Source organism: Aphanothece hegewaldii CCALA 016 (assembly GCF_003007785.1).
Classification (GTDB): domain Bacteria; phylum Cyanobacteriota; class Cyanobacteriia; order Cyanobacteriales; family Microcystaceae; genus Chroococcus; species Chroococcus hegewaldii.
The window spans coordinates 229,952-287,622 of record NZ_PXOH01000001.1 but is presented as its reverse complement, the minus strand read 5'-3'; the positions used below and the strand labels follow the sequence as shown (position 1 = coordinate 287,622).

56 protein-coding genes and 1 tRNA gene (2 of these 57 running past the window's edge) are annotated in these 57,671 nt (G+C 36.3%); 31 read left to right on the top strand and 26 right to left on the bottom strand.

What is annotated here, in order from left to right:
* From C7H19_RS01365 to C7H19_RS01345, 5 genes are all read left to right on the top strand, one after another.
* Window positions 1-399: the 3' end of a SpoIIE family protein phosphatase gene (locus C7H19_RS01365; protein ID WP_106455087.1), read on the top strand. 783 nt of this gene lie to the left of the window's left edge; only the last 399 of its 1,182 coding nucleotides appear in the window; its start codon lies beyond the left edge, outside the window; the stop codon is at window positions 397-399.
* A 101-nt stretch (window positions 400-500) separates the two neighbouring features.
* Entirely contained in the window at window positions 501-1,088 is a 588-nt protein-coding gene (locus tag C7H19_RS01360; protein ID WP_106455086.1) for a slr1658 family protein, read from the top strand.
* 52 nt (window positions 1,089-1,140) lie between these two features.
* Window positions 1,141-1,476: a slr1659 superfamily regulator gene (locus C7H19_RS01355; RefSeq protein WP_342752252.1), complete on the top strand. Its 336-nt coding sequence runs from the start codon at window positions 1,141-1,143 to the stop codon at window positions 1,474-1,476.
* Window positions 1,477-1,500: 24 nt separating this feature from the next.
* The gene (locus C7H19_RS01350) at window positions 1,501-1,989 is read left to right on the top strand and encodes a histidine kinase (RefSeq protein WP_181280499.1); all 489 of its coding nucleotides are present in this window, start codon (window positions 1,501-1,503) and stop codon (window positions 1,987-1,989) included.
* A 167-nt stretch (window positions 1,990-2,156) separates the two neighbouring features.
* Window positions 2,157-3,671 carry an FAD-binding oxidoreductase gene (locus C7H19_RS01345; protein ID WP_106455083.1) on the top strand — a complete coding sequence of 505 codons (1,515 nt, stop codon included), beginning with the start codon at window positions 2,157-2,159 and terminating at the stop codon, window positions 3,669-3,671.
* Here C7H19_RS01345 and C7H19_RS01340 read toward each other — a convergent pair.
* Window positions 3,668-4,729, bottom strand: coding sequence for a 2OG-Fe(II) oxygenase (locus C7H19_RS01340; protein ID WP_106455082.1), 1,062 nt, complete (start codon window positions 4,727-4,729; stop codon window positions 3,668-3,670). The genes C7H19_RS01345 and C7H19_RS01340 overlap by 4 nt on opposite strands.
* An 86-nt stretch (window positions 4,730-4,815) precedes the next feature.
* Here C7H19_RS01340 and C7H19_RS01335 point away from each other — a divergent pair, with 86 nt between their 5' ends.
* Window positions 4,816-5,265, top strand: a complete 450-nt coding sequence (locus C7H19_RS01335; RefSeq protein WP_106455081.1) for a GNAT family N-acetyltransferase — start codon at window positions 4,816-4,818, stop codon at window positions 5,263-5,265.
* Here the strand turns inward: C7H19_RS01335 and C7H19_RS01330 are convergent.
* Both C7H19_RS01330 and hisS read right to left on the bottom strand, forming a co-directional pair.
* Window positions 5,251-5,793: a hypothetical protein gene (locus tag C7H19_RS01330; RefSeq protein WP_106455080.1), complete on the bottom strand. Its 543-nt coding sequence runs from the start codon at window positions 5,791-5,793 to the stop codon at window positions 5,251-5,253. The two genes, C7H19_RS01335 and C7H19_RS01330, sit on opposite strands and share 15 nt — an antisense overlap.
* 44 nt (window positions 5,794-5,837) lie before the next feature.
* Window positions 5,838-7,118 carry a histidine--tRNA ligase gene (gene hisS / locus C7H19_RS01325; protein ID WP_106455079.1) on the bottom strand — a complete coding sequence of 427 codons (1,281 nt, stop codon included), beginning with the start codon at window positions 7,116-7,118 and terminating at the stop codon, window positions 5,838-5,840.
* Window positions 7,119-7,169: 51 nt separating this feature from the next.
* On the opposite strand from hisS, the gene C7H19_RS01320 reads away from it, so the two are divergent.
* The gene (locus C7H19_RS01320) at window positions 7,170-8,015 is read left to right on the top strand and encodes a prephenate/arogenate dehydrogenase (RefSeq protein ID WP_106455078.1); all 846 of its coding nucleotides are present in this window, start codon (window positions 7,170-7,172) and stop codon (window positions 8,013-8,015) included.
* Between the two features lie 41 nt (window positions 8,016-8,056).
* Here C7H19_RS01320 and C7H19_RS01315 read toward each other — a convergent pair whose 3' ends face one another.
* Window positions 8,057-8,521 carry a cupin domain-containing protein gene (locus tag C7H19_RS01315; protein ID WP_106455077.1) on the bottom strand — a complete coding sequence of 155 codons (465 nt, stop codon included), beginning with the start codon at window positions 8,519-8,521 and terminating at the stop codon, window positions 8,057-8,059.
* 292 nt (window positions 8,522-8,813) lie between these two features.
* On the opposite strand from C7H19_RS01315, the gene C7H19_RS01310 reads away from it, so the two are divergent.
* Window positions 8,814-9,080: a YciI family protein gene (locus tag C7H19_RS01310; protein WP_106455076.1), complete on the top strand. Its 267-nt coding sequence runs from the start codon at window positions 8,814-8,816 to the stop codon at window positions 9,078-9,080.
* Window positions 9,081-9,086: 6 nt separating this feature from the next.
* Here the strand turns inward: C7H19_RS01310 and C7H19_RS01305 are convergent, their stop codons facing one another.
* Both C7H19_RS01305 and C7H19_RS01300 read right to left on the bottom strand, forming a co-directional pair.
* Window positions 9,087-9,956 (bottom strand): fructosamine kinase family protein, encoded by an 870-nt coding sequence (locus C7H19_RS01305; protein ID WP_106455207.1) that lies wholly within the window; start codon window positions 9,954-9,956, stop codon window positions 9,087-9,089.
* 103 nt (window positions 9,957-10,059) lie between these two features.
* A complete protein-coding gene (locus C7H19_RS01300) occupies window positions 10,060-10,524 on the bottom strand; it encodes a hypothetical protein (RefSeq protein ID WP_106455075.1) in 465 nt (154 codons plus the stop codon).
* Window positions 10,525-11,115: 591 nt separating this feature from the next.
* On the opposite strand from C7H19_RS01300, the gene C7H19_RS01295 reads away from it, so the two are divergent.
* Entirely contained in the window at window positions 11,116-11,511 is a 396-nt protein-coding gene (locus C7H19_RS01295; RefSeq protein WP_106455074.1) for a DUF4278 domain-containing protein, read from the top strand.
* 6 nt (window positions 11,512-11,517) lie between these two features.
* On the opposite strand, the gene C7H19_RS01290 is transcribed toward C7H19_RS01295, so the two are convergent.
* Window positions 11,518-13,440, bottom strand: coding sequence for a chromosome segregation ATPase (locus C7H19_RS01290; protein WP_106455073.1), 1,923 nt, complete (start codon window positions 13,438-13,440; stop codon window positions 11,518-11,520).
* A gap of 301 nt (window positions 13,441-13,741) precedes the next feature.
* Between C7H19_RS01290 and C7H19_RS01285 the strand changes: the two genes are divergently transcribed.
* Entirely contained in the window at window positions 13,742-14,500 is a 759-nt protein-coding gene (locus C7H19_RS01285; RefSeq protein WP_106455072.1) for a peptidylprolyl isomerase, read from the top strand.
* Between the two features lie 4 nt (window positions 14,501-14,504).
* On the opposite strand, the gene C7H19_RS01280 is transcribed toward C7H19_RS01285, so the two are convergent.
* Genes C7H19_RS01280 through C7H19_RS01270 form a run of 3 tightly spaced genes read right to left on the bottom strand, consistent with a single transcriptional unit; the run spans window position 14,505 to window position 17,278 of the window.
* Window positions 14,505-14,903 carry a hypothetical protein gene (locus C7H19_RS01280; protein WP_106455071.1) on the bottom strand — a complete coding sequence of 133 codons (399 nt, stop codon included), beginning with the start codon at window positions 14,901-14,903 and terminating at the stop codon, window positions 14,505-14,507.
* Between the two features lie 52 nt (window positions 14,904-14,955).
* Window positions 14,956-16,731, bottom strand: a complete 1,776-nt coding sequence (locus tag C7H19_RS01275) for an N-acetylmuramoyl-L-alanine amidase (protein WP_106455070.1) — start codon at window positions 16,729-16,731, stop codon at window positions 14,956-14,958.
* Entirely contained in the window at window positions 16,715-17,278 is a 564-nt protein-coding gene (locus C7H19_RS01270; protein WP_106455069.1) for a pyridoxamine 5'-phosphate oxidase family protein, read from the bottom strand. Before C7H19_RS01270 ends, C7H19_RS01275 begins: the two co-directional genes overlap by 17 nt.
* A 97-nt stretch (window positions 17,279-17,375) precedes the next feature.
* On the opposite strand from C7H19_RS01270, the gene C7H19_RS01265 reads away from it, so the two are divergent.
* The 3 genes from C7H19_RS01265 to C7H19_RS01255 all read left to right on the top strand — a co-directional run bounded on the left by C7H19_RS01265 (window position 17,376) and on the right by C7H19_RS01255 (window position 20,446).
* Window positions 17,376-18,158 carry an ABC transporter ATP-binding protein gene (locus tag C7H19_RS01265; protein ID WP_106455068.1) on the top strand — a complete coding sequence of 261 codons (783 nt, stop codon included), beginning with the start codon at window positions 17,376-17,378 and terminating at the stop codon, window positions 18,156-18,158.
* 177 nt (window positions 18,159-18,335) lie between these two features.
* A complete protein-coding gene (locus tag C7H19_RS01260; RefSeq protein WP_106455067.1) occupies window positions 18,336-20,030 on the top strand; it encodes an ABC1 kinase family protein in 1,695 nt (564 codons plus the stop codon).
* A 47-nt stretch (window positions 20,031-20,077) separates the two neighbouring features.
* On the top strand, window positions 20,078-20,446 hold the full coding sequence (locus C7H19_RS01255) for a hypothetical protein (RefSeq protein WP_106455066.1): 369 nt from the start codon (window positions 20,078-20,080) through the stop codon (window positions 20,444-20,446).
* Between the two features lie 67 nt (window positions 20,447-20,513).
* Here C7H19_RS01255 and C7H19_RS01250 read toward each other — a convergent pair whose 3' ends face one another.
* Window positions 20,514-21,596 (bottom strand): PIN/TRAM domain-containing protein, encoded by a 1,083-nt coding sequence (locus C7H19_RS01250; protein WP_106455065.1) that lies wholly within the window; start codon window positions 21,594-21,596, stop codon window positions 20,514-20,516.
* Window positions 21,597-21,818: 222 nt separating this feature from the next.
* On the opposite strand from C7H19_RS01250, the gene hemW reads away from it, so the two are divergent.
* The gene (gene hemW, locus C7H19_RS01245) at window positions 21,819-23,051 is read left to right on the top strand and encodes a radical SAM family heme chaperone HemW (RefSeq protein ID WP_106455064.1); all 1,233 of its coding nucleotides are present in this window, start codon (window positions 21,819-21,821) and stop codon (window positions 23,049-23,051) included.
* A gap of 16 nt (window positions 23,052-23,067) precedes the next feature.
* On the opposite strand, the gene C7H19_RS01240 is transcribed toward hemW, so the two are convergent.
* Window positions 23,068-23,140: transfer RNA gene (locus tag C7H19_RS01240), tRNA-Arg, on the bottom strand.
* Window positions 23,141-23,186: 46 nt separating this feature from the next.
* Between C7H19_RS01240 and moaC the strand changes: the two genes are divergently transcribed.
* From moaC to C7H19_RS01225, 3 genes are read left to right on the top strand one after another with little or no spacing between them, the layout of a single operon-like run.
* Window positions 23,187-23,690 carry a cyclic pyranopterin monophosphate synthase MoaC gene (moaC, locus tag C7H19_RS01235; RefSeq protein WP_106455063.1) on the top strand — a complete coding sequence of 168 codons (504 nt, stop codon included), beginning with the start codon at window positions 23,187-23,189 and terminating at the stop codon, window positions 23,688-23,690.
* 29 nt (window positions 23,691-23,719) lie between these two features.
* The gene (locus tag C7H19_RS01230) at window positions 23,720-23,968 is read left to right on the top strand and encodes a 2TM domain-containing protein (RefSeq protein WP_106455062.1); all 249 of its coding nucleotides are present in this window, start codon (window positions 23,720-23,722) and stop codon (window positions 23,966-23,968) included.
* 4 nt (window positions 23,969-23,972) lie between these two features.
* A complete protein-coding gene (locus C7H19_RS01225; protein WP_106455061.1) occupies window positions 23,973-24,275 on the top strand; it encodes a DUF3181 family protein in 303 nt (100 codons plus the stop codon).
* Here the strand turns inward: C7H19_RS01225 and C7H19_RS01220 are convergent.
* From C7H19_RS01220 to pirA, 3 genes are all read right to left on the bottom strand, one after another.
* Window positions 24,272-25,318, bottom strand: a complete 1,047-nt coding sequence (locus tag C7H19_RS01220) for an N-acetyltransferase DgcN family protein (protein ID WP_106455060.1) — start codon at window positions 25,316-25,318, stop codon at window positions 24,272-24,274. The two genes, C7H19_RS01225 and C7H19_RS01220, sit on opposite strands and share 4 nt — an antisense overlap.
* The gene (locus tag C7H19_RS01215) at window positions 25,318-26,367 is read right to left on the bottom strand and encodes a dipeptide epimerase (RefSeq protein ID WP_106455059.1); all 1,050 of its coding nucleotides are present in this window, start codon (window positions 26,365-26,367) and stop codon (window positions 25,318-25,320) included. Before C7H19_RS01215 ends, C7H19_RS01220 begins: the two co-directional genes overlap by 1 nt.
* A gap of 118 nt (window positions 26,368-26,485) precedes the next feature.
* Window positions 26,486-26,647, bottom strand: coding sequence for an arginine synthesis PII-interacting regulator PirA (pirA, locus tag C7H19_RS25475; RefSeq protein WP_181280498.1), 162 nt, complete (start codon window positions 26,645-26,647; stop codon window positions 26,486-26,488).
* 135 nt (window positions 26,648-26,782) lie between these two features.
* On the opposite strand from pirA, the gene C7H19_RS01210 reads away from it, so the two are divergent.
* Window positions 26,783-27,568, top strand: coding sequence for an SAM hydrolase/SAM-dependent halogenase family protein (locus tag C7H19_RS01210; protein WP_106455058.1), 786 nt, complete (start codon window positions 26,783-26,785; stop codon window positions 27,566-27,568).
* 462 nt (window positions 27,569-28,030) lie between these two features.
* Window positions 28,031-28,192, top strand: a complete 162-nt coding sequence (locus C7H19_RS25470; RefSeq protein ID WP_181280497.1) for a hypothetical protein — start codon at window positions 28,031-28,033, stop codon at window positions 28,190-28,192.
* 3 nt (window positions 28,193-28,195) lie between these two features.
* Here the strand turns inward: C7H19_RS25470 and C7H19_RS01200 are convergent, their stop codons facing one another.
* The gene (locus tag C7H19_RS01200; protein WP_106455056.1) at window positions 28,196-28,801 is read right to left on the bottom strand and encodes a pilus assembly FimT family protein; all 606 of its coding nucleotides are present in this window, start codon (window positions 28,799-28,801) and stop codon (window positions 28,196-28,198) included.
* A gap of 251 nt (window positions 28,802-29,052) precedes the next feature.
* Between C7H19_RS01200 and C7H19_RS01195 the strand changes: the two genes are divergently transcribed.
* Window positions 29,053-29,934, top strand: coding sequence for an ABC transporter permease (locus C7H19_RS01195; protein ID WP_106455055.1), 882 nt, complete (start codon window positions 29,053-29,055; stop codon window positions 29,932-29,934).
* 3 nt (window positions 29,935-29,937) lie between these two features.
* Window positions 29,938-30,816: an ABC transporter permease gene (locus C7H19_RS01190; protein ID WP_106455054.1), complete on the top strand. Its 879-nt coding sequence runs from the start codon at window positions 29,938-29,940 to the stop codon at window positions 30,814-30,816.
* A 3-nt stretch (window positions 30,817-30,819) separates the two neighbouring features.
* Here the strand turns inward: C7H19_RS01190 and C7H19_RS01185 are convergent, their stop codons facing one another.
* Entirely contained in the window at window positions 30,820-33,177 is a 2,358-nt protein-coding gene (locus C7H19_RS01185) for a polysaccharide biosynthesis tyrosine autokinase (RefSeq protein WP_106455053.1), read from the bottom strand.
* 81 nt (window positions 33,178-33,258) lie between these two features.
* Entirely contained in the window at window positions 33,259-34,047 is a 789-nt protein-coding gene (locus C7H19_RS01180) for a WecB/TagA/CpsF family glycosyltransferase (protein ID WP_106455052.1), read from the bottom strand.
* A gap of 297 nt (window positions 34,048-34,344) precedes the next feature.
* Between C7H19_RS01180 and C7H19_RS01175 the strand changes: the two genes are divergently transcribed.
* The 3 genes from C7H19_RS01175 to C7H19_RS01165 are packed head-to-tail and all read left to right on the top strand — an operon-like array spanning window position 34,345 to window position 38,019.
* Entirely contained in the window at window positions 34,345-35,697 is a 1,353-nt protein-coding gene (locus C7H19_RS01175) for an oligosaccharide flippase family protein (RefSeq protein WP_106455051.1), read from the top strand.
* 38 nt (window positions 35,698-35,735) lie between these two features.
* Window positions 35,736-36,569, top strand: a complete 834-nt coding sequence (locus C7H19_RS01170) for a 2OG-Fe(II) oxygenase (protein WP_106455206.1) — start codon at window positions 35,736-35,738, stop codon at window positions 36,567-36,569.
* Window positions 36,570-36,609: 40 nt separating this feature from the next.
* Window positions 36,610-38,019 (top strand): O-antigen ligase family protein, encoded by a 1,410-nt coding sequence (locus C7H19_RS01165; RefSeq protein WP_106455050.1) that lies wholly within the window; start codon window positions 36,610-36,612, stop codon window positions 38,017-38,019.
* On the opposite strand, the gene C7H19_RS01160 is transcribed toward C7H19_RS01165, so the two are convergent.
* On the bottom strand, window positions 38,016-39,659 hold the full coding sequence (locus C7H19_RS01160; RefSeq protein ID WP_106455049.1) for a cyclic peptide export ABC transporter: 1,644 nt from the start codon (window positions 39,657-39,659) through the stop codon (window positions 38,016-38,018). The genes C7H19_RS01165 and C7H19_RS01160 overlap by 4 nt on opposite strands.
* Before the next feature lie 150 nt (window positions 39,660-39,809).
* Between C7H19_RS01160 and C7H19_RS01155 the strand changes: the two genes are divergently transcribed.
* From C7H19_RS01155 to C7H19_RS01140, 4 genes are all read left to right on the top strand, one after another.
* Entirely contained in the window at window positions 39,810-40,787 is a 978-nt protein-coding gene (locus C7H19_RS01155; RefSeq protein ID WP_106455048.1) for a glycosyltransferase family 2 protein, read from the top strand.
* A gap of 72 nt (window positions 40,788-40,859) precedes the next feature.
* Window positions 40,860-41,582, top strand: a complete 723-nt coding sequence (rph, locus tag C7H19_RS01150; RefSeq protein ID WP_106455047.1) for a ribonuclease PH — start codon at window positions 40,860-40,862, stop codon at window positions 41,580-41,582.
* A gap of 4 nt (window positions 41,583-41,586) precedes the next feature.
* Window positions 41,587-42,483 carry a hypothetical protein gene (locus C7H19_RS01145; protein WP_106455046.1) on the top strand — a complete coding sequence of 299 codons (897 nt, stop codon included), beginning with the start codon at window positions 41,587-41,589 and terminating at the stop codon, window positions 42,481-42,483.
* Window positions 42,484-42,694: 211 nt separating this feature from the next.
* Window positions 42,695-45,034, top strand: a complete 2,340-nt coding sequence (locus C7H19_RS01140; protein WP_106455045.1) for an HD family phosphohydrolase — start codon at window positions 42,695-42,697, stop codon at window positions 45,032-45,034.
* Window positions 45,035-45,047: 13 nt separating this feature from the next.
* On the opposite strand, the gene C7H19_RS01135 is transcribed toward C7H19_RS01140, so the two are convergent.
* The 5 genes from C7H19_RS01135 to C7H19_RS01115 all read right to left on the bottom strand — a co-directional run bounded on the left by C7H19_RS01135 (window position 45,048) and on the right by C7H19_RS01115 (window position 49,403).
* Entirely contained in the window at window positions 45,048-45,602 is a 555-nt protein-coding gene (locus C7H19_RS01135) for a DUF4340 domain-containing protein (RefSeq protein WP_106455044.1), read from the bottom strand.
* A 3-nt stretch (window positions 45,603-45,605) separates the two neighbouring features.
* A complete protein-coding gene (locus C7H19_RS01130) occupies window positions 45,606-47,141 on the bottom strand; it encodes a GldG family protein (RefSeq protein ID WP_106455043.1) in 1,536 nt (511 codons plus the stop codon).
* Window positions 47,142-47,975 (bottom strand): ABC transporter permease, encoded by an 834-nt coding sequence (locus C7H19_RS01125; protein ID WP_106455042.1) that lies wholly within the window; start codon window positions 47,973-47,975, stop codon window positions 47,142-47,144.
* A 5-nt stretch (window positions 47,976-47,980) separates the two neighbouring features.
* Window positions 47,981-48,925, bottom strand: coding sequence for an ABC transporter ATP-binding protein (locus tag C7H19_RS01120; RefSeq protein ID WP_106455041.1), 945 nt, complete (start codon window positions 48,923-48,925; stop codon window positions 47,981-47,983).
* A gap of 61 nt (window positions 48,926-48,986) precedes the next feature.
* Window positions 48,987-49,403: a hypothetical protein gene (locus tag C7H19_RS01115; protein WP_106455040.1), complete on the bottom strand. Its 417-nt coding sequence runs from the start codon at window positions 49,401-49,403 to the stop codon at window positions 48,987-48,989.
* A 74-nt stretch (window positions 49,404-49,477) separates the two neighbouring features.
* On the opposite strand from C7H19_RS01115, the gene petN reads away from it, so the two are divergent.
* Window positions 49,478-49,567 carry a cytochrome b6-f complex subunit PetN gene (gene petN / locus C7H19_RS01110; RefSeq protein ID WP_106455039.1) on the top strand — a complete coding sequence of 30 codons (90 nt, stop codon included), beginning with the start codon at window positions 49,478-49,480 and terminating at the stop codon, window positions 49,565-49,567.
* A 2-nt stretch (window positions 49,568-49,569) separates the two neighbouring features.
* A complete protein-coding gene (locus C7H19_RS25465; RefSeq protein WP_181280496.1) occupies window positions 49,570-49,713 on the top strand; it encodes a hypothetical protein in 144 nt (47 codons plus the stop codon).
* A gap of 69 nt (window positions 49,714-49,782) precedes the next feature.
* Here the strand turns inward: C7H19_RS25465 and C7H19_RS01105 are convergent, their stop codons facing one another.
* On the bottom strand, window positions 49,783-55,068 hold the full coding sequence (locus C7H19_RS01105) for a CARDB domain-containing protein (RefSeq protein WP_106455038.1): 5,286 nt from the start codon (window positions 55,066-55,068) through the stop codon (window positions 49,783-49,785).
* A 423-nt stretch (window positions 55,069-55,491) separates the two neighbouring features.
* Window positions 55,492-56,919, bottom strand: a complete 1,428-nt coding sequence (locus tag C7H19_RS01100) for a RecQ family ATP-dependent DNA helicase (protein WP_106455037.1) — start codon at window positions 56,917-56,919, stop codon at window positions 55,492-55,494.
* A 422-nt stretch (window positions 56,920-57,341) separates the two neighbouring features.
* Here C7H19_RS01100 and C7H19_RS01095 point away from each other — a divergent pair, with 422 nt between their 5' ends.
* On the top strand, window positions 57,342-57,671 hold the 5' portion of the coding sequence (locus tag C7H19_RS01095; RefSeq protein ID WP_106455036.1) for a thiol-disulfide oxidoreductase DCC family protein. 156 nt of this gene lie beyond the right edge of the window; only the first 330 of its 486 coding nucleotides appear in the window; its start codon is at window positions 57,342-57,344; its stop codon lies beyond the right edge, outside the window.

The following is a 57,671-nucleotide window of genomic DNA, read 5'->3' as shown; positions in this document are numbered from 1 at the left end:
ACCCTTGTTTTGCTAGACTACAAAGATCATCGTCTTCGTTTGAGTGGACAGCATGAGTCGGTTATTATTGTTCGCAATGAGGGAAAAGTTGAATTAATTGATACGATCAATTTAGGATTTCCTCTAGGTTTAGTAGAAGATATCAGCGAGTTTTTGCATGAAACGGAAATTTACTTAGAAACGGGTGATATAGTTGTTCTCTATACTGATGGAATTACGGAAGCTGAAAACGAATGGGGAGAATTATACGGACTAGAAAGACTTTGTGAAATAGTCAGTCAAAGTTGGCTTTTTTCTGCACATGAAATCAAACAGATTATTGTTAATGATGTTCGTCGTCATATTAGTGGAAATACTGTTTACGATGATCTGACTCTTGTGGTAATTAAACAACAATAACAATTAAGTCTTGCGGTTTGCCAAAATTGTTACTTTTTTGGTGATTTATGGGTAATCTAACCTTAGAAAAGTAATAACTGTTATGATGCGATCGCCAAGCAATGATACAAATTTATGGAGATTATGAAGAAGAACTTCTCGTCAATCAACAATTTTTATTGATTAGTTTTGCCCCTAGTTCAATTCCCCTTAAGCAACGTTGGCGAAATAATGGTTTATCGGCTGATTTTGTCGCTGATTATATGGGAACTTTTTTTCCCATCAGTGAAGACGATCCCAGTACGATTAAAAAACAAGCTGAATTAAAAAGTGCTGTCAGCTATATTGCAAATGAGTTACTAGAAAATGCTATGAAGTTTCATGATCAATCTTCGGAATATCCCATTAAATTTGGCATTCATTTGCTTAATGAGACAATTATTCTTTTTTCTAAGAATTGTATAGAATTAGCCATCTTAGAACGGTTTCAAAGTGTTATTAAAGAATTACTAGAATCGGATTTAGGAGAACTTTATATACAGCAATTAGAAAAAGTAGCTGAAGCTGAACAGGAAAATTATACAACGAATTCAGGACTAGGATTAATTACAATTATGTATGATTATTTGGCGAAATTAGGTTGGAAAATTGAAACACTATCGGCATCAAAAGTTACAATTGTAACAACGATGGTTCAGTTAACCGCTTAAAATAAATTCTGACAAAACTCTCGATTTGAAACACTAGAAGATTATGGAAATAATGCACGATAATTATTGTATTGATTATGATTCACCAACAACTACTATTATTTTTAAAGGCTCTCTAAGACTTAGTGGAATGGAAGATTATTCACCCATTGCTAATTTACTTGAAGATGTAGCTTTACAAAATAAACCTTTGATCACCATAGATTTAAAAGGATTAGAATTTTTAAATAGTTCGGGTATTAGTATGCTCTCTAAATTTGTAATTAATATTCGTAAACTAAACAAAAGTCAGCTATTAATTAAAGGATCAGATAATGTCCCTTGGCAAGGAAAATCGTTAAAAAATTTACAACGTTTGATGCCTAGTCTCATTTTAGAAATTAGTTAAACAATTGAGCATAAAATAAACAAAATGGGCATAAATGCAGAAAAATATATCTTACAAATTTTTGATTTGAATCAAGAAATCGAAACTTTGAAAGATGATCAAGAAGATTTAAAAATACTTCTAGAAACCATTACAGAACATTCAACAGATCTGGAAAATGAAATTTATGAAAAAAACCAAATTATGATTAAATATTTGCAACAAGTCGAAATAATAACGACAGCAGCAGCAGCAGTAGAAGCGGGAACTTTTGAAATTAATAGTTTAGATGAAATTAGTCAAAGAACTGATGAATTAGGACAATTATCCCGTGTTTTCCAAAATATGGTCATTCAAATTAAAGTAAGAGAAGAAAATTTAAGAAAGCAAGTTGCAGAATTAAAAATAGAAATAGATCAAAAAAAACAAGCTCGGCAAGTTGCAGAAATTATACAAACTGATTCTTTTCAATCATTAAAACACAAATTACAGAAACTTAAACAAATTAAAAATGATACAAAACATTTTGCTTAAATCATGAGTAATGATGTTAAATAGTTGGGTTGGAAAACCAAACGCAGACAAACCATTTTAAATTATTGTTAATAAATTAGAGCAATTGGTTGGATTGGGAAACCAAACTCCTACAAATTAATCAATTAATATTATTAAAATTCTTGTGAAGTATAAAAAAATAGCTAATGTTAAAGTTAAAAATATTTAACTCTAAAAAACCCAGAGAAACTCAAGAATTAGAATTTTTATCAGATTCTAGTCAAAATAATTATCTTATTGGACGTTCTTCTCAGTGTAATATTATTTTACCTAGCCCTGAAATAGAAGAAATACAAGGAGAAATATTAATTCAAGAGCAAGAATATTATTTTATTCCTTACGCACCGATAAAATATATACAATTTAATGATGAAACTGTTGCCGAAAACGAACAATATTTACTAGGAACTAATGATATTATTAGGTTACAAGAATTTATTATAATTATTGATAGTATTTCTTTAGAAGGAAAAATAAAACCACAAAAAAACATTATACCATCTACGACAAAACCCAAACAAACCTCAGAAAAAAAATCTAATCGTTTAGAGCAACTCAAAAATCGTTTAAAACAAAAAACGCCACCCGAAAATATAATTACTTCTGTATCCACACTTCCTTATCCTGTTACTTCTTCAGTTCCTCTCTTGTCAGAAAATAAATGGACAACAGGAGAAATTATAGTTAAATGCGTTGGAATTATACAAGAAACTCATGATGTAAAAACCTTCCGTTTGAGCGCTGTTCCAGATATTATATTTAATTATAAACCAGGACAATTTGTCACCATAAACTTAGAAATTGATGGAAAACAAATAAAACGATCATATACTATTTCTTCCACTCCTTCTCGTTTTCATGTATTAGAAATAACAGTTAAAAATAATCCCCTTGGATTAGTTTCTCAATGGTTACATAACAACATTAAAATAGGCAGTGAAATTAAAATCAATCCACCTAGGGGAAAATTTACTTGTGTGGATCATAATAGCAAAAAATTATTATTTATTTCGGCAGGAAGCGGTATTACTCCGATGATGTCGATGTCGCGCTGGCTATATGATACAGCGACCGATCGTGATATTATTTTTTTTCATAGTGCCAAAACTTCTCAAGATTTAATATTTGCTCAAGAACTAAACTTATTAGCGACTCAAAATCCTCGATTTAAACTTGCTGTAACCCTCACTCGTGAAACATGGAATGGTTTAACAGGTCACATAGATGAAGCTATGATACAGCAGATTGCACCCGATTATAAAGAACGTGCTATTTATGTTTGTGGACCACATGAATTTAGGAAAAATACTAAAACTTTGCTACAACAAAATAGTTTTGAGATTAATAATTATTTTGAAGAAAGTTTTGGCAGTCCAAAAAAAGCAACTGTAAAAAGTGAAGCTTGTATTGTCTTTTCTCAATCAAATAAAGAAATTCAATGTAGTTCATCTGAACCTATTTTAGACATTGCCGAACTTGAAGGAGTAAACATAGCGTCACTTTGCCGAAGTGGAAATTGTGGAACCTGTAAAGTGAGAAAACTAGAAGGAGAAATTACCTACGAATGCGATCCCGATGGACTATCTGGGAGTGACAAAACAGATGGATATATCCTAACCTGTATTGCTCATCCAGTGGGAAAAATTGTCTTAGAAACCTAGTTTTCACCGACTAAATGTTGATATTTTTCTCTAATTTGTGCCGCTTCATCATTATAGAGAAAAGTTAAGTACACGTAGCGTTTTCCTTTTGTTACTGGAGTCGCTTCATGTAACAGGGAACAGGAAAAAACCATCGCCCCCCCCGCTTCTACAGTATAAAGTTGACGGCCAAATTCGGGAAAACGTAAAAAACCCCCTTCATATTCTCCTGTATTAAGATTTAACGATACAGCAAACTTACGGTGTATGGTTCCTTTGGTTGTATTATCTCGATGAGGACGGAAAAAACCCCCCGATTTGCTATCATAACAAGCAATAAGATTTCGTTCGATTCGTGTTGCTTTGAACTGAAAAGCTTTATGAATTTCAGGGACTAAACGCTTATAAATGCGATATGCAGTCAGTTCACGCAGTTTTTTGTCTAATATATCTTGATCTCGACGACGTTTAAAACTATTTTCCATCACACCAACAGTACGTCCTTCCACTTCCTGCATAAACCCTGATTCTTCTCCACCATTATGCGCGTAATAATGAATTAATGCTTGACATAGTTGTGGTTCAAAGATGCGCGGAATCACTAAAATTGGTGCTTGAAGATTTGCTGTTGTAGCAGAAGGAAAAACGGGTAAACGTGAGAAAAAATCTAGTATTTTAGCAACATGATAACTCGGTTCCCGATGAAAGGGAAATACCGCTAAGACTCTAAGACGTTCATCCAGAATATAGGTACATTGTTCGCTTGCACCAAATAATTTACTTACAGTTTGTTCAAAGTCCCACAAAAATCGTATACCTGGTAACTGCTGCTGTACCCGCGAAAATTTCTCATCTTCTGGATCACTACTAACACCAAAAAAACAAACGTTTTCATCATCAAATAATGCTCGATACTGGAATAGTTCTCTTAATATTTGTTGACTCAATTCATTGACTGCTGACTGAAAAAAACATAACACAACATATCGACCAGCTACTGTATTAAAATGATATTGGGGATTGGTAGTAGAGGCTGTTGTAAAATCAGGAGTAGGATCGCCAACCGTCAGTAATTCCATAATGTTTATAATTAAATTAAAAAAATCAATATTTTCTTTTTTATCACATTTTATTCTAGAGATAAACTAAAAGTTTAAGTTTTTTAATGTATCATCCTACAATCATTATTCGTTCTATTCAAACTGAAGATGAACTTAAGCAAATGTTTTATCTGCGTTGGTTAATCCTCAGAAAACCACTAGGAAAAGAATTAGGAACCGAAAAAGATGAGTATGAACAAGAATCATTTCATATAATTGCTCTTGCTAATCAAAAAGTTATTGGTTGCGCTAGATTGAGAAAGACTGAGCAAAGCACGGGACTTATTAATTATGTGGCTGTATTACCTGAATTTCGTCAGCAAGGAATCGGTACACAAATGATGCAAAAGCTGATTGAAAAAGCACAACAAGAACAATTAAAAACGCTGCAACTCAAAGCTCGTTTTCAAAGTGTTAATTTTTATAAAAATTTAGGTTTTCAAGAAACTGGGGAAACCTTAGATTTTTTAGGCATTCTTCACTTTAAAATGTTAATAAAATTACCTGAGCGGTAAATTGGGTAACTCAGGCGACTTTCTGGCTATTCTTTCCGAAGATAAATTAAGTTTAGGTGGCAAAACTTTTGTAGTAGAAGAGGATACAGGTAGTGTTTGATGAGTCGGTACAGGTTCAAATAAATTAAAGTCTGTTGCTTCAAGACAAGGATTAGAATCAGTATTTGGTAAGGCAAGATAACTAATTTTCGGTATACTATAAATTTGTTGTGAGACTCGCCAATTTACCCCCATCAATTCTGACATTGCATCACTACAACAACTCAACTCCCATAACCCCGCAAAAAAATAAGTATATGGCAAAATAATGATTAATCCTTCAGAATTGGTGCGACGAAAATAGGTGTTACGTTTCATCTCAAAAGATGACTCAAACGGTTTAATGTTAACCCGAACTTCCACACACAAATTAGAACGATTAGTCTGTCCAATAATACGATATTTGCATTCTTCTACTTCTAGTATAGGGGTTTGGATCGGTTGCCAATAACGATCGCTTTCTCTTTGGAGCAAAAATACCCAATTCATGCCTTATCTATTTCCCTTTCTTTAGCCAACGAGACGATTAATCATTACTTTTTGTGCCGTGTTAATTGTTGTTTTAAATCATCTATTTGACTCAACAACTCTGCTTGTAATAAGCTGACTTGTTCTTGTGTCGCCATCCATTTTAGCTGTACCGTTTGGTTTTCCGCTTCGGCATCTCCCAAAATAATACAAGCGATCGCACCACTCCGATCAGCCCGTTTAAACTGTTTCCCAAAGGCACTACCGCTTAAATCTAACTCCACTTTTAAACCAGCATTGCGTAATTTTTGGGCTAAAACAAAACCTTGTGCTTCTGCTTTTTCTCCCCGCGAAACAATATAAAAATCGGGAACCAAAACAGGCGTAGTTTGTAGCTTTTGCAACAGTAATACTAAGCGTTCCATGCCTATCGCCCAACCGATCGAAGGGGTTTCACTTCCACCAAGCTGACTAATCAAACCATCATATCGCCCACCACCACAGACGGTAGCTTGCGCCCCTAAATCAGCCGATTGAATTTCAAACGCCGTATGGGTATAGTAATCCAAACCCCTAACCAGAGAAGGATTCAACTGATAGGAAACCCCTAAATCATTTAATAACTGCTGAACTTGCTCAAAATGCTTCTGGGAATCTTCCCCCAAATACTCTAAAATACTCGGTGCATTCTGACAAATTTCTTGGGTTTTCTGATCTTTACTGTCTAAAATCCGCAATGGATTACGATTTAAACGATCCTGCGAGTCGGCATCCAGTTGATCTTTATATGGCGTTAAATAACTAACTAATGCGTCTCTGTAGCGTTGTCTATCTTCCCCATTTCCCACCGAATTAAGACTTAAACTGAGATTTTTCAAGCCCAATGTAGATAAGATATCCGTTGCTAAAGCGATTACCTCCACATCGGCGCGAGGATCACGACTTCCTAATAACTCTAACCCAATTTGATGAAATTGACGCTGACGACCCGCTTGTGGACGTTCATAGCGAAACATCGGCCCCTTGTACCAGAGCTTTTGTACTCCTCCGCTTGCGGCTAAATTGTGTTGAATAAACGATCGCACGACTCCCGCAGTTCCTTCAGGGCGTAACGTCAAAGATCGATCGCCGCGATCCATAAAAGTATACATTTCTTTACCAACAACATCCGTAGCCTCTCCGATGCCTCTTTCAAATAAAGACGTTTCTTCAAAAATCGGTGTGCGAATTTCTTGATAGAGTGCGTTACTGAGAATCGTTGATGCAACGGTTTCGATGTGCTGCCAGTAACCCACTTCTTCGGGTAAAATATCCCGTGTTCCTCGTATTGCTTGAATCTTCGCCATTTAAACTTATAATTTACAATAACTTTGACCGACACAGATCACTATTTAATCATGAAAATTGGGATTATTGGACTGGGTTTAATTGGGGGATCGTTGGGGCTAGACTTGCGATCGCTTGGCCATACGGTTTTAGGCGCATCTCAAAAAGAAAGTACCTGTCAGACGGCAAAAAATATCGGGGCGGTTGATCATGCTAGAACAGATTTAGAATCAATGCCACAAAGCGATCTTATTTTTATTTGTACACCCATTCCTTATATTATTCCTACTCTACAACAACTGATTCCAAGTCTCAAACCTACCACCATCGTTACTGATGTCGGTTCAGTGAAAACACCGATCGTGCAAGACTGTACCGCCCTATGGTCTAATTTTGTTGGAGGGCATCCAATGGCAGGAACCGCCGAACAAGGAATTAATGCAGCACAATTTAAGTTATTTGTCAATAGACCTTATGTGATAACTCCGACTCCAGAATCTCCCGCAGAATCAGTTCAAATTCTCGCAGATTTAGTCAGTTCTATTGGTGCAGATGTTTATACTCAATATTCCCCCCAAATACACGATCAAGCGGTTGCTTGGATCTCTCATCTTCCTGTGATGATTAGCGCAAGTTTGATTCATGCTTGTATGAGTGAAACCGACTCACACATCCTAGAAGCAGCGCAAAAGTTAGCGAGTTCGGGTTTTGCGAGTACGAGTCGAGTTGGTGGTGGCAACCCAGAATTAGGGGTGATGATGGCAAAATATAATAAAGAAGCTATATTGCGATCGCTTCGACAATATCGTCAGAATCTAAATGATTTAATTAATTATATTGAAACTGAAAATTGGTCGAGTTTAGAAAACACTTTAGAATACACACAACAAGCAAGACCAAATTTTATCGATTCGTAGGGGATAGGAAACCAATACCAGTATAGTTCCCAATATATTTATTAATCTGGCAATAATTTTCTAACTCGTTCTAAATCATAAGAAAAAGGCGGTTTAATCGGACGATAATCTTTTTCTGTTGGTGTCCCATGAAAAAGAATAGAATTAATCGCTGTACAGGGATTTGGACTCAGATTAACTGCACCATGTGGAACCCCTGGCGGAATTTTTATTACCCTTGGTTCAGCTTCACTCATGAGAATATATTGATACTGTTTATTCAGCAAAATAATTAATACAGCATTACCCCGAATAACTAATAGTTGATCAGTCTGATGATGATGAACAAATAAATCCTCTATCGTGCCAGGAGCAAGAGTTACTAATGTTGTTTCATGGCTAAATAATGGCGGATCAAATCCTTGCTCTTTTTCTGATGTTATGGTTTCTACTGGACAAATTGTTAATCCTTGACTTGGATGAAGACAAGTTAAAGTCGATATTGAAATATTATTGATAAGACCCATAAAATTAACCCTCTTTACTATTTTAAGAGAGATTTATCAAGGTTTTCACCTTGTAAGTCTGTTCATTCGTGAAAACTAAAAACTTAAATTGTTTTTGTGGCTTTTTGTGAATTTATTCTAATTTTAGCAAAACTTTAAATCAGTTTGCCGCGATTGTAAAGAATTACTACAAATCAAGGACAATATTACAAAATGTTTTGATATTACTCAAATTGGTAGCAAAATCATAAATAATAATTGTTATACCAGTTGAATTAGTTTTATTCGTTAATTGAATTTTTATTAGTTATTTATGCCTTGGTTTGTCAAAATAGAAAAGGGAATTGTTGATAAAAATACTTTTGATCAATATGTTCAGCCTCATAAAGCTTATGTTCATGAATTAATAGCAAAGGGACATCAGGCTAAAACAGGATATTGGAAAGAATTAGGCGGAGGAATGCTACTGTTTAAGGCGCAGTCTCTCGAAGAAGCTAAAAATATTGTCGAACAAGATCCCCTTATTCAAAATAATTGTGTCAAATATGAATTACACGAATGGCAGATTGTAGTCGAATAAACGAATTTATTTTCCTGATAAAATTTGCTGTATCATTTGATTAGCTTGTGAACCATAGCCGCCACCAAACAAATTAAAATGATTTAAAACATGATACAGATTATAAAGAGTTTTCCGACGTTGATAGCCATCATTTAGCGGAAAAACTTGATTGTATCCTCGATAAAAAGCAGCAGGAAAACCCCCAAATAATTCAGTCATAGCCAGATCAACTTCTCGATCGCCATAATAAGTAGCAGGATCTAAAATAACCGGTTCTCCTGTAACTGTAACTGCGGCATTTCCTGACCATAAATCGCCGTGAACAAGTGACGGTTTTGGGTTATGTTGAGTAAGATATTCTCGAACAGCCGGAAGGACTAAATTTTCGTTCTCGAAACCGCCGCCACGTTTTTTCGCTAATCTCAGTTGATAGCCAATGCGATATTCTGTAAAAAAATCTGCCCAATGATCAGTCCAAGTGTTAATCTGAGGTGTTGAGCCGATGGTGTTATTTCTAACCCAACCAAATTGAGATGAGTCCCCCACCTGATGTAATTGGGCTAATCTTCTTCCCATTTCTTCCCAGGAAGCTTGATCCCCTCGTCCAAATTCTAACCATTCTAAAACCAAAAAGCTAGAGCGATCGCTCAATCCCCAACACACTGCATGAGGAACCCGTATCGTTTGAGTCGCCCCTATTTGTTGTAATCCTAACGCTTCTGCCTCAAACATGGCGATTTGTGCCGCCATATTAATTTTGACAAAATAGGTTTGCTCGCCCCCTGATACCGCGTAACCTTGATTAATACATCCACCACTAACAGAGCGAGTTTTTTCAACTTGAAAAGATTTCCCTGTCGCTTCTGTAATTTGTTCAGCAATTTGATTCCACATTAGCTGATGAAAAATAAGATCAATTCCAATCTTAATCTTGATACGCCCAAGCTTTATTAAAACCAAAAAAAAAGGGTAGGAATTAACCCACCCTTAATCTTTTCTAGCCTTTTCTGTTAGGAATTTTGGCGGTACGTGCCATTTCCTTAAAGCTATTTAAGCTAGGTCCTGGGGTGCGACGCGACATGGTAGACATGACAGGGTTTTTACTAGCAAAAGCCACCTCAGTCGGATCAACTTTTCCGTTTTGGTTAGCGGGTGCGGGTGCGGGTTTAGTTTCTGCAACTGGTTTCGCTTCAGTTTTGCCTTTTTTATCCTTAATTGAAGTTTTCTTCTCTTTTGTTTTTGCCGCAGCAGCAGCTTTAGCATTTTTCGCGGGTTTAGCTTCAGCAACTTTTTCTACTTTGGCTGGTTCGGCTGTTTTTGTGTCAACGACTTGGCTTATGGTTTCAGTCGTTTTCTCAATTGCTTTCTCAGCTTGTTCGACGACTTGCCCTACTGCTTTTGTAGCATCTTCTTTAAGTTCTAGAAAAAATTTATCTTTTTTACCGAATAGTCTTTTAAACATTGAAGTTGACTCCGAATACAACAAGAATTGGAACAATTACCTTTGATAATACCTGTCACTTTCTGACCAAAAATGGACAGACAAATTTTAAAACAGATATTGAATAGTTGATGAAAGAAGGAGCAATGAGCATTACTCAGTTTTTCAACAATCCTTAACGAAACTTAACTCTTTTTCCAAGCTGGAAAATGGAGCTAAACGGAAAAAATATTTTTATTTGACTTTCACCTTCTATATAGATTAGCTGTCTTTGGCCTGTGAAAGCAAGAGATAACCTTGTATATCTTCCGTATTTTATCAAGCCAGAAGGCGATCCCTTTGACAATTAATTGTTATAAATTGTAATATTTTTTTCTTGAGCGGCTCTCCATACTCGATTTTCAAGACAACAAAAAACAAATTATTAAGTTCTGTAAAAAAAACGAAATTACTTTCTCATCTTGGGATCTCTTATATAGAGGATTAAGTCAACTTTGTTACAACTTGATGACTTTTGCTAAAAAAACTACTAGAATGTAAAAATAGATACAGAATATTTTTATTTTGTTATAAAAAAAATAATCTTTAAAATCAAACTAAGGAGAGATGACAATGAAATTATCTTATCGTGGTGTGGCTTATGAGACAGATCCTCTAGGGTTAGAAATCAACGAGGGAGACATTGGCGGTAAATATCGAGGGCAAGACTGGAAATATCACTATCCTCGTCATATGCCCCAACTTCAGCCAAAGTTACATCGTCAGTATCGCGGGGTCGCCTATAGCAGTCGTCCTAATTTCATGACTGAACCCACTACATCCTTATCTTGTCCTGTTTCTCACACTCAGCCGACGGTAATCATTAGCGATGAAGTTAGCCAGGTTCATTTAGAAACCATTCGTCGTCGTTTAGAGCGTCGTCTTGAAATTGCTCTAGCCAACGGGGATGATCAATTAATTAATCTACTAAAACAAGAATATGTAGATCTGAAGCTAAATAACGTTTAATATCGCTTAATTTTCAAATTCAGTTTCATCCAAAGAAGAATTGTCTTGACTTGATTCTAGAGGCGGTAGAGGCGGTTCTAGTAAACGTCGCCAGATTTTGACTTGAGATTGGGCGGCACTATAGGCAGCACTTTCATTTGGAATTTGTCTCGCAATTGAGATCGCTTCCGTATATAGAGAAAGATTAGCTTTTTCTGAGGCAAAGGCTAACAGTTGATAACTCCACCGATCAATTGCCTCCATTCTTTCAGTACTAACATCCGTCGAAGTGGGGATATTGCGTACTAAATTGAGCGCGTTGTTTAAAGCTTCTACTGTGCGAGTTTGGGCAACTGAATAAGCTTGTTGTAAGTCTTTTTGGGCTTGTACTTCTTGTTGCCACCGTCGTAAATTAGCGCGAGTTTCAGGATAGAGAACTCTTCCCCGTCGAATTTGTTGGGCAACTTGAATCGCTGCCACATAATCTCGAACATTGGCTAAAGAAATCGCTTGATCTAAGATAGGCTGATCTTCTTGTTTTTCAATCGATTCTTGCCAAGTTCGGATTTCTCCTTGTGCTTCTTTATACAATGCTCTTTGTGAGCCGATTTCCTTCGCTTGGGCGATCGCAACTTTTAAAGACTCGATATCACCCTTCACGGAAATTTCTCTAGCTTTATCAAGAATCGGTTGATCTTCAATTAATTGTACTTGACGAGTCCAACGGTTAATTTCTCCTTGTGCTTCACTATAGCGCGGATGTCCTCTTACAATAAGATTGGCTTGAGCAATAGCCGCCGTTAAATTTTTAAGATCTCCCGATTGCGCTTTTTCTCTGGCTTGGGTTAGTTTAGTGACATCCTCAATTTCTAAGTTCCAACGCTTTCTCATGTCTTGTGCTTGACTATAGAAAGGGCTAGAAGGCTCGATCTGTTCTGCACTGAGGATCGCGGCTTGTAATCCTTCTACTGTGCCAAAATCGGCATTAATTCCCGCATCAGCGATCGCTATCCATGCCCCGACTTCTTTATCTAAGGCTAAATTTTCAGGAATTTGGTTAGCAACATCCTTAAGATCTTGCCACTGCTGTTGTTTAGCTAAATTATTACCGTATGTGATTAATTTTTCTTTGACTTTTTCAAATAAATTTTTTGCTTCTTGGTAAGCATAACTATCGGGCTTAATTTTTTCCGTTTCTTTAACTGCTTTTAGCCAGTTTTCTAAGCCACCTCGATTATAGAGAGCAAATGCTTGATCGAGTTGATTACTTTCTTCTCTAGCGAGGTAAATTTTTTGAACAGCCTGATTATATTTAACAGTAGCCCAGTACTCATTGTTAAGATTGAGGAGTTCTACAGCCTTTCTAAACGCATAATTCCAATTGGACTTACGCAGACTGGTTTCGATATCAGTGAGTATTTGTTCGCCTTCTTTCCAAATTGATTCCCATTTCTCAATTCTTTTTTCTACGAGTTCGTACACTTTAGCTTTAGAAGGAATCTTTTTCACTGTAGCGATCGCATTTTCGATTCGTCCTGCTTGATATTCTTTTTCAGCTAACGTTAAGATTTGTTCGGCCCAATCTTCCACATATTGATTAACTTGTGGGCGCAGTGGGTGATCTGAGGGTAATGCTTCGACGAGAGCGATCGCTTTAAGCAAACCTTCTGTTGTTTTGCGATCGGCTTCAAGTTGGGCGCAATAAAGACGTTGTGATGCAGATGCCGCCAGCCAGATGATTTTAGGACAGCCCGATCCAGTGGGAGACTTTAGTAACACAGATGTTGCCGTAAAGCCAATTGTTCCCGACAAAACAACTAGAATGGTTGCCCATATTGGTAAAGAGATCTTTTCCTGCATCTGTTCTAGAAATTGTGTTGCTTTGTTGTGTAATTTATCACTGGCTTGCACCATGATTTGAGGTGCTAAATCTTTTCGATTGATCCTCATAGCCCACTTGATCTTAATTTTTGGCTGTCCTTAAAGTTTTAACTGATCATATCCTAAAAGTTTGATTTTTTCACGCTCCTATGTGCCACAAATTTCACAAAGCCGAAATCTACAACCTCAAATCAGTCATCATTTCTTGGGTTAATTTGATAAAATCTCGCCAAAGAGTGATTAATTTCGAGTTTTTGCCTCAGATAAAGTTAAATCTTGTCTCCAGTATAGCTGATCTCATTTCAATCCTTGTTAAGTTTCTTGATATACTAAAAAAAGTGTTTTTTTCAGTTTGTTTTAACGATCGTCTATGAGTTCGGAAGCCTTTTTAACATTTGGAGAACAGCCGCTCTCTTTAAAGCAAGCTCTTAACTATTTACAAGAAGCTGGCAAATTACAGAATTTTATTATAGATGTTTTGCGCCAATATCTTCTAGAGAAAGCCATTGAAACCCAAACAGATTTAAAAGTGAGTCAGACTTTAACGGAGCAAGCTGTCATTGATTTTCGTCTACAAAACCAACTCACAGACCCACAAAAATTCCAACAATGGTTAAAAAGTCAAGGGTTAGATTACGAAACTTTTCAAAAACGAATTAGTTATAATTTTAAAATCGAAGCCCTAAAAACTAAAATTGCAGCACCGAAATTACAAGAATATTTTATTGAACGAAAATTAGGGTTAGATCGAGTCGTTTTATCAAGAATTATTGTAGATAATCAAGAATTAGCCGAAGAAATACGCTCACAAATTGAAGAAGGAAACTCATTTGAGGAATTAGCGCAAGATTATTCTTTGGCTGAGGATCGGATTTTTAAAGGTATGATGGGGTTAGTCAGTCGCGCTTCAATGCCCGATGAATTAAGAATCAAAGTAGATACCGCCCGCGAAGGTGATATTATTGGTCCCCTTGAATTTGAGGAAAAATGGGCTTTATTTAGAGTAGAAAAGTTTCAATCAGCTTCTTATGAAGATCAGCAAATTCAACAGATGCTACAAAATGAATTATTTGAGCAATGGATCGCCGATCAATTAAGAGAAACACCGATTAAATTACAGGTTGATTAAAAGATTAATTCATTTCCTCGTCAGATTCTTCTATAACTTGTACAGGAACTTCGATCGCATTAATATCGATCGTTCCAGGTAGTGTAATTCTGTAAAAATGCCCCTTTTCTATCTTTAAAGGTTCACCACAATTGGGACACCGACACTCTGTATCATTAAATCCTGTAAACTCATAACTACAAACGGGACATTGATCAATTACTAGCTTTTGTTTGATCCACCATTGCAAGACAAACCATGCAACAAGAGGGACAATAAACAGAAGTGCCAGTAAAATTAAAAAACCGTTGACGAGCCATCCTAAACCAACTGCCCCCAATAATAAACCCACTAAAACTAAAGTGGCAAGACAGCCTATACCAGAGTCATTGATGGAATAAATGCGGGAGAAGTTATTATTCACTCTCGTTACCTAGAGAATTACCAATCGTGAAGATATTTCTATCCTAATCGATTTAGGGTACAACTTGGTAAAACCATTCGGTAATTCCATCAGCTAAAGCTTCAGCTAATTTGATTTGTTCTTTTTGATTAATAATCCATTCAAATTCAGTAGGATTAATCATAAAACCTAATTCTAATAACACAGAAGGGGCAATATGAGGACGAGTTAAAGCTAAATTATTCCAATACACTCCATAAGAAGGACGATTTAAGGTTTTTGTTAAATAATTATGTAAAAAAACTGCTAAATCATGGGCTTGCGGATGATACCAAAATGCACCGATTCCATCTGTATTGAGAGCATCCCCACTATCAGGTAAAGCGTTATAATGAATTGAGATTGATAGAGTCGGTTTTATTCGATTAATCATCGCCACTCGCTCATTTAAAGATAATTCCTCGTCGGTTTCTCTTGTGAGATAAACTGTCGCACCACGTTTGATTAATTCTTTTTTGAGTAGTTGGGAAACGACTAAGTTAATCTCTTTTTCACTATATCCTGTGGGACCGATCGCGCCTGTTTCTTTTCCGCCATGTCCAGGATCTAATAAGATACTTACACCAGCTAAATTTCGGTTTATTTTATCTAATAACTGGGGCGGATGACGCAAGGACAAAATTAAGCTTGTGCCTTCGTAACCCACCTCATAACCCCATTGTTGAGCTAAATTTAAGTTAAAGGTATATTCTACTTTCGTCGGATTAATTTGTTGCCAATCTAATCGTTTAATAATTTGATTTTCTACAAGATAAATTGTGTCGGTTTGTGCCGTTGTATTATACAGGGTTAGAATAAATTTATGGTCTTGTTGTTTAATATTAATCGGGACAGGATTTTCTAAAGGAAAAATAATTTTTGTTGCGTTTTCTGTATTTTGAGATGAAATTCCTCTAACGATGGATTGAGGTGGAATAGCATTAGGAATAAATTGAGTTTCTTGTCGATTAATCCACGCCCCATAATCTAATCTTAGCCAGTCTCCTTCTGTTCCAGTTACACTCGCTTTTGTTCCTTTGGGTAGGGGTGTTAAACGAGAATAATCAGTACTCGGACCTGTTCGAGTAATACCTGCATCTGAGATAATTTCTACTACCTGTACTTGTGAGGTTGTAATAATTTCTATTTCTCCCTTTGCGGTTTGATTTACTGTTTTATTATCTCCCGTAATGGTATATATAGGTTTGCCTAAATTACCTGAATTTTCAAAAGTTGTACATCCTTGATATTGAAGAATATTTTGTGCTACATTAGGTTGATTTCTAGCGGTTAAAACTGCTGAATTTGCGGGCAGTTGTACCGAGTTAGATTGAGGATTTAAGTTAATATTTTGATTAGCAATATTAACAGAAATTTGAACATTTTTTAAAGCGTATGCACTTAAACAAACCAATTCACCAGTTAGACGAGTAATATTTTGATTGGGCGTTAGAGAGTTGGCAGAAAACTTAGCACCCGTAGGAATTTCAGGAAGATTAGATATACGAGTAATTTGACGTTGAATGGTTTGATTATTGGAGCGTATTGTAAATGTATTTACCCCCATTTTTAGAGGAAAACTTGGGGCAAAGTTTCCCGTTTTGCTGCGTTGAATCTTCTGATTATTGATAGTAACTGGATGATTGGGGGAAGCCGAACCTATAAAAAAGATTTGATCAGCTACCGTTTGATGATTATTGGGAGGATAAGCCAAATAAAAAGCTTGTTCTGATTGTGCTAAAAGCGTTACCATTGGAGAAAAAACGATTAGCAATAAAGCCAAAACAAATAATTTAATAAATTTCCTCATTTTTTTCTTTGAGTAAGTATGTTGGAAGACCATCAATACTTTTTTGATTTTTCAATTCCCAATAATCTTGAATGGCTTTTTCTCCTTTTTGTTCAGCCCAGTTAACTAACTTTTTTCGTTCTTGTTGAAAGTCATAAAGCGGAACCCCGTAGCCACAAGATGTTTGTATAGAATCTATTTTCATCAAAATAATTTGTCTAGTCCCTGCCATAGACGGAAAAAGTGTGGCTAAAGATTCCCAATCATGATGACGAGGACGAATTGATTGTCCTTTTCCATACAAACGTAAGATCAAAGGTTCTTCAGAAAAACTACAAAACATTAATGTAATTCGGTCATTTTCTGCTAAATGGGCGGCGGTTTCATTGCCACTACCTGTTAAATCTAAATAAGCAACCGTTTGTGTATCAATACATCTAAATGTATCCATTCCTTTTGGTGAAAGATTAATTCTTCCTTCTTTTGGTGCTGTGGCTGTAAAAAATATTTTTTGTTTTTGAATGAAATTTTCTAAAGTTGGAGTTAAATAAGAATAAAATTTGCTCATGGAATTAGTCAAAAAATCAACTATAATAAAAAGACACAGTGTAAGGAACTCATAGCGGGAAAAAAAAGACAAAAAACAAAATATTATTAATTATTGTATGAAATCTGATTTATTTTCTCTCGCTTCTTCGGAAAATTTCTCGGCTCAAGAAAGCCAAAATCAATATCATCCCGTAATTATTCGCCTAGAAAATGTATCCAAAGTTTATGGAAGTGGCGATACAACTGTTCACGCTCTTAGTGATGTCAATCTAACCATAGAAAAAGGGGAATACTGCGCCATCATGGGGGCTTCTGGTTCAGGTAAATCCACCGCCATGAATATTATAGGCTGTTTGGATCGTCCGTCTTCTGGAAGCTATTATTTAGAAAATTTAGATGTTGCTCAGTTACCCAGTTCTCAACTCGCACTCATTCGTAATCGTAAGATTGGCTTTGTTTTCCAACAGTTCCATTTGTTACCTGCGTTGAGTGCTTTAGAAAATGTGATGCTGACGATGGTTTATGCTGGTATAAAGAGCGCGGAACGCAAGCAAAGAGCAACAGAAGCGTTGATTAGAGTCGGGCTAGAAAATAGACTTCACAATAAACCTAATCAGTTATCTGGAGGACAACAACAACGGGTTGCGATCGCACGCGCTATAGTCAATCAACCTGTTTTAATTCTAGCCGATGAACCGACTGGCGCTTTAGACTCTCGCACCACCCAAGAGGTGATTAATATCTTCCAAGAACTTAATGATAGCGGTATTACTGTAGTAATCGTCACTCACGAACCAGATGTCGCCATGAAAACAAAACGAGTCGTTTGGTTCCGTGATGGACAAATTATACATTCTCACCTAGATCCAAAAGATCTACACCAAGTCATTGCGGCTTAAAGCTAAAGAAAATATTAAAATTTGGGCAATTTTAACATAAATAGTATAGACGTAAAAGGAAAAAAGATCAGAGATTTTTTAGAAAACTTACGTTAAAAATATTGTAGTTTTGTATACTGGAGTTATGAAGTATTGTTAAACTCCAAAGCTAATAGACGAGAGGCAAAAGTATAGTTTGTGAGTCAGCAACCCACCCCGGAAAGAGGAGAACTACAACGCTATAGTGCAACAGCGATCGCCCGTTACTATCGCTATCGCCCTCACTTAGTGATCTGGCGAGCTTTGTCGATCCTTTGGTCAGTTAGTGTGTTTATCGTACATTTACAATGGGATCGCTGGACGCATCAGGAAGAGGAAAATAAATATAAACGAGCAAGAGAGTTACGAACACGACTAACTCGTTTAGGCCCTACCTTTATTAAAGTCGGTCAAGCTCTTTCGACACGCCCTGATCTAGTCCGCAAAGACTTTTTAGATGAATTAATTAAACTACAAGATCAACTTCCACCTTTTGATAATGAAACCGCATTCGCCATTATTGAACAGGATTTAGGATACCCTGTTAATGAAGTTTATAAAGAAATATCGCCATACCCTGTAGCTGCTGCTAGTTTAGGACAAGTTTATCGGGCGGTTTTATACACTGGAGAAGATGTAGCCGTCAAAGTCCAACGGCCTTCTTTACGCCCCGTTTTAATGCTCGATCTCTATTTAATGCGTCTTTTAGCTAAATGGTTTGGTCATTGGCTACCCTTAAATTTAGGACATGATTTAACTTTAATTATTGATGAATTTGGCTGTAAGCTTTTTGAAGAAATCGATTATTGTAATGAAGGGAAAAACGCTGAAAAATTTGCCGCGAATTTTGCCAATGATCCAGATGTTAAAGTTCCTAAAATTTATTGGCTATACAGCAGTAATCGCATCCTAACCCTAGAATGGATCAACGGCTATAAATTAAATGATATTGATCAAATCAAAGCGGCGGGAATTAATCCTTATGAGATTATCAGAATTGGTGTCACATCAGGTTTACGTCAGCTTTTAGAACATGGTTTCTTTCATGCCGATCCTCACCCCGGAAACCTATTTGCTACCTATGATGGTCGCATGGCTTACATTGATTTTGGCATGATGGATCAGTTGGAAGAAGAAACCAAAGAAACGATCGCTAGTTCTGTGGTTCAATTGATCAACAAAGACTATGAAGCATTAGTTGATGATTTTGTCAAGCTCGGATTTTTGACCCCTGATACTGATATTAAGCCGATTATTCCAGCATTAGAAAAAGTTTTAGGTGAAGCAGTCGGGCAAAGTGTAGGAGACTTTAACTTTCAAACCATCACCGATGAATTTTCCGAGTTAATGTATGAGTATCCCTTCCGCTTACCGTCTAAATTCGCGCTGATTATTCGTTCTTTGGTGACACAAGAAGGATTAGCCCTTAGTTTAGATCCCAATTTTAAAATTGTTGAAGTCGCTTATCCTTATGTTGCCAAACGCCTACTCACGGGCGAATCTCCCCAACTTAGACGCAGACTAATCGATATTTTATTCAAAGACGGGAAATTCCAATGGCAACGATTAGAGAATTTAATCGAAATTGCTAGAACAGATGGAAGATTTGATTTATTACCAACCGCCCAACTCGGCATGAGATATCTATTATCCGATGAAGGGAGTTATTTGCGTCGTCAGTTATTACTCGCTTTAACCGAAGACGATCGCCTTCATACCGAGGAAGTCCAAAGACTTTGGGCGTTAGTACAAGATGAAATAAAACCCCAACGTTTATTCGATGTGGCGTTAAGTACATTTCGAGAACTTTCGGCATCTGGAGTAGCCGCGCTTATTCCTAAGTCGTCCGATTAAGATTATAATGCTTGAGGCTTTGTAACGTTTTATTTTTTTTACTTGACATGTATTATCTTCCTGAACCGCCATACTTTTTAATGTTCGTTGGTTTTTTTACCGGAATTACTTGTGGGGTAGCTTTTGAAGCCACTTTAAAACAAATTGTTAACACATGGTATAAATCTTCTGCTAAACCGGCGGATCTGTTAGATAGTTCGACATTACAATTACCTTTTTTAGGAATTTGTGTCGGAATTTGTGTCTTTTTGGCTTCTGGTGTCGAAATCTTTTTGATGAATCGTTGGGTTTCTTATGCGATCTCTCTTCCCATGACGATTTTTATCGGGGCTTTAGTTTGGACTCAATTAGGTAAATTATTAGAACAACTTCAAAAAGGCGGTTCAAAAGCCATTGATCTCGATGCTTTTTTCTAAAAGGCAAAATACAGTTATCAGCGTTCAGCTTTTTGACTGATGACTGATAACTGTTTACTGACAACTGTTAAGATGCCATTACCGAAGTTTGAGGTTTAGCAAAGATCATTCGCCCGGCGGAGGTTTGTAACGCAGAAGTCACAATAACTCTTACTTCTTCGTTTACATAATCTTTTCCTTCTTCCACTACGACCATTGTTCCATCTTCTAGATATCCGACACCTTGAGTGGGTTCTTTCCCTTGTTTGAGAATTTTTAGATCTAATGTATCACCAGGAAGATAGATCGGGCGCAAAGCTTGGGCTAAATCATTCACATTGAGAATACCGACTTTTTGGAGATTAGCGACTTTACTGAGGTTGTAATCATTGGTGAGTAAAATCCCGTTGATTTCCTGCGCCAAATGGACTAACTTAGCATCAACCGTTGTAATGTCTTCATAGTCTGCCGAATGAATCACAATGCGATCGGGGAATGTTTCTTGTACACGATTGAGTATATCTAAACCGCGTCTTCCTCTGACACGTTTTTGATCATTACTACCATCGGCTAACTGCTGTAATTCTTGTAGGATAAACTGAGGAACTAAAATTTGTCCTTCAATAAAACCAGTTTCTAGAAGTTGTTCGATGCGCCCATCAATAATACAACTGGTATCAATAATCTTCGTTGAGACAGGTTGTAAGGTTCCTTCTGCGACTAACATTGTTTCAATGCTATTGGGATTAATCAGACGCAGGAAAGTACGCCCATGAGTATCGGCTAAAGTAACACCCAGATAGGAAAACATCACACTACCCAAAATCGCCATCATAGGTTTGATGAAAGCAAATTCTTGTGGGATGGGAAGAAAAAAGATCGGCGCTAAAATTAAGTTAGCTATGAGCAAACCGATCACTAAACCGATCGCACGGGTTAATAAAACTTCAATCGGTGTTCGTCTAATTTGGGCTTCTACCCGCCGATAAGTGGTTTGGGCGACTAAACCCAATGCTAAACCGATAATCGACGCAAAACCTGCCGATAACCAGCGTAGGGCTTCTATATTAGTAATCTGCCCTCGAACTTCTAAAGGAAGCAGATCTACACTACCGAAACCCACTCCAGCAACGGCAATGACGAATAATAAGATAATAATGGCATCTAACATAATTGCTTATCCCTCGCAATAAATGGGGATGTTTTAGGACAAAAACTGCCCTTTTATAAATGAGTATGAACCAGATTGATCTATTATATCTCTTGCTTCATGGGGATTTATTAAGATACATTTCTAGCGTCAATTGTATATATGCTCAAACTATAACTTGTTATAACAATCTTCAAAAATCGGCAAATCATTATTATTATTTAAGGATTGAAAAACTTATCGATGTTGAGTCTTTCTAAAACAGATGTTTTTTCTCATCTCGATCAACCCTATTCCGCTTATCTACATATTCCTTTTTGTCGTCGTCGCTGTTTCTATTGCGATTTCCCAATTTCAGTATTAGGGAATCATATCGATATTGAGACTTCTAAGGCTATTGGAGAATATGTTGAGGTACTTTGTCAAGAAATAAAAGCGACACCCTCTCTAGGATATCCGCTAAAAACAATTTTTTTTGGTGGGGGAACACCTTCTCTTTTACCCGTCAAATATCTTGATTTAATTCTACAAACTTTAGATCAACAATTCGGCATTGATGCTAATTTAGAACTATCGATGGAAATGGACCCTGGTACTTTTACCTTACAACAACTTCAAGGTTATCAGCTTTGTGGGGTGAATCGAGTTAGTCTGGGGGTACAAGCGTTTCAAGATGAATTATTAAAGGTTTGTGGGCGATCGCATTTTGTACAAGATATATACAACGCAATTGACCTTATTTGTCAAGCAAATGTTACAAATTTTAGTCTAGATCTGATTTCGGGTTTACCCCATCAAACCTTAGAAAACTGGGATCATTCTTTATCTGAGGCGATTAAAATTGCCCCTAATCATCTTTCTTGCTACGATTTAGTGTTAGAACCTGTTACCGCTTTCGGAAAACGCTATGAGGGTGGGGAAAACCCGTTACCGACGGATGAAGCGACAGCGCAAATGTATCGTTTAGCCCAAAATAAACTAACTGAGGCAGGATACGAACATTATGAGATTTCTAATTATGCTAAATCTGGGTTTCAATGCCGACATAATCGAGTATATTGGGAAAATCGCGCTTATTATGGTTTTGGCATGGGCGCAGCGAGTTATACTCATCGTCAGCGTTTAAATCGTCCTCGCAACCGAAAAGAATATTATCCTTGGGTACAACAGTTACAAGAAAACAAGGGAAAGATTGATTATCCTCAAAGTTCGACTACGGATATTTTATTAGAAACTTTGATGTTAGGGTTGCGTTTGCGATCGGGAATCAGTTTATCTAAAATAAGAGAACAGTTTGGCGAAACGGTTCAACAAAAGATTATAGATAGTTTACAGAAATATCACGCTCAAGGCTGGATTGATTATATTAGTTCTGATGGTTCAAATCTTGAACGCATTAAATTAACCGATCCAGAAGGTTTTCTGTTTTCTAACACCGTTTTAGCGACGCTATTCAAACACCTAGATGATTCATGATATTCTAAAAATTTAGCGGGCTTGGAGGGATTCGAACCCCCGACCTCATGGTCCGTAGCCATGCACTCTATCCACTAAGCTACAAGCCCTCGTTGTTTCCAACAGTAAACCATAATAACATAACTAAATAGTAGAATGCAAGAGGTTAATCAAAATTTGTCTTTAACACATCTCAACGATCAAGGGGATGCCCAAATGGTAGACGTTTCGGGGAAATCTCAAACCTTGAGAGAAGCGATCGCCGCCTGTCAAGTTAGAATGACTCTAGCCACATTTACAGCCATTGCAGCAGGTAACGCACCCAAAGGCGATGTTTTAGGTACGGCGAAAATAGCGGGAATTATGGCAGCAAAACAGACATCTAATTTAATTCCCTTGTGTCATCCTTTACCGTTAGGCAAAATAGAAGTAAATTTAATTCCTGATGCGGAGTTACCAGGTTATCAAATTCGGGCGACTGTTGTCACAAAAGCGGAAACAGGTGTCGAAATGGAAGCGTTAACGGCGGTTTCGGTGGCGGCTTTGACGCTGTATGATATGGCTAAAGCCTTAGAAAAATCCATGCAAATTGAAAATATTCGCCTACTTAGTAAAACTGGAGGAAAATCAGGAGATTATTCCGTTAAAGAATTAAAATAGAAATATCAGTATTTGTTCTGTTTTAAATTATGCCTCCACGTTGGCCACGAAAACCCGATCGCAATGAGCCCGCCTATCGTAAACTAGATGATCGCATGAATTTTGCGGTTCATGTTGCTACTTTTGCCGCTATTAATTCTGGTTTATGGTTTTTCCATATCATTAAGTTTATTGATTGGACATGGCTGACTGTGTTTTCTGGCGTTTGGGCGACAATTTTATTCGCTCATCTCATTTATATCGCATTCATTGCCGATTATTCAGTAGAATCTAACTAAAATTATGGCTAATCTAACACCTGCAATTGAATCATTAGCCGCCGAAATTGGCGAAAATGTATACATCGATGTAGCAAAATGGCATTTACATCTTAATGATGCTCATCTTCATACAACTGTAGCCCAAAAAGTTTTTCAACTGATTGAAGATAAATCCTTATCAGAAGAAACGGTTACTAAAGTTCTTAAAGAAATTAAAGTCCCTTTAGGGGGTGGAAAAATAGAGGTTTCTTTGGCTGATTTATTACCGATGAAATGCCAAGTCAGCTTGATGGATATCCTCGAAAAGTTCCAAGATGAATATTAATGTTTTGAGCCACTCAACACAGCATCTAATAAAACATCTCCCCCAAATCTTACCACATCAGTACAGGGTAAACCCGTTTCATCCTGTACTTTGGTAATAGCGGTTTTTGCGTCTTCATGATCGAGATGAAAAGTATTTAAACTAATGCCTTTGATTTTAGCAGGTTCAAAAGTTCCACCAGCACTAGCAACCATTTCATATAGTTTAATCACTTCTGTTAGTGGAGGAATGAGAATATTAGGCAAATCTTTAATATGAATTTGGCCGAAACGATGGACTAAAATTAGATCAGTAGGTTGACTGCCACGAATGAGGGGTAATGTTGCGGTTGAACCTGGATGTAAAAGAGAACCTTGTCCCTCAATCCATAAAATATCGTGATCTTTTCCTGACTCTAACACCATTTGCTCGACTGCACCCGCCGCAAAATCGACTCTAATGGCATCTAAAGGAATTCCTTCTCCTGCTATCATTATGCCGCCTTGTCCAGTTGCAAGAAATTTAGATTTAATGCCTCTTTTTTGTGCAAGTCGGTTTAACTCAATACTGGTAGACATTTTTCCGACACTCATATCCGTTCCTATTGTCAAGATACGCTGACATGAAAGTGATTTTGTTCTTGCTTTACCGACTCGTAACCCCACAGGTTCTTGTCGAATATCCCAAATCCATTGACCGTCTTTTAAGATAGGAAAATGAGGCGACAGGGGCGTATGTAAACCATTGACGATCGATATTCCTTGAGTAACCGCTAGTTTAACTTCTTCATACCAAGCATCGGGTAAAATACCCCCAGATGGCGCAATACCAATAAGTAAAACATCTGGATTATAATCTAATGTGTCTTGTAAACTCGCAACAATTGGAATATCTTTCGCTATACCTGTTAATGCTGATGAAGATTGTCCCGCATTCTGTGCATCAATGATCGCAACAACGGGAGATCCCCCGTAACGAATATAAGCAAGTCCCGTTTTTCCCTGTGTGCCGGAAATTCCTTCATGTAGCAGTATAGCAACTCGATGATCAGAGGTTAAAAGCATTAACTTATTTTTTGGGTAACTCCTAAACCTGGTAAATCATTGGGTAATAATTTTCCTTCCTCTAATTTTGCCCCAATAAAGGGATCATCGATTAAATTTAAGTGACTATCTAAGTCAAGATAGTCTACAAGAGGGGATAACACCGACATAGCTGTATTAGATAAGCTACTATCGGAGTAACAGCCAAACATTACTTGTAAACCACACCCTTTGGCAATGTGAATCATTCGTAAAACTTCGCTTATTCCTCCTGCTTTCATCATTTTGATATTAATACCATGTACACAAGAAGCAAGACGAGGGATATCTAAGCTACTAAAACAACTCTCATCGACAAAAATCGGCAGGGGCAATCGCTGATACAATAAAAATAGATCTTTTTCCTGACCAACGGCTAAAGGTTGTTCGATATAGATCACGCCTTGTTGTGCTAACCATTCACTCATTTTTAAAGCATTATCTAAACTCCATCCCCCATTTGCATCAACCATCAGGGGAATATTAGATGCTTCTTCTTTGATGGCTAAAAGCATCTCTTTGTCTGCGGCTATTCCTTTGGGTGAACCCAGTTTTATTTTAATCAGTTTGACATCCATCAATTCCATCCAGTCTCTAACCCGTTTTTTCGCGCCTTCCGGGGTGTTGATGCCTACCGTTACGGAGATGGGTACGATGGCACTTTTATCCAGTCCCAAAAGCCTCCACAATGGCAAATCAGCGCGTTTTCCCAGCCAGTCGTATAGTGCCATATCGATCGCGGCTCGTGTGACTGAAGAGATGTTATTGTGTAGTAAAAGTTCTTCGATCTGTTGTCGTTCTAAAGGATGATATTTAGCTAAATGTGGCGTAATTTGTGCTAATTCTTGTATAACTTTATCTGTATCTTTTTTGCCTTCTTGAACAATAGAAAAGGGTGAAGCTTCTCCCCATCCCTCTATTTCTTCTGCTTGTATGCGTACCCAAATATTAGTATTCTCGGCTGTTGTACCACGACTAATGGTTAAAGGAAAGCGTTTATGAATAGTAAAGGGTTGAAAATCAACTTGCATGATAATCGATGTATGGGTTTAATCTCCAAATCCTTTAAATATAACCAAAAAAAATGAAGTGACTAGAGAAAACTCTAATCACTGTGTAACTAACAACTAACCAAGATTGAAAAAACATTTAGTTTAGATTTAAGTAAGATGCTTCTGCTTCTAATTGTCTGACTAAAGCATCATTTCCTTTGGCTCTAGCAATTTCTAAACGGTGCTGTAAATTTTTACGCAGACTTTCCCGATGGGCGGAAACTGCTTTGGTTACCAACTGTTGACGATTCTTGTTCATGGTGGACAGTTTTATTTATAGATTTAATCATTTACCCTTATATATAAGATAACACTTTGCTTACAAAAGTGTATAAGTTGTTACCGAACATTAGAAAAACTTAATAAAATAGCAACACTTACGGAAAAACTAAGGATGACTACCGTAATAACCCTACTGACTGATTTTGGTTTACAGGATGTGTATGTGGGTGTAATGAAAGGAGCGATCGCAACCATTAACCCATCACTAAGAGTAATCGATCTAACCCATCAAATCCCACCGCAAAATATTCTTGCAGGTCGATTCTGTCTAATGAATGCTTATTCTTATTTTCCACATGGTACGATTCATTTGGCGATCGTTGATCCTGGAGTCGGCAGTCAACGCCAAGGAATAGCGATACAATTTAAAGAAGGCTATTTAGTTGGGCCAGATAATGGGTTATTTAGCGGTATTCTCGATTTATCACAAGCTTTGAAGGCAGTTAGTCTGACTAATGCTCAATATTGGCTCACATCTCGTCCTAGCACTACATTTCATGGTCGAGATATTTTTGCTTCTGTGGCTGCACATCTAGCCAGTGGTGTACCATTACAAGAATTGGGAGACTTGATCGATCCTGCTCATTTAGTGCGACTTTCTCCCCCAAGCTTTGAGAAGACACCCACAAAAATTATGGGATACATTCAATATATCGATGTTTTCGGGAATCTGATTACGAATATTCCCTCTACTGCGATACCGCCGGCACTTTCCCACTGGCAACTCAAGATTAAAGATGTTATCATTCCAATGGGAAATACTTATAGTGATGTTGCTCTAGGTGAAGCAGTAGCCCTAATCGGTAGTCATAGTTGGCTAGAAATTGCGGTTAGAAACGGAAATGCTCAAGCACAACTACAGTTAGATTGGGGTGATCCCGTTAATTTGGTATGTTAAGAAATATTACCTTTTTTCATATTTTGCTGAAATGAGCGTAAGTTCTCATCTGTTTTGGGATATTATAAATAAATAAGATACTTTAATGACCTTTAACTCAAAAAATAACTTACAGTTAAAAGTTCATTAAGTTCTTTAATATTATCAGTAAGCCTCATTTTCACACATTATTTTTCTTTCAAAATAATTTCTAAAAACAAAAACTTAGTCAGCTTTTATAGCTGGTCTAGGAGTTTTTGGAAATAGTTGTGATTTAAAAACAGCTTAAATCTTGCATCCGCACTAAATCCTAAAATTGCTCGTTTAAAAATAAGAAATTGACCAAGAAATAAAAGATCGCCAAATCTTTTGTTTTTTAAGTCGGCTTTTTTTCTTCGGCTCGCTTAAAGAAACTTGAGTTTAAACAAGTCACACCTACAACTTGAAATAAAGTTAAAACCCGTCCTGTTGGAGTTACAACTTATGATTAAAAAGTTTTTCGTTCCCTCTAAAAAGCTTAAAGCAACTTCTCAAGAAAAGCAAGTTAATTCTGTAACTTTTTCTGCAAAAGAAGAAGAGGCAATTTGTCAAAACGGTGTCATCGGACTAGAAGGATTGTGGGACTTGTATGATATGTGGATTTAAACATCATTTATTACAATTGGCATTTTCTCTAATATTCCAGCTTCCATCGACCTTAAAAAGAAATAAACACTTTTTTGCCGAAATTGGGGGGGTAATCAGCACAATTCTACCTAATTGTCCCCAAGAGCCTCCCATTCCACCTTGCGTATCAGCCCAACTCGCCCGATAATATTTTCCGCCATTCCCTGCAATTCCATTGACAGTAGGCAAAGTTGAATTATTTGTATCTATACTGACACCTTGGGGGAGAAAAAGCCATTGGGTCGCTACTTCGCAGTTACTCCCTTGAATTTGGGTGTACTGAATTTGTTCTGGTAGAATTTCTGCCATACAAACTGACATAGGAAGTGAACCTTTACCCGTTGCCTCATAACGAGTTGTTTTCCATTGTTGCGAGAGTTGAAAGGTCGCAATATTTAAACGAAACCAAGACATCAAACGACTCATTACACTAAATGCGATCGTTATTAAAATTCCTATTAGAACAAGAGTAATCATTAATTCTAATAGGGTTAAACCTGTATTGACGTTAATGCTTAAAACAAAATTATAAACAGGTTGTTGCTTCAATTTTGTACAGTAAAATACTTTTTTGTTTGATGCAGTCATATCAATTGTTTTTCACCTCCATATCAGAAAAGAAGTGAGTGGAAATTTTATAGAAAAATAAAAATTGTAGATGCAGCAAATTGGGTGATTAAAATGACCAAAATTATCGTGATTTCCCACAATTTCTGTTAGATTTGGTCAAAATCAATCTAAGGAGCTTTTATAATATGTAAAATTTAAAAGTCAAACCTCAGAAAAATTACTGAATCAATCCCAAATTTGTAAGGTTTTGATAACAAAAAACGATAACTATGGCAGGATTTATAAAAAACTCTCAACGCACGACTACTCTTGAAACAAGAAAAAAAATCAATTTATTTGTACTACTTTTTCCCGCTTTAATGTTTTTGGTACTATTTTTTGTTTTACCGTTATTACTCGTTTTAATCTACAGTTTTTTAGAACGAGGAACCTATGGCGGGGTGAATTGGACATTTACCCTAGATAGTTATCAAAGACTAACTAAAGGTGTTTACTGGGGTATTTTAGGGCGTTCTTGTTGGTTAGCTTTTCTCACAACAATCGTTTGTCTTATAGTAGGCTATCCGATGGCTTTTTTCATAGCGACACGTTTACAACCTTGGCGAAGAATTTTATTCTTTTTAGTAATTATTCCCTTTTGGACTAATTTTTTAGTGAGGACTTATGCTTGGATGGTTTTACTGAGAACTGAAGGCGTAATTAATACAATTTTACAAAGTTTAAATTTAATTAAAGAACCTTTAGAATTACTTTTTACTCCTTTTGCAGTTAGTTTAGGATTAATTTATGGCTATCTTCCTTTTATGATTTTGCCTTTGTATGCTACCTTAGAAAAGTTTAATTTTAGTTTAATTGAGGCGGCACATGATTTAGGTGCGAATGATTTAAAGACTTTTTGGCGAGTTGTTTTACCCTTAAGTCGTCGAGGAATAATTTCAGGTAGTTTGTTAGTTTTTATTCCTTCAGTCGGTGCATTTATTACACCAGATTTATTAGGAGGGGCTAAAACAATTATGATTGGAAATGTTATTCAAAATCAATTTATTAAATCCAGAGATTGGCCATTTGGTTCAGCATTATCTATTGTAATGATGTCTATTATTTTAATTCCTATTTTGTATTATCTATTATCCTTTGAAAAGCAAAAATAATTAATGTTTAGAAAAATCAAATTAGATTTATTAATTAGAAAATTCGGTAAATATGGGCTTTGGTTTAATACCATTTTTGGCTTAATTTTTCTATATTTACCCATTTTTATTTTAATAATTTATTCTTTTAATGCGTCACGATTTAATTCAGTTTGGCGAGGATTTACTTTAGATTGGTATCAAAGTTTGTTATCTGGAATTACTGATAAAAATGCACAGATTACCGATGATATGGTGTGGTCAGCTTTACAAAATAGTTTAATTGTTGCGGTGATTTCAACTTTTTTTTCTACTCTGTTGGGAACGATGTTAGCTCTAGCATTAGAACGATTTCAAATACGCGGCAAAAGTTGGTTAGAAGGATTATTGATATTACCGATTATTATTCCTGAAATAACGATGGGAATTTCTTTATTAGTCTTTTTTAGTCTGCTCTTTAAACTAATAGAAACATTTACAGGAATACGTTTAGTTTTAGGATTACCAACTGTAATTATAGGACATATTGCTTTTAGCTTATCATTTGTTGCTATAATAGTTAGAGGAAGAATTGCAGAGTTAGAACCATTTATAGAAGAGGCAGCATGGGATTTAGGTGCTAATGAATGGCAAACCCTAAGATTAATTATCTTACCATTAATTACACCTAGTATTATTAGTGCAGCATTGTTAGCATTTACTTTATCATTAGATGATTTTGTAATTACATTTTTTACCACTGGAGTAGGTGCAACAACTTTACCGCTTTTTGTTTATGGAATGATTCGCTTTTCCGTTAGTCCAATCATTAATGCAATTTCAACATTAATGTTAATTACATCATTGCTTTTAGTAATTTCTTCGCTAATTTTGTCAAAAGAATCCAGTAATCGATTATTTTAAACCTTATAACAAAGTTGTCAAAGACTGCTCTTTTAAATGATTGGCAACGACACCTAAAAAAGGTAATTTTAAACGATTAATCTCATTCATTGCTTTTTTGACTAATGATTGGGATGTTTGAAAAACACCAACAACGAGTAATAATCCATTAGTTTGAGTGCTGATAAAACGAATATCGGTAGAATCGAAAAAATGAGGCAGATCATAAATAACTAGATCGTATTCTTGTTCTAGTTGCCCCATCAATTCTTTCATTTTCGGCGACCAAAGTCGTTTTTTTGATTCGGTTAAACCAGAGGTCAAAACAAAAAGATTTGGATTATCCTGTACACTTTGAATCACTTCGGCTGAATTTAAAGAATAATTTAAAATATGATTAAGACCTTTATTGTTAGATAAATTAAAATAGTGGTGTAATTGAGAATTGTGCCAATTAGCATCAACTAAAAGCACACGTGAACCCGTTGCTGCTGCCGCATTAGCTAGATACATTGCAACAGTAGATTGACCATCACCTGCTTCTACCGAAGTCATAGCGATAGAACGAAGCACATTATTATTATTGTCTAAACTCAATTGTGCATAAAGCGTATCAAATGCACTTAAAAAAGAGTAACTTCTTTCTTGTTGCCAGAGACTAAGGTCATTTGAAGGTGTCGAAAAAGTGTTAGTTTTTTGCTGAATTTGAACAGGTTCTTTTAAAAGAATAGTCGGGGCTTCTTTAGCTTGGAGAGCTTCTGTTAAACTAGAAAATACTTGAGGTTCTATGGAATATTCCTCTGTTTGATTGGAAGAGGGAATAAGAGCGCTCGCATCAGTTTCCGTCATGTCATCCCAAGGAATTGAACCGACAAGAGGAACTCCTAAATAATCTCGGATATCTTCATCACAGTAAAATTGATTGCGGCGTTTTTCCAATAGAATAGCAAATAAACCACTCAGTAACAAACCGCCACCAACACCCGCGATGATTTTCTTTTTTCGCTCAGGTGGATAAGAAATGGGTTTGCCATCTTTATCGAGTGGGATTTGAGGTTTAGAAATAAGTTGCCAGGGAAGATCTTGTGCTGCTTCAACTCTAAGATTTTCTCGCTGAGTTTGTAGTCTATCTAAAAGTTGAGTCGTTAGGGTTATTTTACGTTCAACTTCTTGATAATTGCGGATGATTTCTGGATAATTACGAATCTGTTTTTCTAAAGCGATTTTAATTGTTTCTAGATCTTGATAACGGACTTCTAAAACCTTAATTTCATTTGCTGAAGCCACATATTGTTCAATAAGTTTGAGACGAGTAGGATTTTGCCAATCTAAAGAAGAAACCGAACGAGCCAAACGAGTCGGACTTTGGGCCAAAAGTTGTTGTGTTTTTTTCTCAAGCAACTGATTAAGATTAGCTTTCTGTTCTTCGAGAGTTTGAATAATCGGACTTTGACGCGTAAAACGGGCAGATTCTACGGCAATTTGTGTATCAATTTTTTGCAATTCTGCGGCTAAAGATTCCCTGATCGGATCTTGGCTTAAAGAAGCAGCGACAAGAGCTTCTTGAGGGGTTAATTTAAGTTGTTTAGCTAAATTTTCATAAAGTGCTTTTTGCGCCTTTAGCTCATTTTCTATACTAATTTTTTGTGTTTCTAAATCTTTAATTTGTTCTAAAGTCGTTTGTCCTTTATTAACTGGATCGAGTAGATCGTATTTTTGGCGTATTTTTTCTTGCTCAGACTGCAATTGATTGAGACGTTGAATTAAGTCTGGTAATTGTTTATCAATAAAAGAAACACCCGCCTTTAAACTTGTTTCTCTGTCTTCTGCACTGTATTGTAGAAAAGTTTGAGCAGCCGTTTCTAAAATTGCTTGTACTTCTTCAGCATTTTTGCCTTCATATGACACTTCAAAAATTTTAGTTGCTGTTGCTGAGGTTGTGCCTAAACGTTCAACCTTTAAATGATCTCGTAGATCTTTCCAGATCGCGGGAATTGTCCTATTTGCTTCTTTTTCATGAACATCTTTAGCAATGCGATAGGTCATCCCTGGACTACTTAAAAAAGCGAGGTTTGTTGGATAGTCTAGAGCAAATAAATCATTTTGAGGAACGCCACCCGTACGAGTTAGAGTTGTTGGATCGGTTAATTTAGCGGCTGAGGTAATGGGTTCAACAAGTAAATAAAAATTTCCCACATAACGACTCGGCTCAAAAAAACTGCTCATTAAAGCTGCGATGCTCGTCAAACCTGTAACGGTTCCAATCAGCCAAGCTTTTCTTTTAAACGTTCTAAAAAAAGGACGAGGATTAAGTTCTTTATTGGAGGAACTGCCAGCCGTTTCTTGCTCTTCGGTTAGCGTTTCTTGAGCATATTCAGTCACAAACCAACACTCCAATCGATTATGATACTTAACTTAATATTTATCAGTATACAAAGTATCAATTCAAAATGACTACTTTTTTTAATTTCTAGAGGTTCCCAAAGACAGAGTTTTTACGGCTCTAGGGGTTTCATAAATATGTAATTTTTGCTGTACAATCAACCAGAAAAAATACATATCATCGACTAAATATCGTCTCCAAAGCCGTTTAGGTTCGGAAACCAAACGATAAAGCCATTCTAAACCAATTTCACTCATCCATTTTGGAGCGCGAGGTTTATAGCCAGCTTCAAAATCAATCGTTGCACCGATCGCCAAGAAAATCTTAATATTTTTCAGTTGATGTCTATATTTTAAAATCCATTTTTCTTGTTTAGGCGAACCTAAGCCAGCCGCGAGAACTGTAGCTCCTGATTGATTAATTTGCTGAATAATTTTTTGACATTCAGCTTCGTCATACTCAAAATTCAAAGGAGGAGAATAAGTATCTACAACCATCTCTCGGCCAACTTTTCGATTAATTTTATGTTGTGCTTTTTGAGAGATACCTTCTTTGGCTCCCAGCAGAAAAATTTTAATATTTTCGTTATATTTGTTGTATTTGTAAAATGCTGGAAAAAAATCAGATCCTGAAATTTTTTCTTTTATCGGGTTGCCTAAGAAGCGCGAGGCATATTGCAATATTTTGCTGTCACAAACTCGATAAGTCGCCTGATGATAAACCTCCAAAAATTCTGCGTCGGTCTGCAACTTCACTAAATGATCAACATTGGGGGTTATTAGAAATCCACCGTATTGAGTTAGTTTAGCAAGTAATTCTTGCTTAGTTAAATTATCAATTGAGGCGTTGAGAATTTTAACAACTTTCATGAAGATAACAGAATTGGTAGGGATGGTTTAGGCTCTTATCTCATTATCCAAAACGCCTGTATAATATCGTGTTTGCGTTGCCTGGGGGATATGTATAACTTTATGTCTGTTTTATGTATAACTTATGTATAACTTAGTGATTTTTTGTCAGAGCGTCAGTTTTGTTAGTGTTGGTGCTGCAAATAAAATGTATTCAAAGCGCAATTTTTTTGATGTAATGGGCATACTAATTAAAGGAAAAGTCACGTTTTGTGGCTAAAATCTAGTTCAAATGAGCTAAGAAAAAGCTGTTATATTATGTCATCACTCAAGAAACTTGCCCTCTTAGGATCACTTTGGACGTTACTTGGCTATGGTTCTAGTCAGTTTATCCGTCTAGGGGGGAATGTCATCTTAACACGTCTCTTGGCTCCCGAACTGTTCGGACTCATGGCTACATTGATGACCTTAATTGTTGCTTTAAACTTTTTGTCGGATGTAGGGTTAGCTCCTATCGTCGTGCAGCATAAACGGGGAGATGACCCAATTTTTCTCAATACCGTCTGGACGCTCCAAATTATTCGAGGGTTTTTTATTTGGTTTGGCTGTTTATTAATTAGTTGGCCAATTGCTCAACTTTATAATGATGAACGATTACTTTGGTTAATGCCCATTTTCAGTTTAACGAGTTTAATTAGTGGATTTAATTCAACGAGTTTGCTAACACTAAATCGTCAAGTTGCGCTTAAAAAAATTACGATACTCGATTTAGGTGTACAATCATTTTCTCTGAGTATTATGCTGATTTGGGCTTTTTTACATCCTACTATTTGGGCGTTAGTGGTGGGAAATTTAATCAGCGCAACTTTAACAATGATTTTGAGTTATCGTCTTATTCCAAACTATTTTAACCGTTTTGCTTGGGAACAAACCGCAGCCCGCGATATTTTGTCTTTTGGGAAATGGATTTTTATTTCAACAGCATTTTATTTTTTAGCAACTCAAAGTGATCGTTTAATTCTGGCTAAGTTAACATCTTTTGAAATTTTGGGAATTTATACGATCGCCTGTACTTTAGCTCTTTTTCCTCAGTCAGTTATCGGAATGCTTTCTAGCAAGGTTTTACTACCTGTATTTTCACAACTTATGGATTTACCACGGGAAAGCTTGCGGTTAAAAATGCTGAAAAATCGTCGTTTGCTGTTACTTGGAATTAGTTGTCTAATCATCCCCTTGGTTTGTTTTGGAGATTGGTTAATTTTATTCATGTATGATGCTAGATATAAACAAGCGGCTTGGATGCTACCCATTTTAGCTTTAGGAATTTGGCCAAATGTTCTTTTAGAAACAAATAGGCAAGCTTTAACAGCCCTAGGAAAACTCAATTATCAAGCTTATGGACAAATTCTTAAAAGTATTCATATGTGTTTAGGCTTATTACTCGGATTTTATCTATTTGGTTTACCTGGTTTGATTATCATGGTTGCTCTCAATGATCTTGAACTTTATGCAATAATTAGCTATGGTTTATGGCGAGAAAAGCTCAGTTGTTTTCAGCAAGATATTTTGATGACAATTTTAATTCTGTCGGCGATTATTTTAACTCTAACCGTTAGAAAATTAGCGGGCTATGGTTTACCAATAGATTTAATGTTTGAATCGGCTCACTAAAAATGTTATTATTTAATCAAAAAAAAGGAGAAAAATTAATGATTACAACCGATATTAATTATCATTTAGATCCAGAATATTTAGAGCAATTAGCAATCCAATATCATCAAGCTTACCAACAAGCTAAACCTTTTCCACATATTATCATAGAGAATTTTCTTTCTGAAGCCATTCTTAATCAAGTTCTTGAAGAATTTCCTAAACCACAATCAATCAATTGGCGACAATTCGATAATATTTCTGAAAAAAAATTAGCCTCTAACTCTGAATTACAAATGGGTCCAATGACTCGTTCACTGTTGTATCAACTCAATTCATCGACTTTCATCACTTTTTTAGAAAAACTAACAGGAATTGATGGATTAATTCCCGATCCGCATTTTGTGGGTGGTGGACTTCATCAAATCGAAAAAGGCGGCTATTTAAAAATTCATGCGGATTTCAATAAACATCAAAAACTTAATCTAGATAGACGACTAAATCTATTAATTTATCTCAACAAAGATTGGCAAGAAGAATATGGCGGCTATTTTGAATTATGGGATCAAGAAATGAAAAGTTGTCAAAAAAAAGTTTTACCGATTTTCAATCGATGCGTTATTTTCAGTACAACTGACTTTTCTTATCATGGACATCCTGAAGCTTTAACTTGTCCAGAAGACAGAACCCGTAAATCTTTGGCTTTATATTATTATAGTAATGGTAGACCGCCTGAAGAAGTTTCAGCCCCTCACTCGACACTTTTTCAAGCGCGACCTAATGAAAATTTAAAAGAAAAAATAGATTTGTTAACTCAAAGTAAAGTCTTTTTTAAAAAACTTATTCCGCCGATTTTGTTAGATTTTAAACAATATTTTAGGAAAAAAAATTAGAGAAAATTTAATTAATTTGTAAATCCTCATTGAACGCCTTATGACACCACAAGCCCTATTTGTTATTATAGCTTGGTTGCCTCTAACCTTCTTGTTGTTTATCTATTTTCCACCACGAACAGCTATTATCACAAGTTTTGTGGCGGGGCTTCTTTTTCAACCTCAAGGGGCTGGTTTTCCTCTTCCTTTGATTCCCAACTATGAAGGAATGGTCGCCACCTGTTATGGCATTCTTTTAGGCATTCTTTTTTTTGATTTTAAACGTTTGGCATATTTTAAACCGAGTTTGCTAGATTTGCCAATGTTGATTTGGTGTATTTGTCCTATATTTTCTTCTGTAGTGAATGATTTAGGTTTTTATGATGGAATAAATAACAGTTTAACTCAGAGTGCTAAATGGGGCTTACCATATATTTTGGGGCGTTTATATTTAAATAATTTGGCTGGACTCAAAGAATTAGCTTTAACCATTCTTAAAGGTGGTTTAATTTATGCACTTCTTTGTCTGTACGAAATTCGTATGAGTCCTCAGTTACATTACAACATTTATGGTTATTATGGTCATATTTCAGGCGTGACACAGGCATTTAGAGGAGGTTCTTGGCGGCCCATCGTTTTCATGAGTCATGGTTTAGTTTTGGCGATGTGGATGATGATGGTTACTTTAATAGCACTTTGGTTGTGGCAGTCAAAAACAGTAACTCAAATTTGGGGTCTCAAAATTCAATGGTTAGTTGCGTTCCTTGTGGTCACTTTTTTCTTAATTAAATCAACGGGAACTTATGTCTATTTTTTGGTGGCAGTGGCAATCGCTGTTTCTGCGAAATGGTTGCGTAATACTATAATTTTGTTAGTTCTTATTTTATCGATTATTTACTATCTATTTTTAAACGTAACTGATAATTTTGACGGAACAACTTTAATTAATTGGTCAGCACAAAACTTTTCTTCTGAGCGAGCGCAATCATTAGAATTTAGATTAGATAATGAAGTCAAACTGCGAGCCAAAGCACAAGAGCGGCCGTTTTTTGGTTGGGGAGGATGGGGACGTAATCGGGTTTATGAAGAAGAATGGGACGGTACAATAAAAGATACTTCGACTACAGATAGTTATTGGATTATTGCTTATGGTACTAATGGTTTAGTCGGATTAATTAGTTTTGTGTTATGTTTATTGCTTCCTGTTATATGTTTTGCCTGGTGGCGATATCCTGTAAAAACTTGGTTTCATCCACAAGTTGCCCCATCTGCGGTGCTTGCAGTTTCTTTAGCTTTGTTTATGGTTGATTCTTTAGTTAATGTAACTTATAATCCAGCTTTTCCTCTAATTAGCGGTGGTTTGACGGGATTAGTAATAAACAAACCTGAGCAACTTAAATCACTTAGGAAAAAAATTTCTAAGAGGAAAACAATTTCTAAAACTTTAGCTATGCCTCATACTAAAAATTAAGCTTTAGCTATTTTATTAACTATTTGTTGATCCGATTCGATTTGACCAGAATTTAATTTAATAATTCGATCTGCTACCGAAAAATAATGATCATCATGAGTAATTGCTAAAATCAGTTTTCCTTGGGCTTTGAGTTGGGGTAAAAATTCTGTATAAAAAATATTTTTAAAGCTTGGATCTTGATCGGCTGCCCACTCATCAAATAAATAAATAGGTCGATCTTCTAAATAAGCTGTCAATAAAGCTAATCTTTTACGCTGACCTTGAGAAAGAGAAGTTGTAGAAAATCGTCCTTGATTAATTGTAATTTTATGCTCCAATTTTAGCAATTTTAGATAATATTGTGTTTGTTCATTAAGCTTTTCTGCATCTAAACCTAAAAGTCTATTAAATAAATAAAAATCTGAAAAAATAACCGAAAAATGTTGACGATACCACTCTCTTTGAGAAGCATCAATTATTATTTTATCTAACCAAATTTCTCCACATTCTGGAGTATAAAGTCCTGTAATTAATTTAGCTAATGTTGATTTTCCACTTCCATTACCACCGATGATAAAGACGATTTCTCCAGGTTTAAACTCTAAATTAATCGGACCTAAAGTAAAATGAATATCTTCTATTTCACCTAGATAGATATGAGTAACGTTTTGAAGTTTTAGCTGTTGCCAAGAAAGATGATAATTTTGAGTAGGCTTTAGTTGTTCTGCATGACTTGATAAAGATAAACCGAGCATTTTAAGTTTTTGTAGAGCGACATCTGCTTTAGTAATAATTGGGAGTTTATTAACAATATTTTCAAAAGGCCCAAGAAGATAAGTATAGGTTAATACATAACTTGAAAGAGCAAGAGGCGAAAGAACAATAAACTTAGGAATAATAAATAAAACTAAACCAATGGCGAAGAAAAAAACGAATTTACCCACACTATCAGTAAAAGCTAATAAACTTAAACCTTCAGTGCTATGATGACGAAAACGAGAAGCATTAATTTGTAAATCTTCTTGTAAAAAATCTTGGCGTTTTTGCTCATGTAGTTTTAATTCTTTAATTCCTTCAGTGAGTGTTCTAAAATCTTGAAATAGGTAATCTCGGTCTTCTCTAGCTAAAGTCAGCAGTTTTCGTCCTCGTCTAAGGAGAAATCTAAAAGCAAAAATCGTTAAAAAAGATAGACTAGAAACAATTAAAAAAACTTGCCAAGATAGCCAGGCAATATAAGCAAAACATCCCGTAATAATGGCTAAATTAATACATAAAAAGGGTAAAATGTAAACAGCATCGGCGATCGCTTGAATATCATCAGTCAAAGCAGCTAGTAACTGAGATGATCCCGTTTTCTCTAGATAAGTTAATTCTGACGCGAGAATTTGACGGCTGAGATTCATTTGGAGTTGAAACACCGCTTCTTGTGAGAGTTTAATCAAAATCACTCGAACTAACCAACTCGTCAATAAAGCCGACAAAGCCAAACCCGCAAAGCCTAAAATTAGAGAGAGTGGCAGATTTTTTGAAAAATGAGCAACCGCATAGCTAATTAAAGCAATCAAACCCGCGCTACTGCTACCACTTAAAAAACCGATCGCTAAAGCAGCAATCATCAACTGAAAAGAAGAACGAAATAGAAATTTAATTAAATTCATCGAGTTGAGTTAATTTATAAATAAAAATTATAGTAATGGAAGGACATCCGCAATATTAAGAAAATCCTTTTGATTGTACATCTTGCTTTGAACCTAAATCGGTAAGATAAATATGATGATTAACTGAAGACGAAAAATCAAGTTAGAGATATGACAACAGCATCAGCACAACAATTACCCAATTTTTCAATGGTGTTGGAGACAGAAAACCTAGAAACGGCTGATCTTGAGGGAATATTCCGATCTCTGGCTTCTCTAGAACAGCAAAAGATTTCACCCCTTCAAGCGAATGAGGTATGGTTGATCGAAAGTGGTGATCTACCTCCCGACTTACTCAAACAACTCCTAAATAAATTTCCTTGGATTCAAACTTATACTGCACCATCAGAAATTACTTATTATGAAGCCAAGATGCTAGGAGCTAAATTAGCGACAGGAGAAATTATCGTCTATTTTGACTCGGATTGTATTTACCAAGCCAATTGGTTAAAAAATATCTTAACTCCTTTTGTCCAAAATCCAGATATACAAATTGTTGCGGGTGAGACAACAACGAGAGGCGAGGGTTTTTATGGTACGGCAATGACGTTAATCTATATATTTCCTCCTTTTTCTAGTCAAACCGAAATCACGCAAACCCCGCAATATTTTCTTAATAACGTAGCTTTTCGGCGAGAATTACTGCTCAATAACCCTATTCCTATTGATATCGAACTCTATCGCGGCAATTGTGTCATTCATGCTCAATCTTTACGTTCATTGGGTTATAGCATTTGGAAACAACCCCAAGCAAAAGCCACCCACGCGCCCCCAGAAAGTCTTTCTCACTTTTTCTGGCGGTTTCTGTTGATTGGTTATGATTATTATTGGCAAAAGCAGGTACTCTCACAAGATAAGTTTCAAAAAACGATCGATGATACTGTTTTTGGTTCATCAGGAAAGTTAGAGGCATTTTCCCAAAGAATTAAAGCCATTCTCAGCAAAAAAAGTCATATCCTCAATTTACCCTTAGCCATCCCGATCATGTTAACTGCTTTAATGCTGATTTTTGTCGGTTACTTGATTACTTTGGTCAATCCTAACTATTTATTGCACTTTTATAACCAAACGCAGAAAAACGATTCTTAGCACAAAAATTTTTATCTACGATCGAAAAGAGTACAATTGCAAGGTGATATTGAACCTTATAACCATTAAACAATGTCTTGGATTCGTCCTGATGCTCGTCAACCGAGTCAACTTCGTCCCCTACACTTTGAAACAGACTATACTAAATTTTCCACGAGTTCTGTTTTAACCTGCTGTGGTGATACAAAAGTACTGTGTAATGTAACCATACAACCAGGTGTACCGCGCTTTCTCCTTAATAGTGGGAAAGGATGGCTAACCGCAGAATACCGAATGCTACCAGGGGCGACGCAAGAACGTCAAGCTAGGGAGTTTATGAAATTATCGGGCAGAACGCAAGAAATTCAACGGCTGATCGGTCGTAGTTTACGTGCTACGTTAGATTTTGAGAAATTAGGTGAAAAAACCATCCTTATTGATGCAGATGTCCTTCAAGCCGACGCAGGAACCCGTACAACGGCGATTACGGGAGGATATGTAGCCTTAGCTTTAGCCATCCAAAAAATGCTTTCTGTTGGGGAACTAAAAACATCGCCTTTAAAATGTGCTGTCGCGGCGGTTTCTGTGGGTTTAATTGAAGGAGAAACTTTTTTAGATTTGAATTACACTGAAGATGTTGCCGCCGAAGTCGATTTTAATGTCGTGATGACGGATAATTTAGAATTAATTGAAGTTCAAGGAACAGCCGAGTCGGGAACTTATAACCGAAATCAACTTAATCAAATTTTAGATCTTGCTCAAATTGGCATTCAAGAATTATTAGCCGCACAACAAACCGTTTTATCTAAGAGTTGACAAAATGCAGTTTTTACCCGTCTATCGTTGGCAAGGGGGTTTACTCGGTTCTTGTGTCGGTGAATGGCTACCACAATTTAACACAGATACTCAAACCGTTATTCCTTATCTGCAAATTGGACAACATCTCATTAATGATTTTATTGAGAAACGTCAGCTATCTGAGCAAGATTGGCTAAATATTTATCAGCAATATTCCAAGGAATTGAAAAACTGTCGCAGTGGTGAATTAATCTTATCTCTTCTTCCTTTATTTTTGTTTTATCATGACAGTAGATGGGAATTGGAACAACAGCTTTATTTAGTTGAAACCCTTTGGCAGCAACCAGCCCAAACGATTAATGATGTACTGGTTTGGGGCTATTTATGTTCTTTAATATTAAGAGAAGAACTACAACCGCAACAGTGGTTAGATGATTTGATTCAAGTTGCCCACAGTCGGCAAACTTCTTTAAAAGAATTGTTAGAATTAGTGAAGCGGCTTTTAGATGATGCTGTTCCTCTCCATCAAGGGATTAAACAAATTACTCTCAAAGAAACTCCTTTTCAAGTAGCGATCGCTTTTTCGGTGTATTGTTTCGGTAGTACACCAAATGATGTGGGTTTAAGTATCACCAGAGCGAGTCAAATTAAAAAACAAAACTCACTTACGATCGCGCTGACTGGTTTTTTAGTTGGACTGTACAATAGTATTAGTGGTTTCCCTTTAGCATGGCGTAAGAAGAGTCAAAATGAGCCATTGACTCAATTGCTCAACCAACAAGTAATACAAATGTTCGGTCTTTGGTCGGGTGTCTATGAAATCAATTCTAATACCCCCCCCTCAACATTTACCCTCGCTGCATCAGGTGTCATCCAAAGACGTACCTCTTTAAACTTAGTTTCCCAAGACAATAATTAAAGATTAGTATTCCTGATTAAAGAAATAATCTATGTTTTGGGTATGGTATCTATAAGATAACTTTTAAGTTATAGTAAAGGATCATCAGTCTTTTAATAATTTTTTAATGTTAAAAAGACAAACCTGTATTAATTTTCAAGGATTTTGAGGAGTATCAATGTCAAAACCATTATTTGAAATAATTCATAAACGGTTTGGTTAAAACTTAAATATGAAAGTTTCTTCTTACTTCTACGTTCAACCCAAAAATCGCCCCTTATCCCTTTCTCTGCCTTCTTTAGACCAACTGAAAAAGCCTTTCGTTTTTCTTTTAATACTTTTGTGTTTAACCAGTGTTTTTGGCTATCGTTTTTATAATTTGCCCCAATTATCCGTAAATACCATATCACCCTATACAATCACAGCACCGAAAGATGGAGCTTTTGAAGATACTAAAACAACTGAGGAAAAACGTCAACAAGCCAGGGTTGGAGTTACGCCTATTCTCAAGCGCAATGAAGACTTAACACTTGGCATAAAATTCAACTTAAGTCAAACCATAGAAAGCATAGAACAACTCAGAAAAATAACGAAAAACTTTCCTTTTATTTCCGTTAATATCATTTCTTTAGAAAGTCAATATTATTTAATTTCCTGTTCACCGCAAGAATGGCAAGAAATCACAAATCAAACAACACAATTTTATAATTCATCGGCTTCATGGACTTTTCGACAAGCCATTATTGAGTTAGAAAACTATCGAAAAAGAACAACAGATCAAGAATTTCAAATACTGATTGAGAAAATTAACCGCATTCGTCATCAATATCAGCAAGCTTGGCAACAAATACAAACAATTTCCCCAGAATTATTAAATGAACCGAGTAAGCTAACATTACTTCAAACCAATGAGCAAAATTGGCAAGATTTTAAACAAAAAATATCAGCAACACTTGAACGAATCTTAATGCAAGGTTTGTTAGCTGGGCTTCCTTCAGATTATTTACAACAAACAATTACCATTCATTTAAAAGATTCTATTTCTCCTCAGTATCAAAACATTGCTCAAGAATTATTATTCGCAATTCTCACAGAACAATATAACTTAGAAGAAGATAAAGAAGCCACCCAACAAAGAGCCGCGCAAGCAGTTTTAGCCGTCAAACCAGAAATGGTAGCAATTAAACAGGGTGAATTGATTGTACAAGCAGGAGAAAAAATTACTCAAAAAGATTTTGTACTTTTAGATAATTTTAAACTGAGTCGTCGGGGCATTAATTGGGAAGGACTGGGAATATCTAGTATTTTGGTAATGAGTGCCATTAGCTTTTTGTATTTCGTCGAAAAACGCGTCCATCGTCCGATGCGCCAGCGAGATCAATTATTATTATCTTTATTAAGTATTTCTACTCCTTTATTAGCCTTAGCCAATATCCCTTACACAAACCTCGCGGCTATTGGTTTACTGAGTAGTAGTTTTTATGGATCTGCGATCGCAATCACACAAGTTCTTCTCATCAGTAGCTTAACTCATTTTGTCCAGAATACAATCAGTTGGCCACTCATTGCGGGAACCATTGGCGGTCTAGTAGCGGCTGCATGGGCAGGAAAATTGCGCTCACGGGATGAATTAGCCTTATTAGGTGCAGGGGTTGGACTCGCACAAGGCACAGCTTATTTAATCATTTATTTAATAGCTAGTGCTACGGCGGGAACGATCTGGCACACAGTTTTACCCCATGCCATTACTCAAGGTTTAGCGGGGTTAGCATGGTGTATTTTTGCGATCGGAATTTCGCCTTATCTAGAGCGTTTTTTTGATGTCGTCACTCCCATTCGCTTAGTGGAACTCGCTAACCCAAATCGTCCTCTTTTAAAGCGTTTAGTCACCGAAGCCCCAGGAACCTTTCAACATACCTTATTTGTGGCTTGTTTAGCGGAAGCAGCAGCCAGAAAACTACACTGTAATGTCGAATTGATCCGCACTGGAACGCTCTATCATGATATTGGCAAAATGCACGACCCTAAAGGATTTATTGAAAATCAGATGGGGGGATTGAACAAACACGATGTTATTAATGATCCTTGGCTGAGTGCAGAAATTATTAAAAAACACGTCAGCGAAGGGTTAATAATGGCACGGAAATACGGGCTACCCAAAGTGGTTAGAGATTTCATTCCCGAACATCAAGGAACTTTACCCATTTCTTATTTTTATCAGCAAGCGCTACAACAAGCTAAAACCACCGGGGGGCGTTTTGTCGATGAAAAAGATTTTCGTTATGATGGGCAAATTCCTCAATCGAGAGAAACGGGAATTGTTATGTTAGCCGATAGCTGCGAGGCGGCTTTGCGATCGCTTAAAAATGCCACACCAGAACAAGCAAAAGATATGATCAATAAAATTTTTGCGGCACGTTGGCGAGAAAATCAATTAAAAGATAGTGGTTTACGTCGAGATGAACTGACAATTATTGCTGAAGTTTTTATTCAAGTTTGGCAACAATATAATCATCAACGCATTGCCTATCCTAAAACCGTTTTAGATCCTCAATGTGCCGAAAAGCATTAATGAAATACACTCGCTACGGTTCTTGTTTCCATTCTGATAACTCTCTCTCTAAAGCAAACTGAAAACTTTTATCGACCAAACTTATTTGTACAACTTCGCTATTAATGGGATCAATTTGAGCATAGAGAAATTTATCTTCAAAATCGGTTTTCCCTAAAATGAGTTGATGAGTTTTTTGATTCTTCAGGGTAATAGTAATGATAGCTTGTGGAATGTCTAAACCATATTCCTTTTTTTGTTCAACAGGAATAGTAAATGTTTTTTCACTTTTTCCATTAATTAACAAATCAACCAAAAATGAAACCGTTGCGTTACTTGCTAGAGTTTGTTCGGGTTGTTTCATTCGCCAAGGAGTGACTTGATTATTAGTTGCTTCAAATTGTAGAGTAGTTTTTGGTGTTTTAATCAATATATCTTGAATATCTTCTCGCACAAAATTAAATAATTTTTGCTGTTTATTGGTTAATTCTTGTTGTTGAGTTGTTTCTTGTGTCGTCGTAAAATAGACAACCCCACCTAAAAGAAAAGTCGAAACTAATAAAATCCAAGTTGTTTGACGTAACTTCATAAATTATCGTCTTCTCCACCAAGTCACAACAGCTAAGATAAAACTGAGTAATGGTAAAACTATAATTGATAAACCAAAGATTAAATTTGCATTTAGAGGAGATAAATTAATTCTTCTGTTTTGTGGTTCTTTAGCGCGAATAGATAAAGTCGGTTTATCTCGATTTGATAACCATTCTACCGAATTGAGAAAAATATCACCATTTAACTGTTGTTCAAACCAACCATCGGTAATAAAAGTTGAATTCCCAATGACTACTAATTTAGATTTTTTTGAATCTATATTGCGGGTTAAAGCTACACCTAAATCAAAAGGTCCGGCTAAATCTTTTGTTGGATCGAAACTGATTTCGGCTGAATCTAAATCGCTTTCCGCCCACATTTTATCATTAGTAATTAATAAAGAAACTGCTTCCACTTCTTTAGTTTTTACTGTAGCAATCGGACGCGAAAAAGGATAAATTGAAATATTATTGCCGAACTCTTGAGTAATGGGATGATTGCCATATTGGGTAATTAATGGAGTAGCTGGCCCCAAATTAAGCATATTTCCTGAACCCGAACCATCGAGAATTACTCTTTGATCGAGTTGAATTCCCCAAGTTTTGAGTAAAGGTTCTAAACCTAAGTCTATATCAGGATCTAATAATAATAATATACTCCCTCCCTGTTCGGAAAATTTCGTGAGGGCTGCCACTTCTTGCGGAAATAATTTACGTTTTGCACCAGCTAAAATAATTAAATCGGCATTAGTTGGAATTGCTGTCTTTTCTGCTAAGTTTAATGGAATAACTTGATAACCTCTTTGTTCTAAATTATTAACCGCTTGTAAGATACTTCCTTCACCTGTTTTTAACGGATGTTCGCCATGTCCTTGTAAAAAATATACGGTTTGAATCCGATTATTTTTAATCGTTTCGATAGCGTTTGTTAATTTAATTTCTGATAAAGATTCAGTTTGATCTAATAAATTAATGGCTTGTTTTTTGTCTCCATATTGAAGATAAACTCTCGATAAATTTCCTTGACTAATTTTTTTAAATTCTTGAACTAATCCAGGTTGGCGATCTGGATCAATTACTTCATAGCTAAAATTATTACTTTTTCTTTTATAATTTTCTAAAACTTCTCGTTCTATTGGATTATTTTGCTCTCGCTCAAAAAGCCAAACTTTAACAGGTTGCTGAAGATTTTGTAAAACTTTTTCGGTTTGTGGAGATAAGGAATAAAGTTGATTTTCAGTTAAGTCTACTCGATAGGGAAAACGAATTAATAAAAAATTAATTAATCCTAATATAACAATAACAGATAGAGTGGCAATAAGAGTATCGGTTCCTGCTTGTGTAGAACGACGTTGCCAAAAACCTGAAAAATAATTATTTGATATAATCCATACAATTAAAGTAATTAATCCGAGAATAATTAATCCAATTGATAAGGGATTTGATACACCAGAAATAAAACCAGATACTATTCCCGCAGAGAGTAAGAATAAACTAGGAATAAATAGATATTTAATAACCGTCTTGAAATTCATCATTTATTTTTGCTGAAATCTTAATGCTTCGATAGATTGGGCTGTTAAAAATATTCCTAAAATAATATAACTTAAAAAAAGTCCGATACTACTACTATCAAAAACACCTTTAATAAAATTATTATAAGGCTCAAACCAAGATAAATGTGATAAACCTTCTTTAAGAAAAAATCCGATTCTTTCTGCGCTATCTCCGCCAATTCTATCTCTAAAAAAACGTTCAGCACTGTCACCTATTAAATCAAGTAACCAAATTGCTAAAACTAAAATAAATGTAATAATATAAGCCAAGATTGAACTATCAGTTAGAGATGAGATAAACATTCCTATCGATAGAATTGCTGCGGCTAATAATATAATACCGATGTGGGCTAATAAAATTGCTTTGATTTGTATCGGCGGACTAGCGGCACTATAGATAATTATTTCATAAATCCAAAAGGGAATAATCATTACTGTAAAAAATGTGATAACTCCTAACAGTTTTCCGACAGCAACACCCCAATTAGTTAACGGAGAAGTTGCTAAAAGTTCTAGAGTTCCTAATTTTCGTTCTTCGGCATAAAGTCCCATAGAAAGCGCAGGTAAAATGACCAAAAGCAAGGAAAAAACAATAACACCCCAAAAACTATTTAAAAATTCGTAAGCAATATCTCTGGATAACATTACTCCTGATTGTTCTTGATAAGCCACATCAAGAATAATACTAAATAAAAGTGAATTAAAGAAAAAACCAGCAATTAACCAAAAAATACCCATAATAATATAAGTAATGGGTGAGCTAAAATAACTCAAGAATTCTTTTCTAAAGATGGCTAAAATATTATAAAGAAACATAAATTTTACTTGACTTCTCCAGTACCAACAACTTCTAAAAAAATGTCTTCTAAGGTCGGACGATCGCGGCGCATTTCCAGCAGCCCTAATCCAGAATTGACAATGATTGCTGCAATATCTTTACCAATTTCTTGATTGGGTTGAGCGAGAATTGAAATAGCCGAATGATAATTATTTTCAATAGGATTTACTTGAAGCTCGATCACTTCTGGAATATTTTTTAGTAAAGGGATAATGGGTGTAATATCGCCTTCTACTTCAATTTTATAACTAGATTTTAGGGGACTATCTTGAGTTGGATTAGCCGGAATATCTGTTTTAACGACTTTTCCGCGATTAATAATGGTTGCCCGATCGCAAGTCATACTCACTTCTGGCAAAATATGGGTAGACAAGATAACGGTGTGTTGTCCTGCAAGACTTTTAATAAGATTACGGACTTCGATAATTTGTTTGGGGTCAAGTCCGACAGTTGGCTCGTCTAGAATAATGACTGGGGGATCATGAACGATCGCTTGTGCTATTCCCACTCGTTGTTTATAGCCTTTAGAAAGCTTCCGAATCAAGACGCTTCGTTTTTCGGTTAACTGACAACGTTCAATAGCTGAATTGACTTTTATTATACGATCGCCTGCGGCAATTCCTTTAATTTGGGCGACAAAATTGATGAAACTTTCTACCGTCATATCGGGATAAAGTGGCGGATTTTCTGGTAAATAGCCAATTCGCTGACGCACCTGCATTGACTGTTCATGTACATCATAGCCCGCAATTCTCGCGGTTCCTGTGGATGATGGAATATAACCCGCTAAAATCCGCATTGTTGTTGTTTTCCCGGCACCATTTGGCCCCAAAAAACCGAGAATTTCTCCGCTATTAACCGAAAAATCCACATCTTGGATCGCTACTGTTGAACCATAAATTTTACTGAGGTGTTCAACTTCAATCATAATAATTCATTTATAATAAAATAGATTTTACGATCGCTTTTTGTGATCTGACTGTTCTAGTCTAAGGTTTGAGCCAGCCATAAAAAAAGGCGATATCTAAACACCAACGAGCAACAGCGAAACATAATAAACTTTCGCCTAGAAAAAAGCATAAAGCTATAATCTGCTCGTTAGCTCCGTCAGTTGTTTCTAAAGGTACTAATCCTCGTACTAATCCAAAAGCGAAAACGGCTCCATCTTTAAGGTGAGGATTTTCTTGATTTTGTACAATATAGCGATAGGTGACACCGAACAGAAAGCCACTCAAAGCAGCGATGCTAACTTGTGTCCACCCCATAGCGTTAAACTCTGTGAGAAAATTAAGTTGAATTAGTAGAGTAATGAGATAGGTTAAGGTGAAAGCGATCGCAGCTAAACAACCAATTTTCAGGGATTCGATGCGTTCTGTTATTGTCAAAGTGGTGTTATTGTTATCCATTTATCACGACCAAATTTGAAGTATCATAATTTTTATAGTCATTTTAGAAAGAAACGTTTGTCACATAAAAGCTTATGGATATTTTGACATTAGGTTGGGTCGCACTTCTCGCTTTATTTACTTGGTCTATTTCAATGGTCATTTGGGGTCGTAACGGTTTTTAGCAGTGGAATCAATTTCTTTACCAAATATATTATTTTTCTCGGCTCTGGCTCTACTTATTATAGTCAGTGGCGGTGTGTTCTATCTAACGGTTATAGAATGGCGCGATCGTCGTCTCCAAGATCAAGACAAAAAAGCAAGAAAATAAAAAAAACGGGTGTACTTTTTTTAGTACACCTTTTTTTCTTTGTCTAAAATAAAGATTAGTTTTTTTGTACTAAGCTAGTAACTGTCCAGTCAAATAGTCAACCAGTGATAAAGTATTTGTTCCTTCGTAATAAGCAGTGGGATTGGTAGAATCAGAAACCGGAACACTTTCGGCGGCGATCGTAGTTGTAATCGCTGTTTTCGTTAGAATCTCGCGTACTTTTGCGTCAGTAAGAGTCGGATTCGCGCTCAACATCAAAGCTACAACACCCGCAACATGGGGAGTTGCCATCGAAGTACCATACATACCGCCATATTTATTACCAGGTAAAGTCGAATTTGTCAAGCCCGGTGCAGTCACATAAGCAAGTTGAGCATTTGTCCCCGCCTTATTAGAATAGCTTGTTGTATTGCCATTATTATCACACGCACCAACGGCGATACCCGTAGTGGTTGCTAAACTAGCAGGTTGAATCGGCGTAGCAGCACCATCATTTCCAGACGCACTAACTACAATTACCCCACGCTCACTAGCATATTGCAGCATTTCTTTAAGCCGCCCATCTTGATCCGTTGTACCACCGCCCAAGCTCATATTAATCACCCGCGCACCGTTATCTACTGCATAACGAATCGCATTATTAATATTGCCCCATTGATCACCACCTCCTAAAACTTTTAGAGGCATTATTTTTGCGCCGTAAGCAACACCGGTATAACCGATACTATTGCGAGAAGATGCCACAATTCCTGCTACGTGCGTACCATGTCCATTGGGATCTGTTGGAGCATTATCATTTTCAACAAAATCCCAACCTCTGACATCATCAATATAGCCATTTCCATCATCATCAATGCCATTACCCGCGATCTCATTAGGGTTAGACCAAATATTACTGACTAAATCAGGATGGGTATAGTCAACACCTGTATCTAGTATTGCTACCGTAATCCCTTGCCCCGTATAGCCTTGCCCCCAAACTTCAGGAGCTTTGATCACATCAAGACCCGCATTAGATTGAGTATTAGATACATCAGCGAAGGTGGTAGCACCTAACGCGCTACTAACGGCGGCGGCGGCATTCACCACACCATATCCTTTAGCACTCGTAAAGCTTGTTGTACCCGAATTAGAAATCGTTACTGGAACTGAAAAAGAGTTATTAGCTTCGTCACTTTCAAGGCAAGCGACTAAACCCGCATCCGCTTTAAAGATTAAATAATAAGGAGTGTTTCCGACAGGTAAGCCGCTAGGATTGATGTATAAGCTCGCTGACTCATTACGGGTTTGATTCAATGTAAGGGAACGAACTTGATGAGTACCAATCAGAATATCGTTAGTACTCCAAACCGCATCAGTCGAAAGATAGAAATTAGTTTGACTTCTTTGGACTACACCACCAGTATTAGAAATGGTATAAGGAACAGTAATTAAAGAACCTGTATTCAAGGTTTGATTGCTGACATTATTTGCATTTGCAATGGAGAGATCTGGGCGTAACAACGGATTAATCGTAACCGTTACCGAACGTGTGTTATTTGCCTCATTGCTTTCTGATGTCCCATTATAGGGGTCGACCATTGCAATTAAATTATAAGTTCCAGCATTAACTTTAGTCGGGTCTAGATACAGACTACGCTCTCTTGAAATTGGAACATTAGAAGGAGTAGCGCTCGACACCATGTGATAACCTAGGGCAACGTCAGAGCTATCAATCACATTATCCGTCGATAAGTAAAAAGTCATGTGGCTATAACTGACATTAGCAACATCAATGTTACGGATTGTGTAGGAAACATTAAGGTAACTTCCGACCGCAGCGTTACTTTGAATCGCAAACTTTTCAACCGTAAAATCGGGTTGTGGTGGAAGAATAAAGTTAAAAGCAAGACTGGTGACGTTATTGGTCTCATTTCCTTCAGCCACCGTATTCGTACTATCGGCTATGGCAAAAAGATTGTAGGTTCCAGGGGTTAGATCATTATAAATTACCAAATAATCATTGTTTTCAACACGAGTAGCACCAGGGGCTAGAGCGGCATCAACTGTACTACTTGTTAACAATGTGGGATTAATATCATCGGCATTTCCTAAAATGGAATCTTTTGATACAACGTATTTAGTTAAAGAGGTTCCAGCTAGGACGTTTCCTTGATTTCTTAGGGTATAAGTTGGTACAAATCCATAACCTTTTGTCACTTTATTTCCAGTACCGACGGAAACATTGGAAATTGTTAGATCTGAACTAAGTTGTAGAGTTTGCGAAACAAGATTATTTGTTTCATTACTTTCTACGATCGCTCCGTTGCTATCCGCTTGAGCCAAAATGTAATAAGTTCCTGCATTAAGATTATTGGCAAGTGTAAAAGCTGCCGTTTCTACACTTGATGCTTGTGAGTTAAGTGCTGCCACAGCATCGCTCCCTAAGAGGGTATCGGTTGCTTCTAAAGTGTTATTAGTTGATAAATAGAATTTAGTGGTACTCGCTCCTACTCCAAGATTGCCTTGATTTTTAATGGTATAAGAAACGGATAAATTCAAGCCATTGGCAGTGACGGATAAAGGATTGATGAATAAATCGGCGATCGGTGGTTCGGTAATTTCAATTGGAGAAGCACTTAAATTATTGTTTTCGTTGCTTTCATTTACAACAGTTTCACTATCAGCCATTGCTAAGAGATAATAGTTTCCTGCATTAATATTGTTGCCAATTGTTAATAGTTGATCTTCTGGGCTTTGTGAATTACTGCTCAAAGCTCCTACAGCATCATTTCCCAAATAAACGTCATTGTTATCAAGGATGGTATTAGTCGATAGATAAAATTTAGTGGTACTCGCTCCGGCTGCTGCGTTTCCTTGATTTCGCATATTATAAGCAACAACAAAACTATCACCTTTTGCTACAGATGGAGCGCTAATTAAATCGTTGATCACTAAATCAGGTTTGGGAGGTTCTGTGATCACCAGCATTTGAGCAATAAAATTATTGTTTTCATTGCTCTCAGTTACGACGGCTTCACTATCTGCGTGCGCCAAGACATAATAAGTCCCTGTATTGATATTATTGAGATTTAGGGTAACATCTTTGGTTGTTGTAGCAGAAGCAGCCAGTGTCGCCAGATTATCGCTTCCTAATAGTACATCACTGCCATCAAAGATTGCATCACTTGAAAGATAGAATTTAGTTAAACTCGCATTGGCATTAGCATTTCCTTGATTGCGAATGGTATAAGAAACGGATAGATTACTATTTTGAGTGATAGTATTGGGAATGATTAAATCATCAAACAACAAATCGGGTTTGGGAGCTTCAGAAATCTGTATCGTTTGATACACGATGTTATTATCTTCGTCACTTTCATCTATAACACCTTCACCATCAGCTTGAGCTAACAGATAATATGTTCCGCTATTTAAGTTATTACTAATGGATAAAGTAACCGCTTCGGTACTTGTTGTAGAACTAGGGAGATTTGCTACTGCATCATTTCCAAGGGAAAGATCATTATTATCAAGAGTTGTATCTGTCGATAGATAAAATTGAGTTGTGCTGAAGAGCGCTTCTACATTACCTTGATTTTCAATGGTGTAGGATAAATTAAGATTGCTACCTATGTTGGCAACGATTGGGTCAGCTAGTGGAGCGATAATTAAATCAGGTTTAGTAACACTACTAATGGCGATCGTTTGAGATTTTAGATTATTGTTTTCATTGCTTTCTGCAAGAGCATTTGTCGCATCAGCGATCGCCAAAATGTAATAATTTCCATTTTCTACGCTAGTATTGAGGACAAAAGAGTCTGTTTTGTTAAGTGTTGCTCCGACTTCTAAAGCAGAAACGTCATTCGCTCCTAAATAGCTATCACTATTATCGAAGGTTCCATCACTCGAAAGATAATACTTTGTTACACTAGCTCCGGCGGTCGCTTGTCCTTTATTTGTAATGGTATAGTTAACTTGTACTGTATCCCCTACCGTAGCCCCATTCGGCGCATTTAGAGAAAAATTCAGGATTTCAAGATCGGGTTTTTTTGTAACTTCGATCGTTTCTAGTGTAGAGAATAAATTATTCGTTTCGTTGCTCTCAACAATCATATTACCAGTATCAACTCTCGTGAGTAGATAATAATTTCCATTCGGTACAGAAGTATTAATTGTGAAGCTTCTTGTTGTAGAAATAGATCCACCGGCGGCTATTGTTGGAACATTATTTCCCCCAATGAAAATATCGGTACTATCATAAGTTGTATTGGTGGACAGAAAAAATCGAATGAGACTCGATCCACTAGGACTTGTCCCTATATTTTGAACCGTATAGGGAATATTTAAGATATCACCTGCTGCAACTGAACTAGGAATATTTGAAGTACTTGCAATTAAATCGGGAAGTCCTTGAACTGATAGTGTTTTAGCTGTTATATTATTAGCTTCATTAGATTCTATTGTGGTATTATTTGCATCAACTTGAGTCAAGAAATAATAAGTACCAGATGAAAGCGTATTATTTAAAGTCAAAGATTTGGAGCGAGCGATCGTCGTTCCTGGTGCCATAGATGCAACAGTGTCATTTCCTAAATTAAGATCACTACTATCTAAAACCTGATCAAAAGAAAGATAGAATTTAGTTAAACTAACTTGAGACCAAGCATTTCCTTGATTTTTTACTGTATAGTCAAAATTAACAGCTTGACCCGCAATTAATGAACTCGGTACTGTTATAGATGATGCTTCAACGACTAAATCGGGTTGAATTAAGTTTAGTGATTTAGATAAAGTATTATTTTCGTTACTTTCTATAACTGTATTTGTTTGATCTGCTACTGCTAGAAAATAATAGGAACCAGCCGTTAAACTACTATTAATCGTAACTGAGTCACTAATGGTTTGTGATGCGCCAGGCTCTAAAAATGTAGCTTGCTCATCTCCTAATTCTATATCGCTACTATCAAATAATTTATTGCTTGAAAGATAATATTTAGTTTGACTAGAATTAGCTCGCGCATTTCCATTATTTGTAAGAGTATAGCTCAATTGAACTGTATTACCAACTCGGATGGATGATGGCAATGTTATTCCACTAACGACTAAATCGGGTTGCTCTACGACTAAAGGTTGTATTGCATTTAAACCAGTTAGTAAATCGGTCTGCTCTTGATTCGCTTGTAGAGAATTAAAAGAATTGATCTTATCTATCTCTAAAACATTTTGCTCTAAATAATTTTTTTTAAAATAATCTAATTCATAACCCGATGAAAGACTTAGCTCAGGCTTTAAACTCAAGGGGTTTAAATCAACTACATCAATAAATGTAGATTGACCTAAATAATTTTCTATAAAACTAATATCACCATTCATAACAACTAAACTCCACCCAATTTATGCTCTTCTTCAACTGGTATAACCAAGAGAAAAGCAATAAGCCAGAGTAAAAACACGGAAATTTAGAGGATTGAATTGATTATAGTATCTAGATATTTATCTAAAAATCTAGCTAACATAAAATTGCACAAAATGTTCAAATAAAAAATAATTTTGTGTTAAATAACAGAGTTTGTATAAAAAAAAACAAACATGATAAAGTACCAAAAAAATATTATAAAAATATCAAGCAAAAACAATTAAATAAAAATACTGAGGGTAGTTAGATGTAATTTGGTAAACAAAGTTATTTATTTAGTGAAATTGATTGGAATTTTAGATATTTTTAAAATAAATACAGCAAAAATACTTAAACAAATATTTTATTTAAGTAAGATTACAGAAAAGATTTTATAATGATTATTTTTTACGGCAATAATCACAATGACCGCAAGTAAAATACTCGGCTTCTCCGTAAAAACCGAAAGATGATAAGAGAAATTGCCAACGACATTTTCTCGTCGTTAAATAAGATGCCATCAAATTAGGTATAGGCTGCGAAATTAAACGAGAAGCTTTTATTAACCGATAAGTAAAAGGATCTAGCCATTCTAGTTGTTCATGGCTATAAAGTACGGCAAGGGAGATTTCAGCCGAGGGAAACTGATTAATTACATTTTCTATTCTTGCAGTAACGGGAATTTTGGAGATGATCTGCTGGGCTTGCTGAGTTTGCTTTTGTCTTTGCTTTGTGATTAATTGTTGTTTTTGGCGATCGCTCGGATCAAGAATCCCCGTAGGTTCACTGATCAAAGTTAAGGCTTGGGTAAATTTACCATCTCTGCCGCCTCGACCTACCTCTTGTAAATACTCAGATAATAGCTGTGGTGCTTGAAAATGAACGATCCAACGGACATCAGATTTGTTGATACCCATGCCGAAAGCACTCGTAGTAACCACAAACTGAATATGATCTTCTAGCCATTGTTTTTCGATTTGTCGTCTTTGGGCAGAACTTAAACCTGCATGATAAGCGGCTGTTCTATAGTTAAGAGATTGTAACAATTGAAACAAATCTTCACTTTCTCGCCGTGACCGTACATAAATTAAACCCGATTGTTTGGGATACAATTTTAAGAAATGTAACAGTTGATGACGACGACAGCGAGGAGAAAGGCTTATCTTAACTTGTAAATCCAAATTGGAACGATAGGGACTGAGTAAGAATTTTTCTGGATTTTCTAGTTGTAAGCTTTTTTCGAGTATTCTTTGAGTGATGGGATCAGCCGTTGCCGTAAATGCTGCCACAGCGATTTTAGTTCCAAGAGGCTTATTTTTAAGCAAAGTCGATCGCACAACCCCCAAACGACAATAAGATGGGCGAAATGTATAGCCCCATTGAGTCAGGCAGTGTGCTTCATCTAAAATCAAACCATTAATCTTGATCTGGGGTTGAGATATTCTTTCCCAAACTGGAGAACTAAAAAGCGTTTCAGGAGAAAGATAGAGTAATCTTAAAGTTTGTTGTTCAATAGCTTTTAAAGTTTGTTGTCGTAAAGAGCGAGGAATTTCATTGTGTAATAATGCAGCCGGTAGCTTTTTAGAACAAAGTTCCTGTACTTGATTTTCCATTAATGCGACTAAAGGAGAAATAACAAGGGTTAAGCCATCCTGTAGCAACGCCGGAAGCTGGAAACAAACACTTTTTCCCCCACCTGTCGGCATAACAACGAGAGCATCTTTTCGAGCGAGTAAAGTCTGAATAATTTCACCTTGGGGAGAACGAAAATCATCATAACCCCAGATTTTTTGGAACTGTCTACGAATTTCTTGCCAGTCTGTTTTCATTTGGCATCAAGTCAAAAAGTGATTATGACTCAGAATTCCCGTTTTTAAAGCAAAAATTTCACTAATATTAAATAATTAGTCTTTAATAACTTGATTTATTCCTTTCCATTGATTATCTAAAAGAGGTTTTGTCTGGTTATCGGTTTCAATGAAGGTAGCAACGCTCAACAATATTGCTGCTATTAACAAGGTAATAAATTTAGCTCCGTTGAGACTCATAGTCAAAAAAAAGGCAATGAGTTAGTTAGTATAACTACAACAATAAACAAGACGATTTCGGGATGTCAGTCCCATCATAAATGGAAAAAAAGAGAAATATTGTAGAAAGAGATCATGGCGCGTATTGTAGCCAATAGTTGTCAAAATTTGTTGAAATTGAAAGAATAAGATTAAGAGAAATATTTTGAAAGCTTATAAAACTTATGTCTGATGCTATGGCTAAATCTTGGAAAATTAAATTACTCTACGATGGTGAATGTCCTCTTTGTTTACGAGAAGTCCGTTTTTTAAACCAACGTGATGCGGGACGCGGTTTAGTGGCGTTTGTGGATATTGCTGATGATAACTATTCACCCGATGCAAATGGTGGAATTGATTATGAGACGGCAATGGGTCGTATTCATGGGATATTACCCGATGGAACGGTAGTCAAGAATGTTGAGGTCTTTCGTCGGGTTTATGAAGTTTTGGGGATGGGTTGGGTATACGCGCTGACAAAAATTCCGATAATTGGAGGTTTGGCTGATGTTATT

Excerpts from the sequence above, each read along its gene's own strand:
- C7H19_RS01360 (WP_106455086.1), top strand. The coding sequence starts at position 501 with ATGATACAAATTTATGGAGATTATGAAGAAGAACTTCTCGTCAATCAA.
- C7H19_RS01355 (WP_342752252.1), top strand. The coding sequence starts at position 1,141 with ATGCACGATAATTATTGTATTGATTATGATTCACCAACAACTACTATT.
- C7H19_RS01350 (WP_181280499.1), top strand. The coding sequence starts at position 1,501 with ATGGGCATAAATGCAGAAAAATATATCTTACAAATTTTTGATTTGAAT.
- C7H19_RS01345 (WP_106455083.1), top strand. The coding sequence starts at position 2,157 with ATGTTAAAGTTAAAAATATTTAACTCTAAAAAACCCAGAGAAACTCAA.
- C7H19_RS01340 (WP_106455082.1), bottom strand. The coding sequence starts at position 4,729 with ATGGAATTACTGACGGTTGGCGATCCTACTCCTGATTTTACAACAGCC.
- C7H19_RS01335 (WP_106455081.1), top strand. The coding sequence starts at position 4,816 with ATGTATCATCCTACAATCATTATTCGTTCTATTCAAACTGAAGATGAA.
- C7H19_RS01330 (WP_106455080.1), bottom strand. The coding sequence starts at position 5,793 with ATGAATTGGGTATTTTTGCTCCAAAGAGAAAGCGATCGTTATTGGCAA.
- hisS (WP_106455079.1), bottom strand. The coding sequence starts at position 7,118 with ATGGCGAAGATTCAAGCAATACGAGGAACACGGGATATTTTACCCGAA.
- C7H19_RS01320 (WP_106455078.1), top strand. The coding sequence starts at position 7,170 with ATGAAAATTGGGATTATTGGACTGGGTTTAATTGGGGGATCGTTGGGG.
- C7H19_RS01315 (WP_106455077.1), bottom strand. The coding sequence starts at position 8,521 with ATGGGTCTTATCAATAATATTTCAATATCGACTTTAACTTGTCTTCAT.
- C7H19_RS01310 (WP_106455076.1), top strand. The coding sequence starts at position 8,814 with ATGCCTTGGTTTGTCAAAATAGAAAAGGGAATTGTTGATAAAAATACT.
- C7H19_RS01305 (WP_106455207.1), bottom strand. The coding sequence starts at position 9,956 with ATGTGGAATCAAATTGCTGAACAAATTACAGAAGCGACAGGGAAATCT.
- C7H19_RS01300 (WP_106455075.1), bottom strand. The coding sequence starts at position 10,524 with ATGTTTAAAAGACTATTCGGTAAAAAAGATAAATTTTTTCTAGAACTT.
- C7H19_RS01295 (WP_106455074.1), top strand. The coding sequence starts at position 11,116 with ATGAAATTATCTTATCGTGGTGTGGCTTATGAGACAGATCCTCTAGGG.
- C7H19_RS01290 (WP_106455073.1), bottom strand. The coding sequence starts at position 13,440 with ATGAGGATCAATCGAAAAGATTTAGCACCTCAAATCATGGTGCAAGCC.
- C7H19_RS01285 (WP_106455072.1), top strand. The coding sequence starts at position 13,742 with ATGAGTTCGGAAGCCTTTTTAACATTTGGAGAACAGCCGCTCTCTTTA.
- C7H19_RS01275 (WP_106455070.1), bottom strand. The coding sequence starts at position 16,731 with ATGAGGAAATTTATTAAATTATTTGTTTTGGCTTTATTGCTAATCGTT.
- C7H19_RS01270 (WP_106455069.1), bottom strand. The coding sequence starts at position 17,278 with ATGAGCAAATTTTATTCTTATTTAACTCCAACTTTAGAAAATTTCATT.
- C7H19_RS01265 (WP_106455068.1), top strand. The coding sequence starts at position 17,376 with ATGAAATCTGATTTATTTTCTCTCGCTTCTTCGGAAAATTTCTCGGCT.
- C7H19_RS01255 (WP_106455066.1), top strand. The coding sequence starts at position 20,078 with ATGTATTATCTTCCTGAACCGCCATACTTTTTAATGTTCGTTGGTTTT.
- C7H19_RS01250 (WP_106455065.1), bottom strand. The coding sequence starts at position 21,596 with ATGTTAGATGCCATTATTATCTTATTATTCGTCATTGCCGTTGCTGGA.
- hemW (WP_106455064.1), top strand. The coding sequence starts at position 21,819 with ATGTTGAGTCTTTCTAAAACAGATGTTTTTTCTCATCTCGATCAACCC.
- moaC (WP_106455063.1), top strand. The coding sequence starts at position 23,187 with ATGCAAGAGGTTAATCAAAATTTGTCTTTAACACATCTCAACGATCAA.
- C7H19_RS01230 (WP_106455062.1), top strand. The coding sequence starts at position 23,720 with ATGCCTCCACGTTGGCCACGAAAACCCGATCGCAATGAGCCCGCCTAT.
- C7H19_RS01225 (WP_106455061.1), top strand. The coding sequence starts at position 23,973 with ATGGCTAATCTAACACCTGCAATTGAATCATTAGCCGCCGAAATTGGC.
- C7H19_RS01220 (WP_106455060.1), bottom strand. The coding sequence starts at position 25,318 with ATGCTTTTAACCTCTGATCATCGAGTTGCTATACTGCTACATGAAGGA.
- C7H19_RS01215 (WP_106455059.1), bottom strand. The coding sequence starts at position 26,367 with ATGCAAGTTGATTTTCAACCCTTTACTATTCATAAACGCTTTCCTTTA.
- pirA (WP_181280498.1), bottom strand. The coding sequence starts at position 26,647 with ATGAACAAGAATCGTCAACAGTTGGTAACCAAAGCAGTTTCCGCCCAT.
- C7H19_RS01210 (WP_106455058.1), top strand. The coding sequence starts at position 26,783 with ATGACTACCGTAATAACCCTACTGACTGATTTTGGTTTACAGGATGTG.
- C7H19_RS25470 (WP_181280497.1), top strand. The coding sequence starts at position 28,031 with ATGATTAAAAAGTTTTTCGTTCCCTCTAAAAAGCTTAAAGCAACTTCT.
- C7H19_RS01200 (WP_106455056.1), bottom strand. The coding sequence starts at position 28,801 with ATGACTGCATCAAACAAAAAAGTATTTTACTGTACAAAATTGAAGCAA.
- C7H19_RS01195 (WP_106455055.1), top strand. The coding sequence starts at position 29,053 with ATGGCAGGATTTATAAAAAACTCTCAACGCACGACTACTCTTGAAACA.
- C7H19_RS01190 (WP_106455054.1), top strand. The coding sequence starts at position 29,938 with ATGTTTAGAAAAATCAAATTAGATTTATTAATTAGAAAATTCGGTAAA.
- C7H19_RS01180 (WP_106455052.1), bottom strand. The coding sequence starts at position 34,047 with ATGAAAGTTGTTAAAATTCTCAACGCCTCAATTGATAATTTAACTAAG.
- C7H19_RS01175 (WP_106455051.1), top strand. The coding sequence starts at position 34,345 with ATGTCATCACTCAAGAAACTTGCCCTCTTAGGATCACTTTGGACGTTA.
- C7H19_RS01170 (WP_106455206.1), top strand. The coding sequence starts at position 35,736 with ATGATTACAACCGATATTAATTATCATTTAGATCCAGAATATTTAGAG.
- C7H19_RS01165 (WP_106455050.1), top strand. The coding sequence starts at position 36,610 with ATGACACCACAAGCCCTATTTGTTATTATAGCTTGGTTGCCTCTAACC.
- C7H19_RS01160 (WP_106455049.1), bottom strand. The coding sequence starts at position 39,659 with ATGAATTTAATTAAATTTCTATTTCGTTCTTCTTTTCAGTTGATGATT.
- C7H19_RS01155 (WP_106455048.1), top strand. The coding sequence starts at position 39,810 with ATGACAACAGCATCAGCACAACAATTACCCAATTTTTCAATGGTGTTG.
- rph (WP_106455047.1), top strand. The coding sequence starts at position 40,860 with ATGTCTTGGATTCGTCCTGATGCTCGTCAACCGAGTCAACTTCGTCCC.
- C7H19_RS01145 (WP_106455046.1), top strand. The coding sequence starts at position 41,587 with ATGCAGTTTTTACCCGTCTATCGTTGGCAAGGGGGTTTACTCGGTTCT.
- C7H19_RS01140 (WP_106455045.1), top strand. The coding sequence starts at position 42,695 with ATGAAAGTTTCTTCTTACTTCTACGTTCAACCCAAAAATCGCCCCTTA.
- C7H19_RS01135 (WP_106455044.1), bottom strand. The coding sequence starts at position 45,602 with ATGAAGTTACGTCAAACAACTTGGATTTTATTAGTTTCGACTTTTCTT.
- C7H19_RS01130 (WP_106455043.1), bottom strand. The coding sequence starts at position 47,141 with ATGATGAATTTCAAGACGGTTATTAAATATCTATTTATTCCTAGTTTA.
- C7H19_RS01125 (WP_106455042.1), bottom strand. The coding sequence starts at position 47,975 with ATGTTTCTTTATAATATTTTAGCCATCTTTAGAAAAGAATTCTTGAGT.
- C7H19_RS01120 (WP_106455041.1), bottom strand. The coding sequence starts at position 48,925 with ATGATTGAAGTTGAACACCTCAGTAAAATTTATGGTTCAACAGTAGCG.
- C7H19_RS01115 (WP_106455040.1), bottom strand. The coding sequence starts at position 49,403 with ATGGATAACAATAACACCACTTTGACAATAACAGAACGCATCGAATCC.
- petN (WP_106455039.1), top strand. The coding sequence starts at position 49,478 with ATGGATATTTTGACATTAGGTTGGGTCGCACTTCTCGCTTTATTTACT.
- C7H19_RS01105 (WP_106455038.1), bottom strand. The coding sequence starts at position 55,068 with ATGAATGGTGATATTAGTTTTATAGAAAATTATTTAGGTCAATCTACA.
- C7H19_RS01100 (WP_106455037.1), bottom strand. The coding sequence starts at position 56,919 with ATGAAAACAGACTGGCAAGAAATTCGTAGACAGTTCCAAAAAATCTGG.